This window comes from Xanthobacter tagetidis, from assembly GCF_003667445.1.
Classification (GTDB): Bacteria; Pseudomonadota; Alphaproteobacteria; order Rhizobiales; family Xanthobacteraceae; genus Xanthobacter; species Xanthobacter tagetidis.
Genome location: NZ_RCTF01000014.1, coordinates 1 through 53722, shown reverse-complemented (window position 1 = coordinate 53722; position 53722 = coordinate 1). Strand labels below are relative to the sequence as shown.

At 70.0% G+C, this 53722-nt stretch carries 59 protein-coding genes; 31 read left to right on the top strand and 28 right to left on the bottom strand.

Translation table 11 applies throughout. The annotated features are described in order from the left end of the window. Positions 1-508 precede the first annotated feature (508 nt). From D9R14_RS16210 to D9R14_RS22935, 3 genes are all read left to right on the top strand, one after another. On the top strand, positions 509-781 hold the full coding sequence (locus D9R14_RS16210) for a helix-turn-helix transcriptional regulator (protein WP_121624391.1): 273 nt from the start codon (positions 509-511) through the stop codon (positions 779-781). Further along, entirely contained in the window at positions 778-1074 is a 297-nt protein-coding gene (locus tag D9R14_RS23590; protein ID WP_121624390.1) for a GcrA family cell cycle regulator, read from the top strand. Before D9R14_RS16210 ends, D9R14_RS23590 begins: the two co-directional genes overlap by 4 nt. Positions 1075-1145: 71 nt before the next feature. After that, positions 1146-1514: a hypothetical protein gene (locus D9R14_RS22935; RefSeq protein ID WP_147453046.1), complete on the top strand. Its 369-nt coding sequence runs from the start codon at positions 1146-1148 to the stop codon at positions 1512-1514. Positions 1515-1735: 221 nt separating this feature from the next. Here D9R14_RS22935 and D9R14_RS16200 read toward each other — a convergent pair whose 3' ends face one another. Beyond that, the gene (locus D9R14_RS16200; protein WP_121624389.1) at positions 1736-2965 is read right to left on the bottom strand and encodes a tyrosine-type recombinase/integrase; all 1230 of its coding nucleotides are present in this window, start codon (positions 2963-2965) and stop codon (positions 1736-1738) included. A 365-nt stretch (positions 2966-3330) separates the two neighbouring features. Then, on the bottom strand, positions 3331-4629 hold the full coding sequence (locus D9R14_RS16195; protein ID WP_121624388.1) for a hypothetical protein: 1299 nt from the start codon (positions 4627-4629) through the stop codon (positions 3331-3333). A gap of 176 nt (positions 4630-4805) precedes the next feature. Here D9R14_RS16195 and D9R14_RS16190 point away from each other — a divergent pair, with 176 nt between their 5' ends. Together D9R14_RS16190 and D9R14_RS16185 are read left to right on the top strand one after the other, a co-directional pair. Next, positions 4806-5657, top strand: coding sequence for an alpha/beta fold hydrolase (locus D9R14_RS16190; RefSeq protein WP_121624387.1), 852 nt, complete (start codon positions 4806-4808; stop codon positions 5655-5657). A gap of 193 nt (positions 5658-5850) precedes the next feature. After that, entirely contained in the window at positions 5851-6438 is a 588-nt protein-coding gene (locus D9R14_RS16185) for a L,D-transpeptidase (RefSeq protein WP_121624386.1), read from the top strand. A 126-nt stretch (positions 6439-6564) separates the two neighbouring features. On the opposite strand, the gene D9R14_RS16180 is transcribed toward D9R14_RS16185, so the two are convergent. From D9R14_RS16180 to D9R14_RS16150, 7 genes are all read right to left on the bottom strand, one after another. Then, positions 6565-6771, bottom strand: a complete 207-nt coding sequence (locus D9R14_RS16180) for a cold-shock protein (RefSeq protein WP_121624385.1) — start codon at positions 6769-6771, stop codon at positions 6565-6567. A 511-nt stretch (positions 6772-7282) separates the two neighbouring features. Continuing rightward, positions 7283-8308 carry an ABC transporter substrate-binding protein gene (locus D9R14_RS16175; RefSeq protein ID WP_121624384.1) on the bottom strand — a complete coding sequence of 342 codons (1026 nt, stop codon included), beginning with the start codon at positions 8306-8308 and terminating at the stop codon, positions 7283-7285. A 41-nt stretch (positions 8309-8349) separates the two neighbouring features. Continuing rightward, positions 8350-9165: an ABC transporter permease gene (locus D9R14_RS16170; protein WP_245420845.1), complete on the bottom strand. Its 816-nt coding sequence runs from the start codon at positions 9163-9165 to the stop codon at positions 8350-8352. A 5-nt stretch (positions 9166-9170) separates the two neighbouring features. Beyond that, a complete protein-coding gene (locus D9R14_RS16165; RefSeq protein WP_394010656.1) occupies positions 9171-9998 on the bottom strand; it encodes an ABC transporter ATP-binding protein in 828 nt (275 codons plus the stop codon). Positions 9999-10189: 191 nt separating this feature from the next. Further along, positions 10190-10684, bottom strand: a complete 495-nt coding sequence (locus tag D9R14_RS16160) for a DUF2165 family protein (RefSeq protein ID WP_121624383.1) — start codon at positions 10682-10684, stop codon at positions 10190-10192. A gap of 113 nt (positions 10685-10797) precedes the next feature. After that, positions 10798-11073, bottom strand: a complete 276-nt coding sequence (gene infA, locus D9R14_RS16155; RefSeq protein ID WP_012115181.1) for a translation initiation factor IF-1 — start codon at positions 11071-11073, stop codon at positions 10798-10800. Between the two features lie 132 nt (positions 11074-11205). Next, the gene (locus D9R14_RS16150; protein WP_121624382.1) at positions 11206-12783 is read right to left on the bottom strand and encodes a DEAD/DEAH box helicase; all 1578 of its coding nucleotides are present in this window, start codon (positions 12781-12783) and stop codon (positions 11206-11208) included. 396 nt (positions 12784-13179) lie between these two features. Here D9R14_RS16150 and D9R14_RS16145 point away from each other — a divergent pair, with 396 nt between their 5' ends. Then, a complete protein-coding gene (locus D9R14_RS16145) occupies positions 13180-13704 on the top strand; it encodes a DedA family protein (protein ID WP_121624381.1) in 525 nt (174 codons plus the stop codon). Between the two features lie 69 nt (positions 13705-13773). Here the strand turns inward: D9R14_RS16145 and D9R14_RS16140 are convergent, their stop codons facing one another. After that, complete coding sequence (locus D9R14_RS16140) at positions 13774-14409, bottom strand: MarC family protein (RefSeq protein WP_121624380.1); 636 nt, start codon at positions 14407-14409, stop codon at positions 13774-13776. 160 nt (positions 14410-14569) lie between these two features. Between D9R14_RS16140 and modA the strand changes: the two genes are divergently transcribed. The 3 genes from modA (at position 14570) to modC (ending at position 17475) form a co-directional block, all read left to right on the top strand. Further along, positions 14570-15379, top strand: a complete 810-nt coding sequence (gene modA / locus D9R14_RS16135; RefSeq protein ID WP_170168642.1) for a molybdate ABC transporter substrate-binding protein — start codon at positions 14570-14572, stop codon at positions 15377-15379. A 198-nt stretch (positions 15380-15577) separates the two neighbouring features. Continuing rightward, complete coding sequence (gene modB, locus D9R14_RS16130; RefSeq protein WP_121624379.1) at positions 15578-16276, top strand: molybdate ABC transporter permease subunit; 699 nt, start codon at positions 15578-15580, stop codon at positions 16274-16276. Continuing rightward, on the top strand, positions 16276-17475 hold the full coding sequence (gene modC, locus D9R14_RS16125) for a molybdenum ABC transporter ATP-binding protein (RefSeq protein ID WP_394010654.1): 1200 nt from the start codon (positions 16276-16278) through the stop codon (positions 17473-17475). The genes modB and modC overlap by 1 nt, the downstream gene beginning before the upstream one ends. Here the strand turns inward: modC and D9R14_RS16120 are convergent. From D9R14_RS16120 to D9R14_RS16090, 7 genes are all read right to left on the bottom strand, one after another. Then, positions 17381-17812, bottom strand: a complete 432-nt coding sequence (locus D9R14_RS16120; RefSeq protein ID WP_245420844.1) for a winged helix-turn-helix domain-containing protein — start codon at positions 17810-17812, stop codon at positions 17381-17383. The two genes, modC and D9R14_RS16120, sit on opposite strands and share 95 nt — an antisense overlap. Before the next feature lie 266 nt (positions 17813-18078). After that, on the bottom strand, positions 18079-18288 hold the full coding sequence (locus D9R14_RS16115; RefSeq protein ID WP_147453045.1) for a hypothetical protein: 210 nt from the start codon (positions 18286-18288) through the stop codon (positions 18079-18081). A 121-nt stretch (positions 18289-18409) separates the two neighbouring features. Beyond that, complete coding sequence (gene ilvC, locus D9R14_RS16110) at positions 18410-19429, bottom strand: ketol-acid reductoisomerase (protein WP_121624452.1); 1020 nt, start codon at positions 19427-19429, stop codon at positions 18410-18412. 35 nt (positions 19430-19464) lie between these two features. Then, complete coding sequence (locus D9R14_RS16105; protein WP_121624375.1) at positions 19465-19806, bottom strand: type II toxin-antitoxin system PemK/MazF family toxin; 342 nt, start codon at positions 19804-19806, stop codon at positions 19465-19467. Beyond that, positions 19787-20128 (bottom strand): AbrB/MazE/SpoVT family DNA-binding domain-containing protein, encoded by a 342-nt coding sequence (locus D9R14_RS16100; RefSeq protein ID WP_121624374.1) that lies wholly within the window; start codon positions 20126-20128, stop codon positions 19787-19789. The genes D9R14_RS16105 and D9R14_RS16100 overlap by 20 nt, the downstream gene beginning before the upstream one ends. An 84-nt stretch (positions 20129-20212) precedes the next feature. Then, on the bottom strand, positions 20213-20728 hold the full coding sequence (gene ilvN / locus D9R14_RS16095) for an acetolactate synthase small subunit (protein ID WP_121624373.1): 516 nt from the start codon (positions 20726-20728) through the stop codon (positions 20213-20215). 163 nt (positions 20729-20891) lie between these two features. Then, positions 20892-22652, bottom strand: a complete 1761-nt coding sequence (locus tag D9R14_RS16090; protein WP_121624372.1) for an acetolactate synthase 3 large subunit — start codon at positions 22650-22652, stop codon at positions 20892-20894. A 398-nt stretch (positions 22653-23050) separates the two neighbouring features. On the opposite strand from D9R14_RS16090, the gene D9R14_RS16085 reads away from it, so the two are divergent. From D9R14_RS16085 to lpxK, 7 genes are all read left to right on the top strand, one after another. Then, positions 23051-23527 (top strand): hypothetical protein, encoded by a 477-nt coding sequence (locus tag D9R14_RS16085; protein ID WP_121624371.1) that lies wholly within the window; start codon positions 23051-23053, stop codon positions 23525-23527. 8 nt (positions 23528-23535) lie between these two features. After that, entirely contained in the window at positions 23536-24486 is a 951-nt protein-coding gene (ubiA, locus tag D9R14_RS16080; RefSeq protein WP_121624370.1) for a 4-hydroxybenzoate octaprenyltransferase, read from the top strand. Positions 24487-24569: 83 nt separating this feature from the next. After that, entirely contained in the window at positions 24570-25433 is an 864-nt protein-coding gene (locus tag D9R14_RS16075; RefSeq protein ID WP_121624369.1) for a 3'(2'),5'-bisphosphate nucleotidase CysQ, read from the top strand. After that, the gene (locus D9R14_RS16070; RefSeq protein WP_121624368.1) at positions 25430-25678 is read left to right on the top strand and encodes a DUF4170 domain-containing protein; all 249 of its coding nucleotides are present in this window, start codon (positions 25430-25432) and stop codon (positions 25676-25678) included. The genes D9R14_RS16075 and D9R14_RS16070 overlap by 4 nt, the downstream gene beginning before the upstream one ends. 91 nt (positions 25679-25769) lie before the next feature. Then, on the top strand, positions 25770-26474 hold the full coding sequence (locus D9R14_RS16065; RefSeq protein WP_121624367.1) for a lysophospholipid acyltransferase family protein: 705 nt from the start codon (positions 25770-25772) through the stop codon (positions 26472-26474). Next, positions 26471-27766 carry a 3-deoxy-D-manno-octulosonic acid transferase gene (locus D9R14_RS16060; protein WP_121624366.1) on the top strand — a complete coding sequence of 432 codons (1296 nt, stop codon included), beginning with the start codon at positions 26471-26473 and terminating at the stop codon, positions 27764-27766. The genes D9R14_RS16065 and D9R14_RS16060 overlap by 4 nt, the downstream gene beginning before the upstream one ends. Continuing rightward, on the top strand, positions 27763-28794 hold the full coding sequence (lpxK, locus tag D9R14_RS16055) for a tetraacyldisaccharide 4'-kinase (protein WP_121624365.1): 1032 nt from the start codon (positions 27763-27765) through the stop codon (positions 28792-28794). The genes D9R14_RS16060 and lpxK overlap by 4 nt, the downstream gene beginning before the upstream one ends. A 21-nt stretch (positions 28795-28815) precedes the next feature. Here lpxK and D9R14_RS16050 read toward each other — a convergent pair whose 3' ends face one another. Both D9R14_RS16050 and xseA read right to left on the bottom strand, forming a co-directional pair. Further along, positions 28816-29037 carry a DUF2093 domain-containing protein gene (locus tag D9R14_RS16050; protein WP_121624364.1) on the bottom strand — a complete coding sequence of 74 codons (222 nt, stop codon included), beginning with the start codon at positions 29035-29037 and terminating at the stop codon, positions 28816-28818. 133 nt (positions 29038-29170) lie between these two features. Further along, positions 29171-30775, bottom strand: a complete 1605-nt coding sequence (gene xseA, locus D9R14_RS16045; RefSeq protein ID WP_121624363.1) for an exodeoxyribonuclease VII large subunit — start codon at positions 30773-30775, stop codon at positions 29171-29173. Positions 30776-30910: 135 nt separating this feature from the next. Here xseA and purD point away from each other — a divergent pair, with 135 nt between their 5' ends. The 4 genes from purD (at position 30911) to D9R14_RS16025 (ending at position 33982) form a co-directional block, all read left to right on the top strand. Beyond that, complete coding sequence (gene purD / locus D9R14_RS16040) at positions 30911-32176, top strand: phosphoribosylamine--glycine ligase (RefSeq protein ID WP_121624362.1); 1266 nt, start codon at positions 30911-30913, stop codon at positions 32174-32176. A gap of 32 nt (positions 32177-32208) precedes the next feature. Next, positions 32209-32640, top strand: a complete 432-nt coding sequence (locus D9R14_RS16035; RefSeq protein WP_121624361.1) for an acyl-CoA thioesterase — start codon at positions 32209-32211, stop codon at positions 32638-32640. Between the two features lie 134 nt (positions 32641-32774). Then, positions 32775-33350 (top strand): DUF1214 domain-containing protein, encoded by a 576-nt coding sequence (locus tag D9R14_RS16030; protein ID WP_121624360.1) that lies wholly within the window; start codon positions 32775-32777, stop codon positions 33348-33350. A 5-nt stretch (positions 33351-33355) separates the two neighbouring features. After that, positions 33356-33982, top strand: a complete 627-nt coding sequence (locus D9R14_RS16025) for a DUF1254 domain-containing protein (RefSeq protein ID WP_121624359.1) — start codon at positions 33356-33358, stop codon at positions 33980-33982. Between the two features lie 91 nt (positions 33983-34073). Here the strand turns inward: D9R14_RS16025 and D9R14_RS16020 are convergent, their stop codons facing one another. The 4 genes from D9R14_RS16020 to D9R14_RS16005 all read right to left on the bottom strand — a co-directional run bounded on the left by D9R14_RS16020 (position 34074) and on the right by D9R14_RS16005 (position 36843). Continuing rightward, complete coding sequence (locus D9R14_RS16020; protein ID WP_121624358.1) at positions 34074-34265, bottom strand: hypothetical protein; 192 nt, start codon at positions 34263-34265, stop codon at positions 34074-34076. 102 nt (positions 34266-34367) lie between these two features. Continuing rightward, positions 34368-34709 carry a DUF1491 family protein gene (locus D9R14_RS16015; RefSeq protein WP_121624357.1) on the bottom strand — a complete coding sequence of 114 codons (342 nt, stop codon included), beginning with the start codon at positions 34707-34709 and terminating at the stop codon, positions 34368-34370. After that, positions 34709-35392: a peptidoglycan-binding domain-containing protein gene (locus tag D9R14_RS16010; protein ID WP_121624356.1), complete on the bottom strand. Its 684-nt coding sequence runs from the start codon at positions 35390-35392 to the stop codon at positions 34709-34711. Before D9R14_RS16010 ends, D9R14_RS16015 begins: the two co-directional genes overlap by 1 nt. Next, entirely contained in the window at positions 35389-36843 is a 1455-nt protein-coding gene (locus D9R14_RS16005; RefSeq protein WP_121624355.1) for a sensor histidine kinase, read from the bottom strand. Before D9R14_RS16005 ends, D9R14_RS16010 begins: the two co-directional genes overlap by 4 nt. Before the next feature lie 327 nt (positions 36844-37170). Between D9R14_RS16005 and D9R14_RS16000 the strand changes: the two genes are divergently transcribed. From D9R14_RS16000 to cydB, 4 genes are all read left to right on the top strand, one after another. Continuing rightward, positions 37171-37662, top strand: a complete 492-nt coding sequence (locus D9R14_RS16000; RefSeq protein WP_121624354.1) for a DUF5330 domain-containing protein — start codon at positions 37171-37173, stop codon at positions 37660-37662. 55 nt (positions 37663-37717) lie between these two features. Next, positions 37718-38140: a SufE family protein gene (locus D9R14_RS15995; protein ID WP_121624353.1), complete on the top strand. Its 423-nt coding sequence runs from the start codon at positions 37718-37720 to the stop codon at positions 38138-38140. 318 nt (positions 38141-38458) lie between these two features. Beyond that, positions 38459-39853: a cytochrome ubiquinol oxidase subunit I gene (locus D9R14_RS15990; RefSeq protein ID WP_121624352.1), complete on the top strand. Its 1395-nt coding sequence runs from the start codon at positions 38459-38461 to the stop codon at positions 39851-39853. Positions 39854-39869: 16 nt separating this feature from the next. Beyond that, positions 39870-40874, top strand: coding sequence for a cytochrome d ubiquinol oxidase subunit II (cydB, locus tag D9R14_RS15985; RefSeq protein ID WP_121624351.1), 1005 nt, complete (start codon positions 39870-39872; stop codon positions 40872-40874). A 21-nt stretch (positions 40875-40895) separates the two neighbouring features. Here the strand turns inward: cydB and rnhB are convergent, their stop codons facing one another. Next, on the bottom strand, positions 40896-41621 hold the full coding sequence (rnhB, locus tag D9R14_RS15980) for a ribonuclease HII (RefSeq protein WP_121624350.1): 726 nt from the start codon (positions 41619-41621) through the stop codon (positions 40896-40898). A gap of 188 nt (positions 41622-41809) precedes the next feature. Between rnhB and map the strand changes: the two genes are divergently transcribed. The 5 genes from map (at position 41810) to ggpS (ending at position 47317) form a co-directional block, all read left to right on the top strand. After that, on the top strand, positions 41810-42637 hold the full coding sequence (gene map / locus D9R14_RS15975; protein ID WP_121624349.1) for a type I methionyl aminopeptidase: 828 nt from the start codon (positions 41810-41812) through the stop codon (positions 42635-42637). Between the two features lie 11 nt (positions 42638-42648). Then, a complete protein-coding gene (radC, locus tag D9R14_RS15970) occupies positions 42649-43353 on the top strand; it encodes a RadC family protein (RefSeq protein WP_121624348.1) in 705 nt (234 codons plus the stop codon). Positions 43354-43941: 588 nt separating this feature from the next. Beyond that, on the top strand, positions 43942-45063 hold the full coding sequence (locus D9R14_RS15965) for an NAD(P)H-dependent glycerol-3-phosphate dehydrogenase (protein WP_121624347.1): 1122 nt from the start codon (positions 43942-43944) through the stop codon (positions 45061-45063). Continuing rightward, on the top strand, positions 45063-45806 hold the full coding sequence (locus tag D9R14_RS15960) for an HAD family hydrolase (RefSeq protein ID WP_121624346.1): 744 nt from the start codon (positions 45063-45065) through the stop codon (positions 45804-45806). The genes D9R14_RS15965 and D9R14_RS15960 overlap by 1 nt, the downstream gene beginning before the upstream one ends. Continuing rightward, on the top strand, positions 45803-47317 hold the full coding sequence (gene ggpS, locus D9R14_RS15955) for a glucosylglycerol-phosphate synthase (protein ID WP_121624345.1): 1515 nt from the start codon (positions 45803-45805) through the stop codon (positions 47315-47317). The genes D9R14_RS15960 and ggpS overlap by 4 nt, the downstream gene beginning before the upstream one ends. A 48-nt stretch (positions 47318-47365) precedes the next feature. On the opposite strand, the gene D9R14_RS15950 is transcribed toward ggpS, so the two are convergent. The 4 genes from D9R14_RS15950 to D9R14_RS15935 all read right to left on the bottom strand — a co-directional run bounded on the left by D9R14_RS15950 (position 47366) and on the right by D9R14_RS15935 (position 51534). Next, positions 47366-48349 carry a Bug family tripartite tricarboxylate transporter substrate binding protein gene (locus D9R14_RS15950; RefSeq protein WP_170168641.1) on the bottom strand — a complete coding sequence of 328 codons (984 nt, stop codon included), beginning with the start codon at positions 48347-48349 and terminating at the stop codon, positions 47366-47368. Positions 48350-48512: 163 nt separating this feature from the next. Next, a complete protein-coding gene (locus D9R14_RS15945; protein WP_121624343.1) occupies positions 48513-49472 on the bottom strand; it encodes a Bug family tripartite tricarboxylate transporter substrate binding protein in 960 nt (319 codons plus the stop codon). 260 nt (positions 49473-49732) lie between these two features. Further along, positions 49733-50929, bottom strand: a complete 1197-nt coding sequence (locus D9R14_RS15940; protein WP_121624342.1) for an amidohydrolase family protein — start codon at positions 50927-50929, stop codon at positions 49733-49735. 17 nt (positions 50930-50946) lie between these two features. Then, complete coding sequence (locus tag D9R14_RS15935) at positions 50947-51534, bottom strand: amino acid synthesis family protein (protein WP_170168640.1); 588 nt, start codon at positions 51532-51534, stop codon at positions 50947-50949. Between the two features lie 79 nt (positions 51535-51613). On the opposite strand from D9R14_RS15935, the gene D9R14_RS15930 reads away from it, so the two are divergent. Both D9R14_RS15930 and D9R14_RS15925 read left to right on the top strand, forming a co-directional pair. Continuing rightward, positions 51614-52282, top strand: coding sequence for a DUF4286 family protein (locus D9R14_RS15930; protein WP_170168639.1), 669 nt, complete (start codon positions 51614-51616; stop codon positions 52280-52282). Between the two features lie 3 nt (positions 52283-52285). Continuing rightward, positions 52286-52981: a GntR family transcriptional regulator gene (locus D9R14_RS15925; RefSeq protein WP_121624339.1), complete on the top strand. Its 696-nt coding sequence runs from the start codon at positions 52286-52288 to the stop codon at positions 52979-52981. Positions 52982-53722: the final 741 nt, after the last annotated feature.

Sequence of the window (53722 nt, the reverse complement as noted above, 5' to 3'; positions counted from 1 at the left end):
AAATGTGGTCATCGCATCTGCCCCCGCCGTCCGCCCGGTCTGCGACGTGCGCCAAATGTGCGGGACGCCCCGGCGCGGGACAGGCTGCGCCGCTCGCCAGCGGTGGGGGCCAGACTCGCGCGGTGGGTGGCCGGGCTAGGCAGGTAGTCCCGGAACCACGAACGCCCGCCCATGGCCTGTCCTAGCGATTTGCCTTGGTCGGCCGTTGGACGGCCCTTGCGGGCGCGCATACGAGAGTGGGTGCGGCTCTCGCCTTCCGCGTCCCACCGTCCCCACCGCCCTCCCCGTCCTTCGCGTTCATGCCCTATGACACACCTCCCCAGGGCCTGCCACCCCTTGAAGCCCTCCACAGCCAAAAGCACTCCGCATAAGTATTTTCCGCAATCCGACTGCGAATACTTCACATCAGACTGCAAAAAGCGCTTCAAATCAATGCTTTCACTGTGGTTACAGTGGGTCACAACGTAATGCAGCCCCATGCGGGGCAATAGCCACAGTGGAAGCGGTCATGCCGGAAGAAGACTCCAACGCCCCCACCAGCAATGAGCCGAACCTTCGGTTCCTGCGGGTGGAGGAGGTTTACCAGCTTGTCGGCATCGGCCGCAGCTTCCTCGATGATCTGGTGAGGGAAGGTGACTTCCCGGCACCGGTCTACCTGAGCGCCAAAACGCGGGTTTGGATTGAGGCCGAAGTCCTTGCCTGGATGAGAGCCAAGGCGAGCAGCAGCCGGACGCGCCCGCCTGCAACCCACAAGGTTCAGCGCCGGAGGGAGCTGGCATGAGCGCGGCAACGAAGACCGTGGCCGCCGGGGCATGGGTGCAGATGGCGGAAGCCGCCATGCGCGAGGCGCCCGCCGAGGCCCCGCACCGCCGCCTCCTGATCGACTGCGAAAGGTACCACTGCCGATGGCCGGTCGATGGGGCCGGGGCTGACCTCATGGCGTGTGGCGACGCTGTGCAGCCGGGCTCCAGTTATTGCCCGAGGCACCATGCTCGCGCCTACGCCCCGCCTCCGTGGAAGACGGCCTCGGTCGGGGGTATCATCCGGCGGGCCGATGGTGCTGCGGTCAATTGACGGGGGATAGCAATAACCTTGTCGTCAGGTCTGCCATTCTCGTATCTTTAAGCGCCAACAAGGGGAAATGAATGGCTCAATATGCTATCGCTTTTGATCTGGACACAAAATCCATGCGAACTGCAGGGATGACCAAGGCGGAGATCGTGACGGTTTACCAGCGCGAGATACCGGCGGCCTTGGCCGGATGTGGGTTTACAGCCCATCCGCAAGGCTCCCTGTATCATACCGAAGCCGATCAAAACCCGATCACCGCGATCATGCGGCTGCAAGGTGCGCTTACCGGCAATGCTCCTACCTTTTGCCGATACGTCCGACGCGTCCATGTTTTCCGGATGGAAGAATGGAGCGATGTGACAGACTTGATTGCAAATCGTCCGGCCGATGGCCCACCTGAAGCTGAAGAAGAGTTGGACGAAGCCGAAGCTGCGATCGCCTGATTGCCCCACGTTGGCGTTGGGCAGGCGTGACGGACGCGACGACGGCTTCCCAGCCGAAAACGATCCTCGCAATTGCCTTCCCATGCGGTCACGAAAAAGGGCGCCTCGCGGCGCCCTTTTTTGATCCCGTTTTGTTCTCCACCAGTTCGGTTCCTAATTCAGACTCCGAACTAGCTTGCGATCATTAGGTAAAATGACCCCATTCCCACACCTCCCCCGGATCAGCTACCGGCCGCCCGCTGCATCGGCAGGACGTTCGAGGTAGGAGCCTTCCCAAGGCAATAGTCCGCCCAAGCCTCCATCAGCACCCGGCGCCGTTCCAGCGCATCACTGCGCCGGTAAGCCTGCTCGGTCGCATCGCCCACCGCGTGAGCGAGAGCGGCCTCCACCACCTCGCGCGGAAACTCGGTGTGATCGCCGGCCCAATCCCGGAACGTGCTGCGGAACCCGTGAACAGTGATGTCGGTCACGCCCATGCGCACCTTGAGCAGGCCGAGCATTGCCACGTTGCTGAGCCCCGAGCCCTTGCGCATGCCGGCGAACACATGGGCGTTGCCCTTCTCGTGCGGCACGGCCTTGAGCAGTTCGATGGCGGCTTGGCTGAGCGGCACGCGATGGTCGCGCCGCATTTTCATGCGGGCCGCAGGGATCGTCCATAGGCCGCGCTCAAGGTCGATTTCGTCCCACGTCGCGCCGATGGTTTCGTTCGTCCGCGCGGCCGTCAAAATCGTGAACCGCAGGGCGAGCGCAGCCATTCCGCCCATTGTGGTCACACGGGCGAAGAAAGCGGCCACCTCCTTGACGGGCAACGCTGCGTAATGCTGATCGGGCGCGATGGCGGCCGGGGACGGCAAGGCTTCTCGGAGGTGGCCTGCCCACCGCGCCGGGTTGTCGCCGGTGCGATAGCCCTTCACCGTGGCGAACGCCAGAATGGCCTCGATGTATCCACGTACCCTCGAAGCGGTTTCGGTCCTGCTGTGCCAAATCGGCTCCAACACCTTCAACACGTCCTGCGTGTTGATGTCGCTGACGGCCAACGCTCCGATGTGGGGATAAACAAACGTCTTCAGCCGGGCCAAGAAAACCTCCCGGGTCTTCCGGCTGGCCCATTTCCGCTCGTGGCTATCGAAATATTGCGTCGCTGCGTCACGGAATAGGAGCAGCTTGCGCGCTTCGGCCTTCCGCTGCTCGCGCTCGGCCCTGCGTTCGGCAACGGGATCGCGACCAGCGCGGACCAGCCGCCGCATGTCGCGGGCCAAGTCCCGCGCTTCCTCCAAGTCCACGTCATGGACGCTGCCGAGCCCCATGCACCGCTCGCGACCATCCCGCTCCCAGCGGTAGAGCCAACTTTTCGTCCCGGTGGCCGTCACCTGCAAGAATAGCCCTTGCCCGTCGCCGTATCGGCCCATGTCCTTGAGGCCGGCTACCCGCTTCACCGTCAGCTTTCCCATGTAGCTACCCTTTGCCCCAGCTACCGGCGCGACCCCCGGAATGGCAGGCCACGCAATACAGTGCAATACGGGGCTATATGGCAGGCGAATGCGGCAAAAATATAGTATAATCAATGGCTTGAGTGACTCGTCGTCAACATGATTCGGCGCTATTCGGGCTCATTCGGTACGGTGCCAAGTCCCTGCATCGCCCACCATTCCGCTTCCCCATTCAGATCACATCGACGGCGGCAGGTCCTTGCCCGGGATCGTCTTTGCCCGGGACCGTCCTTGCCGCACGCGATGGCGCCATCCGATCGGCCCCGCACGAACGCCGCGCCCGGCCCCTTCGGTCCCGGCGCGGCGCGGCGCTCAACGGGGCCCCCTCAATTCCCCCCCTCGTCGCCCGCCACGCTGTCCAGCATGCGGTTGGCGCAGACCAGGGCGTTGTCGGGCTCCTGGAACGAGGTCTGGGTGAGGAACGAGCAGGCAAGGCTCTCGTTGGCGGCGAGCCAGGTGGTGAGGCGGTGGCGCACCGCGGCGGTCACCGCCGGGTCCTGGGCCGGCTTGAACGCGGCCTCGTCGGGCGCCTGCGGGCCGCGGCGCGGCGCCGTGCGCAGGCGCGAGACGGTGGGAATGAGCGAGATGGTCTCGCCGGTGTCGCCGGCGGTGACGAGCGGCGTGAGGGTGAGCGTGAACTGGTCCACCTCGCCCTTGCCGAGGCGGGTCGCCTCCGCGTCCCCCTGGAGCGTCGCGGTGAGCGTGGGCAGCCCGGCGGCGTCGCGCGCCACCTGGAGCCCGGAGAGCTTGAACTTGCGCGCGCCGGGGCCGCGCGCGCCCGGCTCGGCGCCGGAAATGAGGCGCGGCAGAAGCTGCTCCCCATAGGCCTTGAGCTTGGCCTCGCTGACCGCGCCGCCGTCCATCACCCGTTCGCGCGGCACCCCGGCCAGCGCCAGCTCCCCGCACGAGGCCGGCAGCCCCACGGCCGCGACCTGCGGCAGCGCGCGCAGCGTGCGCGCCATCTGCGCTTCGCCGCCGAGCGGGGCGCGCACGTCCACCACCACCGGGTCGGCATCGGAGGCCTGGACGGCGAGGCGCAGCCGCGACCAGACGTCCTTCAGCTTGACGGTCGAGACGTTGCCGCGGTTCGGGCCGACCACCACGTCGAGATCGGCCAGCGCGGCGGGCGCCTCGGCCGCGCCCCGGAGTGCCGCGGTGTTGAGCTGGATGGCGAGGCCACCGATCAGCTGGCCGCACCAGTTGACGTCGAGATGCTGCAAGGCGAGGCCGGTCTCGGAGAAGCCGCCCACCGGCCGGAACAAAGCGATGGCGTCGAGATCGGGCAGCGGCGCCGTCTCGCTCCAGATCTGCTGCTGGTCCTGCTCGCCCTCGCGCAGGTCGAGCGTGTAGGATTCCGCGCCGGTGCCGATGACGAGCCGCATGCGCCCGTTGGCGAGCGTGCCGGAGAGCGGCAGCGGCGGGCGCGGATCGCCGGCCGGCGGCGCCAGCGTGCCCGTGACCTTGCCGTCGCGCACGTCCACGTTGGCGATCGCCACCCGGTAGGGCGCGAAGAAGGGCAGGCCGACGCTCATATAGCTCTCGGCCGCGCCGGCCGGGGCGGGGGCGATCGCCGCACCGCACGCCAGCGCGAGCGCGAGCGCCTTCAGACGGAACCGGTGGTGCATAGGGGTGCTCCCTCAAGTGGCGCGTTGGTTCTTATGTTGCGAATTGTGCACGCAGACGGCGATTCGGGCGACTCGCGTTCCGCCGGCCCGCGCCGCGAGGCTGCGGGTGCTTGACGGCGGAAATCGGACGCGCCGGGGGCTTGGCAGACGCGGGAAGCTGGGGCAAGCCTGACGCCATGAGCGACACCGGCGCCCCCGCCCCCCAGACCTTGAGCGTGACCACCCCGGACGGGCTTTCCGTCGCCGCCAGCGTGTGGGAAGCGGAGGGGCCCCCGACGGGTCCCGATCTGCTCTTCATCCATGGCTTTTCCCAGTGCGGCCTGTGCTGGGACGCGCAGGTGGCGAGCCCGCAGCTCGCCCACCTGCGGCGCGCCACCTACGACTTTCGCGGCCACGGCGCCTCGGACAAGCCGCTCGACGCGGCGTTCTACCAGGAGGCGGGACGCTGGGCCGGCGAGCTTGCGGCGGTGATCGCCCAGACCGGGCTCCGACGCCCGGTGCTGGTGGGCTGGTCCTATGCCGGGCGCATCATCTGCGACTATCTCGCGGCGCACGGCGCCGGGGACATTTCGGGCATCGTGTTCGTGGCCGGCGTGGTGTCCAACGAGAAGAGGTTCTTCGGCACCTGCAACCGCCTGATGCGGCAGATGTGCAGCCCCGACACCGCCACCAACGTCGCCGCCACGCGCGCCTTCCTGCGCAGCTGCTTCGCCCGCGCGCCGGAGCGCGACGCGTTCGAGACCCTGCTCGGCTTCAACATGATGGTGCCGGCAGAGGTGCGCGCCGGCATGTTCGGACGGCCGGCCGACTTTGACGGCCTGCTCGCCGGCCTCGACCTGCCGGTGCTGGCGGTGCAGGGCGCGCGCGACATCGTGGTGGCGCCCGCCATGGCCGAGCATATCGCCGCCACCGTGCCCGGCGCGCGGCTGGAGATGTTCGCGGAGGCCGGCCACGCCCCGTTCCTGGAGACGCCCGAGGCCTTCAACGCCGCGCTGGCGCGCTTCGCCGCCGCGATCGCCCCCCGCTGAGCGGTTCCCCGCTCCCGGCGCCTGCCCTTCCGCCCCGGCTCTCCACCGTTGCCGGCGCACCGCAGGGCGCGCGAAAAGCGCATCACACTGGCGTGCACCCGCGGCAAGTGCGGCACAAAGCGGTTGCAGTCATGGCTGATTTGTGGCGACAAGGTTGGGGGCCGTCCTAGCGCCCGCGAGCCGAGACTGAGCCATGACGCATATGAGACTTCTGGTCGTCGCCGCTTTGGCGGCGCTGCTGGCGGCGGCCGCGCCGGCGCGCGCCGACGACCGCTACGAGATCTTCGACTTCTTCAAGATGTTCCATCCGCCGGCCGGCATGTCCATGGGCGGCTCGGGCCCGATCCCGCGCCAGAGCGTGTCGATCGATCCGAAATACGCGCCCGGCACCGTCGTTATCCGCACCTCCGAGCGCCGGCTCTATTACGTGACCGCGCCGGGCCAGGCGATCCGCTACGGCATCGGCGTCGGCCGCGACGGCTTCCGCTGGTATGGCGTGAAGACCGTGAGCGCCAAGCGCGAATGGCCGGGCTGGACCCCGCCGGCACAGATGCTGCGCCGCCGCCCCGATCTGCCGCGCTACATGCCCGGCGGCATCGACAACCCGCTCGGCGCCCGCGCCATGTATCTCGGCTCCAGCCTCTACCGCATCCACGGCTCCAACGAGCCGGAGACCATCGGCCAGGCGGTCTCCTCGGGCTGCTTCCGCATGACCAACGACGACGTGGTGGACCTCTACAACCGGGTGCGCGTCGGCGCGACGGTCTACGTCCAGCAATAGGCTCAGCCATCGCCAAAGAAAAAGGCCCGGGTCGCGAGACCCGGGCCTTTTCCATTTTCGCATCAGCGCTTTCGCGTCAGCCATACCCGCGCCGCCGAAGCGGCGTCAGGGCCGGCGAGCGGCGCCTCAGAGCGCGGCGAGGTTCGCCGCCTTGTTCTTTCCGCGGTTGTCGGCGACCACGTCGAACGAGACCTTCTGGCCGTCGTTCAGGCTGTAGAGGCCGGAGCGCTCGACGTCGGAGATGTGGACGAACACGTCCGGTCCGCCGCCGTCCTGCTGGATGAAGCCGAAGCCCTTCTGGGCGTTGAAAAACTTGACAGTACCCGTGGCCATGGGAGGCCTCCTTGCGTTCGGGCTCGTGATGCGGACCCGATGCGGCGGCTGCGCGCACGCGCGCCGCCCTCCGCACAAGATCCAGGACATGTCCGAAGAAGGAAGACTTTCAGTCGCGGCCCGAAGGATACGAAAAGAAGCAGGCCGAACGACGAACTGTCCACTGGGCTCGCCCCGCCGTGCAGCGCGAGACATGCATGCGGCGGGAGCGAACACCCTTTACCGTCGCGGGATCGGAGTACATCCGTCCGTCTCCCGCACGCGCTCGAAAGCGCGGCGTCCGGCTTTGGGTGATCCTCATATAGGGGCCGATTGCGGCGTTTCAAGGGTGGCTTGCCGGTTCGTCCGCCGGAGCGCGAGGGGGGGCGCGGGCTTGCAGAGACGAGACCAGCGAGATTCGGCGAGATTAGCGGAACCAAGCGGGATCTGCGCGGGAACCGGCCGGTGCGCAGTCGTCCTGACGAACCGGCGGAGGCGGCCGCACCTGCCGGCGCGGCCGCCTCCGGACGGCTCACTTCGCGGCGCCCGCGGCCTTGGCGACGAAGCGCGGATCGAAGGTCTTGGCGAGATCGACGTTCGCCGCCTTCAGTTCCGGATCAAACTCCACCAGCATGTTGAGGGCGTTCTTCATGCCGCTCTCCGGGATGACGCCGGTCTTGGAATAGATCGGCATGGAGTTCTTCACTGCGGCAAGGTAGAGCGCCTTGTCGCCGAGCAGGTATTCTTCCGGAACCACGGCGGCGATATCCTCCGGCGTGGCCGTCTTCAGCCACTGAAGCGTCTTGTAGAAGGCATTGACCAGCTTTTGCGTCGTCACCGGATTCTGCTCGGTGAAGTCGCGCTTGAGATAGAGCACCGCCGCCGGGTTGGTGCCGCCGAAGATCTTGTCGTTGCCGGCCTCGGTGCGGCTGTCGGCGATCACCACCACATCCCCGTCGCTCTCCAGCTTGGTGATGACCGGGTCGAGGTTCGACATGGCGTCCAGCTCGCCGCGCTTCATCTGCGCCACCGCCGACGCGCCGCCGCCGACGCCCACGAAGGCGACGTCGTCGGGCTTCAGGCCATCCTTGGCGAGCAGGAAGTTGACGAAGAAGTTGGTGGAGGAGCCGGGCGCGGTGACGCCCACTTTGGCGCCCTTCATGTCCTTGACGCTCTTGATCTTTCCATCCTTCTTCGCGACCAGGACGATGCCCGGATAGCGCCCGAGCTCGATCACCGAGACGATGTCCTGGCCCTTGGCCTGCATGCGGATGGTGTGCTCGTAGGCGCCCGTCACCACGTCCACCGAGCCGCCCACCAGCGCCTGGAGCGACTTCGCCCCGCCGCCGAAATCGTTGATGGTGACGTCGAGCCCCTCGTCCTTGAAGAAGCCCTTCCGCTCGGCAATGGTCAGCGGCAGGTAATAGAGCAGCGGCTTGCCGCCCACACCGAGGGTGAGCTTGGGCTTCTCCGCCTGCTGGGCCGAGGCCGGCCCCGCCACCGCGGCGGCGAGACCGAGCGCTGCCGCAAGGGCGAGCGCGGACTTGAGAACGGTCATCTTGCTTCCTCCCATTTTCCGTTTGTTCGCTTAAGCTTATCTCATCCCTGCGCCGAGGCCGGCGCGGGGCGCCAGACCATGAGGCGGTTCTCGATCGCGCTCACCACGGTGTCGATGATGATGACGAAGATGGCGAGCACCAGCATGCCGGAGAACACCCCCGTCACGTCGAACACGCCCTCCGCCTGGTGGATGCGGTAGCCGAGGCCCGCGGCCGAGCCGAGATATTCGCCCACCACCGCCCCCACCAGCGCAAAGCCCACCGCGGTGTGCAGCGAGGAGAACATCCAGGAGAGCGCGGACGGCCAGAACACGTTGCGCATCAGCTGCCGCTCGTTCATGCCCAGCATGCGGGCGTTGGCGAGCAAGGTCGGGCTCACCTCCTTCACGCCCTGATAGACGTTGAAGAAGACGATGAAGAAGACCAGCGTCACGCCGAGCGCCACCTTGGACCAGATGCCGAGCCCGAGCCACAGCGCGAAGATCGGCGCCAGCACAACGCGGGGCAGCGCATTCGCCATCTTCACATAGGGGTCGAACACCGCGGCGAGCAGAGCCTTGCGGGCGAACCAGAAGCCGATCAGCACCCCGCCCGCCGCGCCGATGACGAAGGCGAGCATGGTCTCCAGCAGCGTGATGCCCAGGTGATACCAGATCACCCCGGTATAGAAGTCGTTGAAGGTGCGCTGGAACACCGCGAGCGGCGTCGAGAAGAAGAAGGGATCGAGCGGGTAGAAGGGCTTCGGCGAGATGGCCGGCCAGTCGAGCTTGATGGTCGAGCCGAAATGCCAGATGCCGATGAGCACCACGGCGACGAGGATCTGCAGCGCCACGAGCGCCATGCGGTTGCGCATCATGGCCGTCAGCCCACGCTTTCCGATTGCTGGTAGCCCTTCACGACCTCGTCCTTCAGCGCCGACCAGATCTCGCGGTGAAGCTGGTGGAAGGCGGCGTCGAGGCGCACGTCCATGTCGCGCGGGCGGGCGATGGGCACGCGCCATTCGCCGATGATGCGCGAGGCCGGCCCGGCGCCCATGATGACCACCCGGTCGGCGAGCGCGATGGCCTCCTCCAGATCATGGGTCACGAACATCACCGCCTTGCGGTCATGGCTCCACAGATCGAGCAGCAGCGCGCCCATGATCTGGCGCGTCTGGGCATCGAGCGGGCCGAACGGCTCGTCCATGAGCAGGATCTTGGGGTCGCGGATCAGCACCTGGGCGAGGCCCACGCGCTTCCTCTGCCCGCCCGAAAGCATGTGGGGATAGCGATCGGCGAACGCCGCGAGGCCGACCCGCGAGAGCCATTCGCGCGCCCGCGCCCGCGCTTCCTCATGGGGGGTGCCGGCGACGTCGAGGCCGATGGCCACGTTGTCCAGCGCGGTCTTCCAGGGAAACAGCGCCTCCGCCTGGAACAGGTAGCCGGCCTGCCGGTTCAGCCCCGCCAGCGGCGCGCCGAAGATGGAGACCGACCCGGCGGCGGGCACGAGCAGACCGGCGGTGGCGTTCAGCAGCGTGGACTTGCCGCAGCCGGTGGGGCCGACGATGGCGACGAACTCGCCGTCCGCGACATCGAGGTCGACCCCGTCCACCGCCACGAAGGGCGCATCCGCCCGCCCCGTTCCCGGGAAGGCGATGCGCACGCCCGCAAGGCTCACGGCCCGTGTCGCGGTCTCGCGGCCGCCCTGCACCACGCTCAAGGGTCGCGACACCCGCGTTTCCTCCCGCCTTCACCGCGCGTCGCAAGGACGCGCCTGCCGGTTGCCCCGGCTTGAAGCCCATCGCCGGCCGTCGGGGCCGGAAGGGCGAAGAGGGCCAAGGTAGCCGCGGGCGCGAAAGAGGCAAGGGCGCGGATACGCCGCGACGGAGCGGCCGGCCGCGGCTACCTGATTTCCCGTTCCGGCAATGCCAGCAGGATCAGGACGCCGAGCACCGCGGTATACAAGCGGAAGGCGGCCGCCTGGCCGTTCCATTCGCGCGACTGCCACATGGAAAAATACTCGCCGGCGACCACCATGAAGCCGAAGAACCAGATCAGGAAAGCGAGCGCACCACCGAGATAAGCGAGGCCCTTGGCGCGCTCGAACGCAGCCGCGGGCGCGGCGAGATTGAGCGCCATGCGCGCGGCGCCGGCGGCGAGCAGCAGGCCGGTCAGCCCCTCGGCGGCGATGATGGCGGCATAGGCGGCGCGCCAGACGCGCTCGTCCGTGATCGCCCGGCCCATCAGCGCATTGCCGGGAAAGGTCGTGTCCATGCTCAGCACATGGCGCACGAACTGGTAGTTGGAATCGTAGTCGACGATGTTGTCGTAGGCGACGACGAGCGCGAAGGCGGCCAGTGAAGCCACCAGCGCGACCTTGGCGAGGCGCAGCTCCATCTTCCCCTCCCTGATTCCGGCGCCATGCCGGAACCCGGCGGCCCGCGTCTACCGGTCACTCCGGCCCGACGTGCGGGCGCGGAGCAGCCGCCGCACACGGCAGCAGCCCGAGATCAGCGGCGGCGGAAGTTCTGCTGGCGACGGGCGCCGGGCGGGGGAGCATTGCCCTCGGCCTTGTGGCGGAAATTGATCCGGCCGCGATCGAGATCGTACGGCGACATCTCCACCACCACGCGGTCGCCTTCGATGGTGCGGATGCGGTTCTTCTTCATCTTGCCGGCGGCATAGGCCAGGATCTGGTGATCGTTGTCGAGCCGTACACGGAAGTTCCCGTCCGGGAGCACTTCCGTCACCGTTCCTTCGAACTCCAGCAATTCTTCCTTCGCCATATAGTCGTCTCCGAATGCGCCGCACGGGGCGCGGAAGTGGCGGACTTTTCGCACAAAACCGCGGTGCGGCCTATAGCCAGTTTGGTCCGCGCGGGATTTTACGTCCCGCGCGGACCGGTTGTTCTCAGGGGATCAGCGGGCCGGGCGCTGGGCCGGTCCCTTCGCAGCGCCCTTGGCCCCGCCATTGGCGGGCTGGGGCCGCTGGCCGCGCTCGGGCGCCGACTTCATGAAGCCGATGGCGCCCATGGGCTTGCCGGAAGACGGGCCGCGCTCGGCGCGCGGGCCGCGGCCCTCGGCGCGCTCGGGGCGGCCGCCGCCGTGGGCGCGGGCATCCTCGCGGCGCTCGGGGCCGCGCCCCTCGCCGGCGCGCGGCTCGAAAGAGCGGCCTTCGGCGGAGCGGCCTTCGCCGCTGCGGCGGGGCGGGCGCCCCTCGCGCTGGGGCTGGCCCTCGCCGGAGCGCTGGCCCTGCCCGCCGCGATGGCCGCCGGCATAGCCCGAAGGCCCGCCGCGGCGTCCGGCATTCTGCGGACGCGCCGCCGAACGCTCCTCGGACGGCACGTCGGCGATCGCCTCGGGCGCGGCGGCGCCGCGCCGGTCGGTCGCCGGAATCTGCATCTTGATGAGCCGCTCGATGGACTTGAGGAACGCGCGCTCCTCGTGGTCGCAGAACGAGATGGCGATGCCCTCGCGGCCGGCGCGCGCGGTGCGGCCGATGCGGTGGACATAGCTTTCCGGCACGTTCGGCAGATCGTAGTTCACCACGTGCGAGACGCCGGTGACGTCGATGCCGCGGGCGGCGATGTCGGTGGCGATCAGCACCCGGATCTCGCCGTCGCGGAACGCCTGGAGCACCCGGTCGCGCTGGTTCTGCGACTTGTTGCCGTGGATCGCGTCGGCCGGATGGCCGGCCTTGGCGAGCACGCGCACCACCTTGTCCGCGCCATGCTTGGTGCGGGTGAAGACGAGGGCGCGGTCGATCGGCTCCTGGGAGAGCACCTCGGCCAGCAGCGCGCCCTTGCGGGCCTTGTCGATATGGATGACGCGCTGCTCGACGCGGTCGGCGGTCTTGGCGACCGGCGTCACCGCCACCGTCACCGGGTCATGCAGCATCGAGCCGGCAAGCTCCGCGATCGCCTGCGGCATGGTGGCCGAGAAGAACAGCGAATGCCGCTTCTGCGGCAGCCGCCGGACGATGGCGCGGATGGCATGGACGAAGCCCATGTCCAGCATCTGGTCCGCCTCGTCGAGGACGAACACCTCCACCTGGTCGAGCCGCACTGCGCGGTTCTCCGCAAGGTCGAGCAGGCGGCCGGGGGTGGCCACAAGGACATCGACGCCGCGGCCGAGGGCACGGATCTGGCGGCCCATGGGGACGCCGCCGATGGCGAGTTCCACGGTGGTGCCGGCATGCCGGCCGAAGCTCTCGAAGCTGTCGACGATCTGGCCGGACAGCTCGCGGGTGGGCGACAGCACCAGCACGCGCACCGACTTCGGCTCGGGCCGGTGGCGATAGCGGATGAGGCGATCGAGGATGGGAAGAGCGAAGGCGGCGGTCTTGCCGGTGCCGGTCTGGGCAATGCCGATCAGGTCGCGGCCGGCGAGGACCTTCGGAATGGCCTGGTCCTGGATCGGGGTGGGGATGGTGAGGCGCGCCTCTTCCAGGGCGCGAACGAGGGGCTCGGCGAGGCCGAGGGTCGAAAAAGAGGTCAAGCTCTGTCTTTCATGGGCAGCAGGCGCCTGCGGCCGATGAGCGGCGCGGCGTGGGGCTGCGGGGTCTTCGACATCCCGCGTGGCCTGGGGTGTCCGTCAATCAGGGATGAGATCGGGCAAAGCCGCGTCTGCAAGCTTTCAGGAAAGCTCCGAGCGGTCTCCGCTACGCGGCCCGAATGCGCCGCTGCGGACCGAAACGGCCGGAATGAGCGAAGCGCGTGCGCCCTTCATATGCGAAACGTCGTGTCTATTTCAAGGCACAACGCAAAGGATAGTGGGCTTGGGGCCCGCCTGCGCCCTTTCGCCACCATTCCCTAACGGAAGAATTGGAGGTGCGGCGTACAAGCGCCCTTGCGCGGGCGCGAGCTTCAGACGACATAGGGCGCGAGAGGTGACATGATCGATCCCGCCACCGTCGTCGAAGCGACCACCAAGTTCCTGCAGGACCACCCGAACCTCATGCCCATCGTGATGTTCGGCCTCGCCTTCGGGGAATCGCTCGCCATCGTCTCCTTCCTGGTGCCCGCGACGGTGCTGATGCTGGCCATCGGCGCACTGGTGGAGGCCAGCGGGCTGAGTCTCTGGCCGGTCTGGCTCGCGGCGGTCGTCGGCGCCTCGCTGGGCGATGCGGTCTCCTACTGGCTCGGCTACCACTACAAGGACCGCGCACGCACCTTCTGGCCGCTGTCGCGCCGGCCCGACCTCGTGGCCCGGGCCGAGGATTTCTTCACCCGCTTCGGCGTCTGGGGCGTCGCCATCGGCCGGTTCTTCGGCCCGCTGCGCGCGGTGGTGCCGCTGGTCGCCGGCATCCTCGCCATGCGGCACGTGCCGTTCCAGGTGGCCAATGTGGGCAGCGCCATGGTGTGGTCGTTCGCCATGCTGGCACCGGGCGCCGCCGCCACCAAGCTGCTCGGCTTCTGAGCACGCGCCGATCAGCCTGCACCCAAGCTGACCCGATAACGCGTTCTCCATCATTACGTTAGAGGGCGCTCACTTCAGCCAGCCGGGGAACATCGCGCCCAGCGCGCCGCCGACCATCTCCATGGCGATGGCGGCGAGGATGATGCCCATCAGCCGCTTGGAGATGGAGAGCGCGGTGGGCGACAGGCGCGATCCGAGCCAGGGCGCGAGCGCCATCGCCGCGGCGAAGAACACCAGATAGCCCACAAGCCCCGCATAGAAGCCCGCGATGGCGGGCTCGGTCCCCGACTGCTGGGCGTAGACGATGATGGTCGCCATGGTGCCGGGCCCGAGCGCGATCGGCAGGCCGAGCGGATAGACCCCGGGATTGGACGTGGACTTGTACTGCGCCTTCTCCTCAGGGGTGCCCTGGTGCGAGGAATGGTCGTCGCCGCTCAGCATGGAGAGCGCGATCATCAGCACGATCAGCCCGCCCGCGAGCCGGAAGTGGGCGACGTCGATGCCAAACAGGCCGAGCAAGGCGTGGCCGGCGAACGCGCAGACCAGCGCGCCGATGGTCACCGTCCCGACCATGGCGATGAGCGTGCTGCGGCGGCCGGCGGCGTCGAGGTCCGCGGTCAGCGCCAGGAAGATCGGCACGATGCTGAGCGGGCTCATGATGGCGAACAGTGCGGCAAACAGCTTCGCGGCCAGCGTCAGGTCCATGGGTTCCGGCTCCGCATGAGGACAGGCGGTTTCCTTGTGCCCGATTTGCGGCGCCATTCCCACCCGCGCCACGGGCCGCGCCGCCCGCGGCAGGGCCCGCAGCTATTGTCTCGTTACGTGAACCTATATATGAACGGACATATCACTCGGGAGCATTGCCATGATCAATTTCCTGCAACAGCGCCGCGGATTCGTCCTCGGCCTCGTCCTGGCCTCGGCGTTCGCTGTATCCGCCCGTGCCGAGCAGCCGGCCGCCAGCACCGCCGGCGCCACCTCCACCGTCACCACCTTTGCCGCCGCCAGCCTCACCAACGCCTTCCAGGACATCGGCAAGGCCTATGAGGCCAAGGGCAAGCCGGCGCCGCGATTCTCCTTCGCCGCCTCTTCCGCTCTCGCCAAGCAGATGGAAGCCGGCGCCCCGGCCAGCATCTTCGCCTCGGCCGACCTGAAGTGGATGGACTATACCGACGGCAAGGGCCTGACCCTGAAGGACACCCGCGTCGTCCCCATCGGCAATGCGCTGGTTCTGGTGGCCCCCGCCGACAAGGCGCAGCCCGTCGCCATCTCCAAGGGCATGGACATCGAGGCGCTACTCGGCGCGAATGGGCGCATCGCCACCGGCCTGACCGACAGCGTGCCGGTGGGCATCTACGCCAAGACCGCCTTCACCACTCTCGGCCTGTGGGACAAGGTGGCGCCCCGCATCGTCGGCGCCGAGAGCGTGCGCGCGGCGCTCACTCTGGTGGAGCGCGGCGAGGTGCCCTACGGCGTGGTCTACGCCACCGACGCCGCCATCGCCAAGAACGTGAAGGTGGTCGCGGTCTTCCCGGCCGACAGCCACCCGCCGGTGGAATATCCCTTCGCCCTGGTGAAGGGCCAGGACACTCCGGCCGCCAAGGACTTCTTCGCCTTCCTCACCGGCCCCGAGGCGAAGGAGATCTACAAGAAATACGGCTTCACGGTCCGCTGAGCGGCGCGGGCGGCGGTGCGGAGAGCCGCGCCGGAGCCTTCCGGTGCCTGCGCGCCCGGCTTAAGATTTGCTTCCCAGAGCGCGATCCGGGCAGGCAGGCCTGCCTGCCCGGTGCTGCGCCCTCTCAATCTCACAAGGAGACCGCGTCTTCCGATCCGCTGCCACGCTGGCTGATCGGTGCGCGCTCTGGTGGCCGGGATGACGACATTTCTGACGCCGGAAGAATGGACCGCCGTGCGGCTCAGTCTCCAGGTGGCCTTCTGGGCCACGATCTGGAGCATGCCGCCGGCCATCCTCATCGGCTGGATTCTCGCGCGCCTGAACTTCCCCGGAAAGGGCCTGTTCGACGGCATCATCCATCTGCCCTTGGTGCTGCCGAAGGTGGTGGTGGGCTATCTGCTGCTCATCACGCTCGGCACGCGCGGCTATCTCGGCCAATATCTCTATGAGTGGTTCGGCATCAGCCTCATGTTCACCACCGCCGGCGCGACGGTCGCCGCCGCCGTGGTGAGCTTCCCGCTCTCGGTGAATGCGGTGCGCCTCGCCATCGACGGGGTGGACAAGGGCCTGGAGACCGCCGCGCGCACGCTGGGCGCCTCGAAGCTCGACGCCTTCTTCACCGTGACGCTGCCTCTGATGCTGCCGGGCATCCTGTCCGGGGCGCTGATCGCGCTCGCCTCGGCGCTGGGCGAGTTCGGCGCGACCATCACCTTCGTGTCGAACGTCGAAGGCGAGACGCGCACCATCCCGCTCGCCATCTACAGCGCGACCCACATGCCGGACGGCGACGCCATGGCGCTGCGGCTCACCGCCGTCTCGGTGGTGCTGGCGCTGGGCGCCCTCATCCTCGCCGAGATGGCGGACCGGCGCATCAAGATCGCCCTGGGGCGCATATGATCGAGATCGACGTTTCGCTCGCCCGCTCCACCGGCTTCACGCTGGAGGCGAACTTCACCGCGCCCGGCGAGGGCGTGACCGCCTTGTTCGGCCGCTCGGGCTCGGGCAAGACCACCATCATCCAGGTGGTGGCCGGCTCGGTGAAGCCCGACCGCGGCCATGTGCGAGTCGACGGCGAGACCTTCTTCGATTCCAGCCGGGGCATCGACCTGCCGATCGAGAAGCGCCACGTGGGCTACGTGTTCCAGGACGCGCGGCTGTTCCCGCACATGAGCGTGGAGGGCAACCTGCGCTACGGCGAGCGCCGCAGCCGGCGGGAGCGCACCATCTCCTTCGACGCGGTGGTCGCCATGCTCGGCATCGCGCACCTGCTGGCGCGCCGGCCCCACACCCTGTCCGGCGGCGAGAAGCAGCGCGTCGCCATCGGCCGGGCGCTGCTCTCCCAGCCCCGGCTGCTGCTGATGGACGAGCCCCTCGCCTCGCTGGACGAGATGCGCAAGGGCGAGATCCTGCCCTATCTGGAGCGGCTGCGGGACGAGCTGAAGCTGCCCATCCTCTATGTCAGCCACTCCATCGAGGAGGTGCTGCGCCTGTCCTCCGCCGTGGCCGCGGTCACGGACGGCAAGGTCATCGCCTGCGGGCCGCTCTCCGACGTGCTCTCGCGCCCCGAACTGCTGCCGGTGATCGGCCGGTTCGACGTCGGCACCATTCTCGAATGCACCGTCACCGCCCATGACGAACGCTTCGGCCTGTCCACCGTCACGTTCGCCGACGGCGAATTGCGCGTGCCGCTGGTGGGCCGTCCGGTGGGTGCCCCCGCCCGCGCCCGCATCCGCTCGCGCGACGTCTCGCTCTCGCTTTCGCGGCCCATCGACGTATCGGTGACGAACCGGCTCGCCGGCACCATCAGCAAGATCACCCGCGCCGAGGGCCCGTTCGCGGACGTGGAGGTCGCGCTGGCCCACACGATAATCTATTCCCTGGTGACGCAGGAGAGCGTGGAGCGCCTCGCACTGGAGCCGGGCACGCCGGTGTGGGCCATGATCAAGGCCGTGACGGTGGATTCGCGGCCCGCGGGGTTTTCATCGCCGGGCGCCGAGATCGTCAGCCCGCCTGCTGCGCCGGCGTCTCAGCCGTCTCGGACGGCTCTTCCTCTTCGTCTGATCCCGGGCGGAACTCCACCGCGAGAGACGCCCTGAGCTCGTCCACCGACGCGCGGGTGGCCTTGGCCGCCTGCCGCTCGCTCGCCCGGTAGAGCGCGATGACGCGCGCGCCGAACGCCGTCACCTCGGTGCCCGCGCCGCGGCGGCCGGGATAGGTGACGATCACCTTCGCATCGAACATGCGGTCGAGTTCGTCGATCAGCAGCCAGGCACGCCGATAGCTCATGCCGATGGCCTTGGCGGCGGAGAGGATGGAGCCGTGGACGCGGATCGCCTCAAGCAGGGTGATCTTGCCCGGCCCGAGCTTGCGCCCGTCGGCAAAATCGATGCGCAGGAACAGGCGGGGATCGGTGGTGCGGGCGTCTTCGGTCACGGCGGGCGCTCCTCGACGCAGAGCATAGCCTGCCCGGCCGCAAAAATCTCCCCGCCGCCTCTCAAGGGGCGGATGATTGGAACCGTTCGACCGGGGAGCCCGATGCCCGCCGGGCCTGCCGATCCGTCCATCGCGCAGGGCGGCATTCCGCCAGCCGGCACGGCCCTGCGGCCAGCGCGCCCGGAGGCTGCGTTATCGGCCCTCTAGATTTGAAGGTTGGGCAAGCCGCCAGGGCATGGCCGTCGGCGCCGGTGCGCTTCGTGCGGCTACTCCGCCGCTTCCTTCGGCGGCTTCCGGCGGCTTTTCGCGGGGATGACGAGGTCGAACTCGGCGAGTTCCTCGTCGGTGGGCCAGGTCATGTCCTTGTCCCAGGCCCAGGCTGCACGGATTTTGTCGTCGCTCATGGCGCGCAGCTTCTCCCAGTCGACCTCCTGGATCGCCCGGTCAGCTTCCTCCAATTGCTTCTTGGCAGGCACGGCGTCTGCTCCGCCTGAAATGGAGGCCAAGAATACAGTCAGATACGCCAAGTCGCCATCGCAAACAAAAATGCCCCGGAGCAGCCTTCGCCGCTCCGGGGCACGCCTCAACGAATGAGGATCAGTTCTTGGTCTTGTCCACCAGCGCCTTGGCCTTGATCCAGGGCATCATGGCGCGCAGCTTCTCGCCCACTTCCTCGATCTGGTGGGCGTTCGCCTTGGCGCGGGTCGCCTTGAACGAGGTCTGGTTCACCTTGTTCTCCAGCATCCAGTCGCGCGTGAACTTGCCGGACTGGATGTCGGTGAGCACGCGCTTCATCTCGGCCTTGGTCTCGGCGGTGATGATGCGGGGGCCGGTGACGTACTCGCCGTACTCGGCGGTGTTGGAGATGGAGTAGTTCATGTTGGCGATGCCGCCCTCATAGATGAGGTCGACGATCAGCTTCACCTCGTGCAGGCACTCGAAATAGGCCATCTCGGGGGCGTAGCCGGCTTCCACCAGGGTCTCGAAGCCGGCGCGGATCAGCTCCACGAGGCCGCCGCAGAGCACCACCTGCTCGCCGAACAGGTCGGTCTCGCACTCTTCCTTGAAGGTGGTCTCGATGATGCCGGCGCGGCCGCCGCCGATGGCGGAGGCATACGACAGGCCGAGGTCATGGGCGTTGCCAGAGGCGTCCTGGGCGATGGCGATCAGGGTCGGCACGCCGCCGCCGCGCTGATACTCCGAGCGCACGGTGTGGCCGGGGCCCTTGGGGGCGACCATCAGCACGTCGAGGTCGGCGCGCGGCTCGATCAGGTTGAAGTGCACGTTGAGGCCGTGCGCGAACAGCAGCGCCGCGCCCTGCTTCATGTTGTCGGCGAGGCTCTCGCGATAGATGTCGCCCTGCAGCTCGTCCGGGGTGAGCATCATCACCACGTCGGCCCACTTGGCGGCCTCGGCGGGGCTCATCACCTTGAAGCCTTCGGCCTCGGCCTTCTTGGCGGTGGCGGAGCCGGGGCGCAGGGCGACCACGACATCCTTCACGCCCGAGTCGCGCATGTTCAGCGCATGGGCATGGCCCTGGCTGCCATAGCCGACGACGGCGACCTTCTTGCCCTTGATGAGGTTCAGGTCGGCGTCGCGATCGTAGTAAACGCGCATCATTGTCTCCTTGTGGGCGTTTTCTTAGGGAATGGTCAGGCGGGAAGCGGGATGCCGAGGAGCGTCACGAGGCGCCCGCGGACTTCCGCCAGGAGTTCTTCGGGTCCGCGCTCGATCAGACCAAAAATGCGTGCGGCCTGATCGACAGCGCGCAACTGGTCGACAAGGACCATGCCCCGGGTTTTCGTGCCGTCCGGCAGAGGCACGTTGTAGGGCCAGTCCCTGACGCGCGAGGTGATCGGGCATATGAACGCGCGGCGCGAGGTCAAATTGTAGAGTTCCAGCGAGACCACGAGCGCCGGCCGTCGTCCCGCCTGCTCGCGGCCTCGGACCGGGTCCAGCTCCGCCCAGACGATGTCACCGGCGGCGAGAGGCATCGTCGCTCTTGCCGCGCACCGGGGCACCATCGCGGCTTCCCGTGGGGTTCGACCACTCATCGTCGATGATCTCGGAGCCAACATCAGGCCCCCAGTCCACCGTTTCAGGCTCATTTTCCGGTCCCAGCCGCTTCATTTCGGCCACCAGATCCTCAAGCCGATAGCGCGGAATCTTGACCTTGGGCTCGGCATGGATAGAGACCGACGACCCGTCGCGTTCAAGCTCGACCACGCTGCCAGGACGCAAGCCGAGGTCGTCCGCGACGGACTTGGGAATCCGCACGGCAACGCTGTTGCCCCATTTCGCGACCTTGACCTTCATCGCCGTAGCGGACCTTCATTGTATATCCGGGCGTATATCCCTAGCGGACAGAGGGCGCAAGCCCTCCTGCCGCCATCGAAACGCTCACATCCCCTCCGGCCCGCGCGAGATGGCGACCACGCCGGTGCGCGCCACCTCGACCAGGCCGAGCGGCTCCATAAGCCAGGCGAACTGGTCGATCTTGTCGGACTTGCCGGTGATCTCGAACACGAAGCTCTCGCGGGTGGCGTCGATGACGCGGGCGCGGAAGGCTTCCGCGAGACGGAGCGCCTCGCCGCGGGCCTCGCCCACGCCGCGCACCTTCACCATGGCGAGTTCCCGCTCCAGCGAGGCCGCCTCGACGGTGAGGTCGCGCACCCGGTGCACCGGGACGAGGCGGTCGAGCTGGTTCTTGATCTGCTCGATCACCATGGGCGTGCCGGTGGTGACGATGGTGATGCGCGAGAGGTGCCCCTCGTGGCTCACCTCCGACACCGTGAGGCTGTCGATGTTGTAGCCGCGGCCGGAGAACAGGCCGATGACGCGCGCGAGCACGCCCGGCTCGTTGTCGACCAGGACGGACAGGGTATGGCGCTCGGTGGGCTCGGAGGTCTGGGGCATGGAACTCTCGGAATGGGCAAGAGATTGAGAGGCGCCGTCATCCCCCGGCTTGTCCGGGGGATCCACCAGGCCGCTGAAGCACCGGTGGCAAGGCGTCTCGCCGCGGAGTGGATGCCCCGGACAAGCCGGGGCATGACTGCGTTCTGCGGTGGACCGCTCGACCTCACACCAGCATCTTGCCCTCGTCGGTGATGGCCGCGTCGAGGTCGATCGCCATGTCGCCGAGGATCATCTCGTTGTGGGCGCGCCCCGACGGGATCATGGGGAAGCAGTTCTCCTGCTGGTCCACGATGCAGTCGAAGATCACCGGGCGGCGGACGGAGATCATCTCCGCGATGGCGGCATCGAGGTCGCCCGGCTTCTCGCAGCGGATGCCCACGCCGCCATAGGCGTCGGCCAGCTTCACGAAGTCGGGCAGCGCCTCGGAATAGGAGTGGGAGTAGCGCCCGCCGTGCAGCAGCTCCTGCCACTGGCGCACCATGCCCATGTACTTGTTGTTGAGGATGAAGATCTTCACCGGCAGGTCGAACTGCACGGCGGTCGACATCTCCTGCATGTTCATGAGGATGGAGGCTTCGCCGGCGATGTCGATGCACAACGCGTCGGGGTGCGCCTTCTGCGCGCCGATGGCGGCCGGCAGGCCGTAGCCCATGGTGCCGAGGCCGCCGGAGGTCATCCAGCGGTTCGGCTCCTCGAAGCGGAAGAACTGCGCCGCCCACATCTGGTGCTGGCCCACCTCGGTGGAGATGTAGACGTCCTTGTCCTTGGTGGCCGCATAGAGGCGCTCGATGGCGTATTGCGGCTTGATGATCTCGTCGGACGCCCGGTAGGCGAGGCAGTTGCGCGCCCGCCAGCGATCGATCTGGCCCCACCAGGCGTCGAGCGCCGCGCGGTCCATCTGCAGGTCGCGCGCCTTCCAGGCGGAAACGAGGTCGGCGAGCACGCGGCCGCAATCGCCGATGATCGGCAGGTCGACCTTGACGTTCTTGTTGATGGACGACGGGTCGATGTCGATGTGGATCTTCTTCGATCCCGGCGAAAAGGCGTCGAGGCGCCCGGTGATGCGGTCGTCGAAGCGCGCGCCGATGCACACCATCACGTCGCAGTCGTGCATGGCCATGTTGGCCTCGTAGGTGCCGTGCATGCCCAGCATGCCCAGCCACTGGCGGGACGCCGCCGGAAAGGCGCCGAGCCCCATCAGCGTCGAGGTCACGGGAACGCCGGTGAGGCGCGCCAGCTCGCGCAGGAGGCGGCTCGCCTCCGGCCCGGCATTGATGACGCCGCCGCCGGTGTAGAAGATCGGCTTCTTCGCGCCGGCGATCATCTCCACCGCCGCGGCGATCTGCGGCTGCTCGGCGTTGAGCTTGGGCCGGTAGGTCTTGTGGACGATGTTCTCGCGGCCGACATAGGTGCCGGTGGCGAACTGCACGTCCTTGGGGATGTCCACCACCACCGGGCCGGGACGCCCGTTCTGCGCCACGTAGAATGCCTCGTGCAGCACGCGCGCGAGGTCGTTCACGTCCCGCACCAGGTAATTGTGCTTGGTGCAGGGACGCGTGATGCCGACCGTGTCGCATTCCTGGAAGGCGTCGTTGCCGATGAGGTGGGTCGCCACCTGACCGCTGATGCACACGACCGGGATCGAATCCATCAGCGCGTCGGTGAGGCCGGTGACGGCGTTGGTGGCGCCGGGGCCGGAGGTGACGAGCACCACGCCCACCTTGCCGGAGGAGCGGGCATAGCCCTCGGCCGAGTGGACCGCGGCCTGCTCGTGGCGCACCAGGATGTGCTCGATCTCGTTCTGGTGGAACAGAGCGTCATAGATGGGCAGCACCGCGCCGCCCGGATAGCCGAAGATGTGGCTCACGCCCTGGTCGGCGAAGGCCTGGATCACCATTTCGGCGCCGGTCATCTGCTTTTCCATTGCCTCAAACTCCCTGGGCGCCGCGGCGCCGCTCGACCCGTCGGGCGCCTGAAGCGCCCTGAACCCCGCTGCCCCGGCCCGCGCATGCGGCGCGGCGGGGCCCCAGAAACGACGAAGGGGCCCGAAGGCCCCTCTAAGCGCGCGCCACCTGTCTTCCGACCGGCCGTCAGGCCGATCCGGCAGTGGCGCGCCCACCTACGATAAGGATAACGATATTGCGCATGACGGCGCTGTCCCTTTCAAAAGTTGCGCGAAACTACCCACCGGTCCGGAAGCCGTCAAGCGGGAATGCGCGCCCGGAACCATTTCCCGCCGTGGCTGCCGTGATGTTGCCCAATCTTTAAGGTCTCTGTATCAACGGTTCCCCTGGGGGCGGCAAGAGAAGGGGGCGAAGCTCCATGAACAGATTGACGCTCGTGATCGCGGCGGCTGGGCTCGGCAGCGCACTCACCCTCTCGGGCGCGATGGCGGACTGCCAGTCGGATGCGACCGCGGCGCGCGGCGCGCTGGAGGAGGCCGGCAAGGCCCTCGGCGCCGCCACCAAGCGCAAGGCCGACCCGCAGACCCTGTGCCCGCTGTTCCGCTCCTATGTCACCGCCGAAATCCGCTGGAACAAGTTCCTGGTGGACAACAAGGAGTGGTGCCAGGTGCCGGATGAGGCCATCAAGGCCTCCAGCGCCAGCCTGAAGAAGAGCAGCGGCGTGCGCGACCAGGTCTGCCAGGCGGCCGCCAGCGGCGTCGCGCCGGGCGGACCTGCCAAGCCGCCGCCGCAGGGCTCCATCTCGAGCGCGCTGGGCGTGACCACCGGCTATTCCCTGGGCGGGGCCGGCGGCAACGTCTTCGACACGCTCAACGGCAACGTGATGAAGAAATAGGGCCGCCCTTGAGTTCCACGGAAGGGCCCGCCGCACCCCACATCGCCGATGCCGCGCGCGGCAACTGGGTGGATCGCCGCGCGCCCGCGTCGCTGCGGCCCTATCTGCACCTTGCGCGGGTGGACCGGCCGATCGGCACCTGGCTGCTGCTCCTGCCCTGCTGGTGGTCCACCGCGCTGGCGGCCGTCGCAGCGGGCAGCGCCTACCCCGATCCGAGGCTCCTGGTGCTGTTCGCCATCGGCTCGCTCGCCATGCGCGGCGCCGGCTGCACCTGGAACGATATTCTCGACCGCGACATCGACGGCCGGGTGGCGCGCACCCGCAACCGGCCGATTGCCTCGGGCGCCGTGAGCGTGCCCGCGGCCTTCGCCTTCCTCGCCGCCCAGTGCCTGGTCGGCCTCGCGGTGCTGCTCTCTTTGCCGCGCTTCGCCATCGTCACCGGCATCGCCTCGCTCGGCGTGGTCGCGGTCTATCCGCTGATGAAGCGCATCACGTCCTTCCCGCAGGTGGTGCTGGGCATCGCCTTCTCCTGGGGCGCGCTGATGGGCTGGGCGAGCGTGTTCCGGGCCATCGAGGACCCGGCGCTGTTCCTGTTCGCGGGCTGCGTCGTCTGGGTTTTCGCCTACGACACCATCTATGCCCACCAGGACAAGGAGGACGACGCCATCGTCGGCGTGCGCTCCACCGCTCTGTTCTTCGGCCGCCGGTCGGCGTTGGTCGTCGGCGCGTGCTACGCGGTGACGGTGGGCCTGTTCGCCCTCGCGCTCGACACCGCCCGGGCGGGGCCGTTCGCCTTCATCGGCCTCGCGGGCTTCGCGCTGCATCTCGCCTGGCAGGTGCGCGCCCTCGACATCGACGATCCGGCGCGGTGCCTCGCGGTGTTCAAGTCCAACCGGGACGCCGGCCTGATCCTCTTCGCGGGCCTCGCGCTCGATACCATCGTGCCCGCTCTGCTCTGAAGCGGCCCTTCGCCGCGACGCAGCGCGTGCGATGCAGCACGAGGCGCCTTGCCTCCGGCGGCGGCGCCGCCTATTTGGCTCCCATGAGCGTGAAACCCTCCGGCTTTCCCGATCCCGCCGGCCCCGGCAGCGACCTGGCCGACCTGATGCGCCCCCTCGTCGCGGCGGTGGCTCAGGCGGGCGCCATGGCGCGCGAGATGCGCGACGCGGGCCTCGCCACCTGGACCAAGGAGAACGATTCCCCCGTCACCGACGCCGACATGGCGGTGGACGGCTTCCTGCGCGAGCGCCTGGCCGCGGCGGCGCCGGATGTCGCCTGGCTCTCCGAGGAGAGCGCCGACACCGGGGCGCGCCTCGGCGCCGAGCGCCTGTGGGTGGTGGACCCCATCGACGGCACCCGTGCGTTCATGGCCGGCGGCGCCGACTGGGCGGTGTCCGCCGCCCTGGTGGAGCGTGGACGGCCTGTCGCGGCGGCGCTCTATGCGCCGGCGAGCGAGGAGATGTTCCTGGCGGTGCGCGGCCAGGGTGCGACGCTTAACGGCGCGCCGATCCGGGCCAGCGACCGCGCCGCGCTGGAGGGCGCGCGCGTCGCCGGGCCGACGGCCGCGCTGGACGCCTTCCACCCGAAAGTGGCGCTGAACCGGCTGCCGCGCGTGCGCTCGCTCGCCTTGCGCCTCGCGCGGGTGGCGAGCGGCGAGATCGACATCGCGCTGGTGGGGGAGAACGCCCATGACTGGGACCTCGCCGCCGCCGACCTGATCGTCGAGGAGGCCGCCGGGCGCCTCGCCAGCCATGCCGGAGAGCCGATCCTCTACAACCGCCTTGTGCCGCGCCATGGCGCCCTGCTGTGCGCCGGGCTGCCGCTGATCGCGACGGTGCTGGCGGCGCGCGCTTCCTCGTCCCTCCCGCCCCCGGTTCCGGGCACCACACCGAGAGCACCACGATGAGCACCACGGCCAAGAAGCAGCTGCCGCACCTCGTGTTCGGCGGCGAACTGACCTCGATCGACGGCAACGAGTTCAAGGATCTTTCCAAGCTCGACATTGTCGGCATCTATCCCGACTATGCGAGCGCGGCCGCCGCCTGGAAGGCGAAGGCGCAGCAGACCGTCGACAATGCCATGATGCGCTATTTCGTGGTACACCTGCACCGCCTGCTGGACCCTGAGACCGGCAAGGCGCACGGCGAATAGTTTCCGACCTTCCCCAGCGTGCGGACGGACGGCCTCGAAGCGGGCGCTTCGTCCCCATGCCGCTCCGGCCCAAGGGTGAGCACCAAGACACATGTGGCGTCGCATCCGGACCAACCGCGCGTTCCAGCAGGCCGCCGGCACGACTTTCGCGAACTATTTCAAGCTGGTGGCGAACACCACGCGGTTCGTCATCGAGCCCGCCGACATCTTCGACGTGATCGACGAGAAGATGCCCGTGATCGTCACCTTCTGGCACGGGCAGCACTTCCTCACCCCGTTCGCCATGAAGCCGCACCACAAGGCGAAGGTGCTGATCTCGCGTCATGCGGACGCCGAGATCAACGCCATCGCCGCCGAGAAGCTGGGCGTCGGCACGATCCGCGGCTCGGGGGCCACCTCGCGCCACGACTTCCACCGGAAGGGCGCGGTGTCGGCAACCTATGAGATGCTGGAGACCCTGCGGCAGGGCACGAACGTTGCCATGACCGCGGACGTGCCTAAAATTGCGCGCAAAGCGGGGCTGGGCGTCGTTACCATAGCACGGTATTCTGGTCGTCCCATTCTTCCGCTCGCCATGGCCACACGCAACCGCATCACCCTCAAGAGCTGGGATCGCGCCAGCCTCAACCTGCCCTTCGGCCCGGGCGCGGCCGTGGTGGGAGAGCCCGTCTACGTGCCGCGCGACGCCGACGATGCCGCGCTCGCCGCGGCGCGGGCGCAGGTCCAGGAGCGGCTTGAGGCGGTGACCGCCCGGGCCGAGGAACTCGTGGGCCGCGCCGGCGGAAAGTCTCGATGAAGGCGCGTTCGCTCACCGTGACCCTGCGGCTCTACCGCGGCGCCAGCGCCGCGGCGGCGCTGCTGACGCCGGCCTGGCTCTCCTACCGGGCCGGCAAGGGCAAGGAGGATCGCGAGCGCCTGCCCGAGCGGCGCGGCATCGCCAGCGCCGAGCGGCCGGAAGGGCCGCTGGTCTGGGTGCACGGGGCGAGCGTCGGCGAGGTGAATTGCGTGATGCCGCTGATCGAGCGCCTGGTCGCCCGGCGCTTCAACGTGCTGCTCACTTCCGGCACGCTGACCTCCAGCAAGGTGGCCGCCCGGCGCGCGCCGCCCGGCGTCATCCACCAGTTCATGCCGCTCGATGCCGGCGCCTTCGTCTCGCGCTTCCTGGACCACTGGAAGCCGGACCTCGTGCTGCTCGCGGAGTCCGAGCTGTGGCCGAACCTGCTGTACGATCTCGGCCGGCGCGGCACGCCGGTGGTGCTCGTGAACGGCCGCCTTTCGCCCAAGTCGGCCGAGCGCTGGTCGCGCCTATCGCGCAGCGCGCGGGCGCTGCTCTCGCGCATCGACCTGTGCCTCGCCCAGAGCGAGGAGGACGGCGCGCGCTTCCACGCCCTCGGCGCGCCGCGGGTCGAGGTGTGCGGCAACCTGAAGTTCGACGTGCCGGCGCCCGCCGCGGACCCGATCGCCCTGGGCGCGCTCGCCTCGGCCATCGGCGCCCGGCCGGTGCTGCTCGCGGCCTCCACCCATGCGGGGGAGGAGGTGCTCGCCATGGCGACCCACAAGGCGCTGCGCAAGGAGCTCAAGGACCTGCTCACCATCGTCGCGCCGCGCCATCCCGAGCGCGGCGAGGAGATCGCCGAGCTGGCCGAGGAGGCGGGCCTGCGCACCGCCCGGCGCAGCGCCGACGCCCTGCCTGCGCCGGACACCGACATCTATGTGGCCGACACCATCGGCGAGATGGGCCTGCTCTACCGCTGCGCGCCGGTGGTGTTCATGGGCGGCTCGATGGTGGAGCACGGCGGGCAGAACCCCATCGAGGCAGCCAAGCTCGGCGCCGTGGTGCTGCACGGACCGCATGTGTGGAACTTCGGCGCCATCTACGCCCGCTTCGATGCCGACGGCGGCGCGCTGCCGGTGGCCGACATCAAGGACCTGGCGCGCCTCACCTTCGTGATGCTGCGCGACAAGGCCCGGCGCGAGCGCGTGGCGGCGGGCGCCCGCGTCAGCGTGGCCGCCTTGGGCGGAGCGCTGGAGCGCACGCTCGCTGCCATCGAGCCCTATCTCGTGCACATCCGGCTGCAGCACCGATGATCGCCCGGGCGCCGGCCTTCTGGTGGCGCCCGCCGGGGCTCGCGGCCACCCTGCTTGCGCCGGTCGGCGCGCTGGTGGGCGCCGAGACGCTGCGGCGCATGGGCAAGGCCGGCGGCGCCGTGCCGGTGCCGGTGATCTGCGTCGGCAACCCCACCGTTGGCGGCGCCGGCAAGACGCCGGCCGCGCTCGCTTTGCTCGATCTGATCGTGCTGCGCGGCGGGCGTCCGTTCGCGCTGTCGCGCGGTCATGGCGGCACCGCGGCGATGCCGGTGCGGGTCGACCCCGTGCACCACACCGCCGCGGACGTGGGCGACGAGCCGCTGCTGCTCGCCCGCCGCGCGCCCACCATCGTGGCCGGGTCGGACCGGCTCGCCGGCGCGCGCCTCGCGGTGGCGGAGGGCGCGACCCATGTCGTGATGGACGACGGCTTCCAGAATCCGAGCCTCACCAAGGACGTGTCGGTGCTGGTGGTGGATCGCGGCGTCGGCGTCGGCAACGGCCGGGTGCTGCCGGCCGGGCCGCTGCGCGCGCCGCTCGCCCCCCAGCTCGCCCGCGCCGATCTGCTGCTGGTGGTGGGCGAGGCGCCGGAGGCCGACCCGTTTCCCGCCCTCGCGGAGTTGGCGCAGGCCAAAGGCTGCGCGGCGGCCGAGGCGGTCCTGGAGCCCGATCCGGACGCGATCGCGCGGCTGAAGGGCCGGCCGCTGCTCGCTTTCGCCGGGATCGGCCGGCCGGAAAAGTTCTTCGAGATGCTGGCGCGTACCGGCCTCGACGTCGCCGAGCGCCGTCCCTACCCCGACCACCACCTGTTCACCGAAGCGGAGATCACGGCGCTCGCCGCCGACGCCAAGGCGCGCGGCCTCGGCCTCGTCACCACCACCAAGGACGCGGCGCGCCTGGCTGCCTTTTCCGGCATACGCGCGCTCATCGAGGTGGTGCCGGTGACGCTGCGGCTGGCGGACGAAGGGGTTCTCGCCCGTCTGGTCGCGACGGCGGAAGCACGGGCCGCGGCGCGGCGTGGCGCCGGATAGGCGACGGATCGGACGGCGCGGTCAGCGACCGGCCAGCGCACGCACGCGGGTCAGCACCGCCTCGGGATCGGCATAGGCCTCCTGGAGGTCGACGCTCCAATAGCGCAGCTCGTCGAGCGCGATCGGCTGCCCGGTCACCGCGCAGCGCACGAAGCTGCCGGGCCGCAGGATCCGGAACTCGCCGTCGAGATAGCGGACGTCCGCCTCGCCATGCGGTTCGGGAAAACGTTCAAATCGGTTCATCACGGCGGGACGGTCCCAAAGCCGCGTCGATCAGGCCGCGGACCGGCCGGAACGAGGCGGCGCCTCCTGTGGCGCCCGAAGACGCATTTCCCGCAGAATAGTGCTTTGCCGGATGCGGGGAAAGGCCTCCGGCTCAGCGATCGAACAATGTGGGTTCGGCCGCACCGGCTCCGCCGGCCTTGGCGGCGCGCTTGCGGGTCCGGCGCGCTGGGACCTCGCCGCGGGGCGGCGACCCCTCCCCGTCCCCGGCACGGACCGCGACACGGCCGTCCGCGAACTCGATCTCAAGCGCCGCGCCCGGCGCCACGGCGGCGGCGGCGCGCACCGCCTGGCCCTCCGCGTCGCGCACCAGGGCGAAGCCGCGCGCCAGCACGCCGTGATAGGACAGCGCGTCCAGAAGCTGGGCGAGGCTGGCGAGCCGGCGGCGCTCGGCGCGCAGCATGTCCTCCATCGCCCGTCCGGCGCGCCGCGAAAGATCGGCGAGCATCCGGCGGCTGGTGCCGTAGGCGGCGCGCTGCGCCCGTCCGGCCATGTCGAAGCGCCCCGCATGGGCCGCGAAGCGGTCGCGCCGGCGCGCCGTGCCGACGCTGAGCCCCTGCGCCAGCCGGCCGCCGAGCGCGGCGATGCGATCGCCCGCGCGGGCCATGCGGCCGCGCACCACCTCGGGCGAGAGCTTGCGCACCGCGGCCGCAAGCCGCAGCCGATGGGCCAGCGCATTGGCGGCGAGCGCCCGCGGCAGCCGGTCGGCGGCGCCGTCGAGCCGCTGGCGCGGCGCCTGCAGAAGCGTCTCGGCGGTGGGCAGGAGCCGCGACAGCGCGCGCAGCTCGGCGCGGCGGCGCTCCTGGAGCCGCACCGGCGCGGCCGAAAGGCGTGCGCCCAGTCCCTCCACCTGGGCGATCAGGTCCGAGCGCACCGGCACCACCAGCTCGGCGGCGGCGGTGGGGGTGGGCGCGCGCAGGTCGGCGGCGAAGTCGATCAGCGTCACGTCGGTCTCATGGCCGACCGCCGAGACCAAAGGGATGGCGCTCTCGGCCGCCGCGCGAACCACGACCTCCTCGGAAAAGCCCAGGAGGTCCTCCAGCGAGCCGCCGCCGCGCGCCACCACGATCACGTCCGGGCGCGGCACCGGCCCGCCTTCGGCCAAAGCGTTGAAGCCGCGGATGGCGGCGGCGACCTCGGCGGCGCTGGTCTCGCCCTGCACCCGCACGGGCCACACCACCACGTCGCGCGGGAACCGGTCGGCGAGGCGGTGCAGGATGTCGCGGATCACCGCGCCGGTGGGCGAGGTGACGACGCCGATCACGCGCGGCAAATAGGGCAGCTTCTTCTTGCGCGCCGGATCGAACAGGCCTTCCGCCTGGAGCCGCAGCTTGCGCTCCTCCAGCATGGCCATGATGGCGCCGGCGCCGGCGAACTCCAGCGCCTCGATGACGATCTGGTAGCCGGACTTGCCGGGATAGGTGGTCAGCCGTCCGGTCGCCACCACCTCCAGCCCCTCCTCGGGGCGCAGGCGCAGGCGCGCGAAGGTGCCCTTCCAGATCACCGCGTCGAGCCGCGCGCTTTGGTCCTTCAGGCTGAAATAAGCGTGGCCCGAGGAATGCGGGCCGCGATAGCCGGAAATCTCGCCGCGCACCCGCACGTGGCCATAGGCGTCCTCCACCGTCCGGCGGAGCGCGGCGGACAGCTCGGAGACGCTCCATTCGGGCGCGTTGACGCGGGTATCGGGGTGGTCGGCCATCGAATCGGACGCCTCGACTGCGGTCAGGAGAGCATAACGGGAACGCCCCCCATGCGGCGAGCGCAGAGCCGCGGGGGTTGTCGCCGGGCGCGCGAGCCGATAGCCAGTGGGGCAAGAAGAAGGAGAATGCGGGGCATGAACGTATTGCTGCTCGGTTCGGGAGGGCGGGAGCACGCGCTGGCATGGAAGCTGGCGCAGAGCCCATCCATGGGCCAGTTCTATGCCGCGCCCGGTAATCCCGGCATCGCCGAGCATGCGGACCTGGTGGAGGGCATTCCCCTCTCCGCCCATGACTCGCTGGTCACCTTCTGCCGCGACCACGGCATCGACTTCGTGGTGGTGGGCCCCGAGGCGCCGCTGGTGGCGGGGCTGGTGGACCGGCTGGACGCCGCCGGCATTCCCGCCTTCGGCCCCACCGCCGCCGCCGCGCGGCTGGAGGGCTCCAAGCTCTTCACCAAGGAATTGTGCAAGGCCAACCGCATCCCCACCGCCGCCTTCGGACGGTTCTCGGACGTGGATGCCGCCTGTCGCTACGTCAAGGAGCAGGGCGCACCCATCGTCGTGAAGGCGGACGGGCTGATGGCCGGCAAGGGCGTGGTGGTGGCGCTCACGGTGGAGGAGGCGACGGACGCCGTCGCGCAGGTGTTCGCCGCCGGCGGCACCGAGGTGCTGATCGAGGAATTCATGGAGGGCGAGGAGGCGAGCCTGTTCGCCCTCGTCGACGGCGAGACGGTGGTGCCGTTCGGCAGCGCCCAGGATCACAAGCGCGCCTATGACGGCGACCTCGGCCCCAATACCGGCGGCATGGGCGCCTATTCGCCGGCCCCCGTGCTGACGCCGGAGCTGGAGGCGCGGGCGATCGCCGAGATTCTCGTGCCCACCGCGAAAGCCATGGTCGCCGCCGGCACGCCCTATCGCGGCGTGCTCTATGCCGGCCTCATGCTCACCGCCGAGGGGCCGAAGCTGGTGGAGTACAATTGCCGCTTCGGCGATCCCGAGTGCCAGGTGCTGATGCCGCGCTATGCCGGCGACCTTCTGGAGGTGCTCTATGCCACCGCCACGGGCCGCCTTGCCGAGGTCACGCCCTCCTGGTTCCCGCTCTCCGCCATGACCGTGGTCTATGCCAGCCGCGGCTATCCCGGCCCGCACCAGACCGGAAGCGTCATCGGCGGGCTCGGCGAGGCCCGTGCCGATGAGGGCGTCCTGGTGTTCCAGGCCGGCACCCGCCTCAAGGGGGCGAACATCGTCTCCAATGGCGGCCGGGTGCTCAATGTCACCGGCAGCGGGCGCACCCTCGCCGAAGCGCGGGCGCGCGCCTATGACGCCATCGCCAAAATCGACTGGCCGGAAGGCTTCTTCCGCAAGGACATCGGCTGGCGCCTGCTCGGCCGCCCGTCCTGACCGCCGCCCCCCAGCCCGACCGGAGCCCTGCCGTGACCGACCGCGAGAAGCCGCCGCTGCCGACCCTCGACAGCTTTCCGGTGCAGGCCTTCGACACCATCCGCTTCGGCGACACGGACATGCTGGGTCATGTCAACAATGCCGTGATCTCCACCTATCTGGAGACCGGGCGCACCCAGCTCCTGCGCGCCGGCGACCGCGCGCTGGCGCCCGAGGGCACCTTCTTCTCGCTCGCGCGCATCGTGCTCGACTTCCGGGCCGAGGTGCTGTGGCCGGGCGAGGTGAAGGTGGGCACCCGCGTCCTCAAGGTCGGCCGCAGCTCGGTGACGCTGGGACAGGCGCTGTTCCAGGATGAAAAGTGCGTCGCCACGGCCGAGACCGTGATGGTCCTGGTGGACCGGCAGTCCCGCCGCTCGACCCCGTTCCCGCCCGAAGTGGCCGCGCGTCTCGGCACCCTCGCCTGAGGTCGCGACGGTAGCGGGAGCCCCCGCTCCCGGCCGCCTGTTCCCCGCCTCCGTGGGGCCTGCCTTTTCCTGGCCGGCCGTTTTGCTTTATCAAGGCGCGGCGGCGCGTTCGGCCGCCGTCTGGAATCTGCCCGGTGCGCCTGCTGCCGCTCGCCTTCACCCTGCTTGCCGCCACCGTGCTGGGGCTCGGCGTGACGTGGTTCGCCGTCAGCGGAAGCCGCGGGCTCGACGTGGTGCGCTCCGGCCCCTGGGAGGGCTGGCCGCGCGCCGGAACGGTGAAGGCCGACCCTTACGCCCGCGCCGCCCTCGCCCGCTCGGGCGAGCTGCCCATCGAGCTGGCCGACGGCCTGCTCTTCCTCGCCGGCACGGACGATGCCGGCCGGCCCATCGACGGGCGCTGCGTGACGCGCATCTCCGGCGTGCTGCCGCAGGCGCGGCTGTGGACCCTGACGCTCATGGATTCGGACGGGCGGCTGATCCCCAACGATGCCGGCCGCTACGGCCTCACCAGCGCCGAGGCGGTCTATACCGACCAGGGCGCCATCGACGTGCGGCTGTCGCCGCGCGCGCGCTCCGGCAACTGGCTGCCCACCGGCGCGCGCAGCCGGGTGAAGGTGGTGCTCCGGCTGTATGACGCGCCGTTCTCATTCGCCTCGGGCGCGGGCGATGCCATGCCGCTGCCGCACATCGTGCAGGAGGGATGCCCGTGAGCGGGATGGATGCCATCCGCGACCGCCGGACAGACGCCGGCCCCCTGCGGCGGCGGCTCGGCGGCCTTTTGGCGCGGATCGCCCGCTGGCCGGCGGGGCTGCTGCTTTCGGCGGCCGTGGCGGTGGTGCTGGCGGGCATCGCCCACATCATCTCCATCCTCGCCATGCCGGCCTTGGCCGAGCGCAACGCCTATGCGCGCCTGTCCGAGCTGGCCGAGAGCAACATGATGGTGATGCTGCCGGACCCGACGCCGCAGGAGGCGGTGCTGCCGATGACGGACCCGGCCTTCATCTCGGCGGTCTGCCTCTACGACTTGTCGCAGCGGCCGGTGAAGGTGCGGGTTCCGGCGACGTCCGACTATACCTCGGTGTCGTTCTATACCGCCGAGGGTCTCGCCTTCTACGCGCTGAGCGACCAGGCGGCGGGGGCGGTGATCGAGCTGGACCTCATGACCGCGGCGCAGAAGGCGGCGCTGCCGGAGGACGAGGAAATCACCGCCGCCGACCGGCTGGTGATCGTCTCCCCCTCGGTGGAGGGCGTGGTGATGGTGCGGGCGTTCGTGCGCGAGCGCGGCATGCGGGCCGGGGTGCGCAAGCAGCTGGAAGCTGCGGGCTGCGGCCAGGCAAGCTGAGCCAAGACATCACGCGCGGGCCGATGCGCGGACCGCGATCCCGCTCCTGCGCGCATTCCGGCGGCCTTGCCTCCGATCGCGCAGAGCCGGTTCAGTGGACCTTGCGGTCGAGGCCCGGCCCCTGGCCGCGCACCCGCGCCAGCGCCATTTCCGGCTCCGCATGGCGCTCGATGCGCACCACCGGCAGGATCACCACCTTCGGCCCGGCCAGCGGCGCCGGCTCGGATATGGGAGCGGCCTCGCGTTTCCGCTTCGCCGCGCTGAACAGTACCACCGTGCTCATGCCCCTCGTCCTCTGCGTGGTCCCAGCACCAGGAACGCTCATGAGCCGTTATGGTTTCGCAGACCTTAACGCAGCATTAACCGCGTCCCGCAGCGGCAGTCCTCAGAGGGCGGCCAGATCCAGGAAGTGCCGGCCGGCGCGGTCCTCGATCGCCACGACGAAGATGTCGGGGTCGAACTTCAGCTCGCGCGCGATGCGGGCGTCGGCCTCCGCCTCGGGCCGGCCGGGCGGCACCAGCTCCACGAACTTGCGGTCGGCGGGATAGGCCTCGTCGAACGCGGTCTGGGGCGCCGGGCCGTAGAGGGCGGCGCCGTCGGACGTCACCACCTTCACGAAGATCGCGCCGGCTTCCTCGGCGCCGCGCCGCTCCACCACGGCGAAGGCGCCTTCGACGCTCGCGCGGCGCAGCAGCGCGGAGACGAAGATGGCGCTCTTCAGCCGCATCAGTTCACCGCCGTGCCGGTGACGGCCGACAATTCGCGCACCAGGCGATCGGACATCTCCCCGTCCGCCGGCAGGTTCCGGTCGCGCTGGAAGCGCTGGATGGCGAGGCGGGTCTCGGTGCCGGGGCGGCCGTCCACCTTGATGGGGCCGTAGCCGAGCCGGGCGAGCGCCTTCTGTATCGACAGCACGCGCCCGTTCGCCGGCAGGTCCGCCGGCGGGCGCACCGCGCCCGTGACCTCGGGCGACGGCGCGGTGCCGACCGCCGCGAGCGGGCGCCGCACCGTCGTATCCTGCGGCCGAGCCGCAGCCGCATTGGGCGCGGGCGGCGGGGCGCCGGTGGTGCGCATGACGAGATAGCCGAGCGAACCGTCCGTTGCGCCGCCGGTCGGTGCCGGCTGCGCAACAGCCGGGGCGGGGGCCGGCGCGGCGGCGCTCCGGGCGGGCTTCGATTTGTCCGCGGCGGCATCCGCCACCGGGCGCTTGGGCGGCACGGGCACGCCGCCGCCCGGCCCCTGGAACACCAGCGCGTTCACCGCCACCGCGACGCTGAGCGCGGCGAGCAGCGCGCCGGCGGCGAGGTCTGCCGCCCTAAGCCGCCGCCCGCCGCCCACGGCAGGCTCCGGCGCCATGCCGGCGCCCTCGGCGAGATCGTGGACGTCGGGGGCATATCCGTGCGCGTTCATGCGGTTCTCCGGGCGGAATGTTCGGTGCCGGCGCGCAAGGCGAAGGGCGCCACCACCTCGGCGCCGGACGCATCCTCCGCTGCCGCCGGCGCGCGCGCCGCGTCGCAGAGCGGCAGGCGGACGGTGACGCAGGTGCCGCGGCCGAGCGTGCTGTCCACATCGAAGGCGCCGCCGTGCAGGCCCACCAGACCCTTGACCACCGCGAGCCCGAGGCCCGAGCCGCGCGCCCGCTGGTCGGCGTCGCCGGCTTGGAAGAAGGGCTCGCCGAGGCGCTTCAGCTCGTCCGGCCCCATGCCCGGCCCGCTGTCGCGCACGCGCACCACGAGGCGGTCGGCCTCGGCGCGCAGCGCCACCTGGACCCGGCCGCCCTCGGGCGTGAACTTCACCGCATTGGCGATCAGGTTGAGGAGGATCTGCCGCAGCGCCCGCCGGTCCGCTTCCACAGCCGGCAGCCGCGCGGCGAGCGCGGTGCGGATGACGATGGTGCGGCGCGCGGCCTCGACCTGCATCATCTCCACGCAGCCGCCGACCAGCTCCGCCGGGTCCACCGGCTCGATGTCGAGCGTGTAGGCGCCGGCCTCAACGCGGGAGAGGTCGAGGATGTCATTGACGAGGCCGAGCAGATGCCGGCCGCTGTCGTGGATGATGCGGGCATAGTCCGCCTTGCGGGCGTCGTCGATCGGCCCGCCGGCCTCGGTGGCGAGGATTTCCGAGAAGCCGATGATGGCGTTGAGCGGGGTGCGCAGCTCGTGGCTCATGGCGGCGAGGAAGCGGCTCTTGGCGGCGTTGGCGGCCTCGGCCTCGGCGCGGCCGCGCGCCTCCGCCTCCGCCCGCGCCTTGTGGGCGCTGGCCTCGCGCCAGATGCAGCGCACCTCGCCGCGCCGCGCGGGCAGGATGCGCACCTCGAACGGCAGGAAGGCCGGCGGGCCGCCGGCGACCGCCCGTGCCCTGAGATCGCAGGTGGCCGGCACGCCGCGCGCGGCGAGCGCCAGAGCGGAGAGGAAGGAGGGGCGATCCGCCACCAGGATGCGCTCGTAGACGCCCGCGCCGAGCAGGCCCGCGCCGGGATCGGCGGCGGCCTGCGGCCGGCCCGCGAAGGCGGCGCCGAGGGCAGCCTCGGCCGACGCGGCGGGCGCGCTGCGGAACGGGCCTTCGAGCCGCTCGACCGCCATGGTCTCGCCCTGGCGGTTGTGGCGGGTGACGAGCAGCGCGTCGTCCTCGGCCTCGCGCCGGCCCACCTGGGCGGCGGACGCGGCGAGGCCCCGCGCCACGGCGGCAAGCGCGGCGCACACCAGAGCGACGCCGAACAGGAAGAAGGCATCGGCCAGCGCGCCGGAGGCAAGCCCCCCGGCCTCGGCCAGGAACACGATGCCGGCGCTCGCCGCCGCGATCAGCGCCAGGAGCCCGAGAAGCGTGGCGGTGACGCGCCCAAGGCGCGCGAGCCGTCCCATGCGGCTGCGTGCCGCATGCTGGGGCGCGGCTTTGGGCCCGCTGGGCCGGAGTGAACGGTCATAGGTGAAAAGCGGCACGGCGCGCCCCTTGGCCCTCGAATTGCCCCCGGCCGGATCGGCCCTGCGGCGTCGCCCGCGCCAGGCCGGCTTCCGCCGTGCCGGGAGCTTGGCCCGCCACCGTTTAAGCATTGCTAAGCCGGCGGCGCGCGACCTGCCCCCAGCGTTAACGATGTCTTTAAAAGTCGGCCCCGGGCCCCGCCGCCGCCCCGCGCCCTCTGGTATGATCTCAAGGCTCGCGAATGGATCGCGGGCTGTGACGAGGCGGACATGTTCTTCCTGTTGCGCATGGGCTTCCTGCTCGCCGTCGTGCTGGCGCTGCTGCCCCTCGGGCTGAAGGGCGAGAGCGGGCGGGACGTGAGCGTGTTCGAGGCCTTCGGACTGGTTCAGGCGGTGATCGCCGACGCGCGCGGCTTCTGCGACCGCCAGCCGCAGGCCTGCGACGTGGGCGGGCAGATGGCGGTCCATCTCAAGGAAAAGGCGCAGGTGGGCGCGCGCTGGCTCTACCAGGCCGTGGGCGAAGCCCAGGCGCCCGACGCCGCCAAGGCCGCGACCACGGCAGCCGGCGCGCCGGCGCCTGCGGGCACCGCCATCAGCCTCGATCCCGCACGCATGCCGTCCGCCGGCCAGCTCAACCTCACCCCGCAGGACCTGCTGCCGGCCTGGGGCGGCGGCGGCAATCTCCAGGCGACCCCGCCGGCGCCCGCGCTGCCGGCCTCGCTGCCCGCCGCCGCGCCCTTGCCCCCGCGCCGCCCGGCCTGAGGACATCGGCCGGCGATGCCGGTATAGTGGCGCCGATGGCCGCAAGGATCACCCGATGGACGCCGAGGACCTGATCGCCGATTTCGAACTCCTGGACGACTGGGAGGACCGCTATCGCCACGTGATCGAGCTCGGCCGCGCGCTGCCCCCCTTTCCGGACGCGGAGCGCACCGACGCCAACAAGGTGCAGGGCTGCGCCAGCCAGGTCTGGCTCGTGTGCCACCGCAAGCACGGGCCGGCCGGAACGGTGCTGGAGTTCGAGGGCGATTCGGACGCCCACATCGTGCGCGGCCTCGTCGCCGTGCTGCTCGGCCTCACCTCCGGCCGCACGCCGGAGGAAATCCTCAACACCGACGTGCTCGCCACCTTCCGCCGCATCGGGCTGGAGGGCCATCTCACCCCGCAGCGCTCGAACGGCCTGCGGTCCATGGTGGAGCGCATCCGCGGCCACGCCCGCTCGGCCCTCGCCGAGGCGTGACTGCGGCGGGAGCCCGTGTCCCTGCGGCGTGCATTCTGATCCCGCCCGGTCCCGGCTTCCTCTGCCTGCCTGGGCTGGGACGGGAGACCGGGCCGCAGGCTCCGACGCGCACGCCGGGACGCCCCTCTCCTTATGGCATCGACGCCGCCGCGGGACTTGGCTATGGTCCGCCCATAGCTGAATTGGAATGTCTCGAAGGCGCGTCGGCGGTTTCGATCTCACGGACCCGCTCCGGCCCCGGGCCAGACACCCGCGAGCAAGAATGATTCCGGGCCTGACGCGCCTGCGGCGGCCGTGGCGACAATGATGGAGCCGGCAATGGACTTCGATCCGGTCACTCTCGCACGCATCCAGTTCGCCTTTACCGTCTCCTTCCACATCATCTTCCCGAGCTTCACCATCGGGCTGTCGGCCTTCATCGCGGTGCTGGAGCTGCTGTGGCTGAAGACCGGGCGCGAAGTGTTCCACCGGCTCGCCCGCTACTGGACCAAGATCTTCGCGGTCTCGTTCGCCATGGGCGTGGTGTCGGGCATCGTCCTGTCCTACCAGTTCGGCACCAATTGGAGCCGCTTCGCCGAGGTGGCCGGCTCGGTGATCGCGCCGCTGATCGGCTTCGAGGTGCTCACCGCCTTCTTCCTGGAGGCGACCTTCCTCGGCATCATGCTGTTCGGCTGGAACCGGGTGCCCGCCTGGCTGCACGTGCTGGCCACCTGCGTGGTCGCCTTCGGCACCTTCATGTCGGCGTTCTGGATCCTGTCCGCCAACAGCTGGATGCAGACCCCCGCCGGCTTCGAGATGCGCGACGGCGTCGCCTATCCGCTCGACTGGCTGGAGATCATCTTCAACCCGAGCTTCCTGCACCGCCTGCCGCACATGCTGCTCGCGGCCTACCTCACCACCTCGCTGGTGGTGCTGGCGGTGGGCGCGCGCTATCTGCTCGCCGGCCGCTTCCAGGAGGAGGCGAAGGTGATGGTGGTGATGGCGATCGGCATGCTGGCGATCGTCGCGCCGATCCAGGCCTATGTGGGCGACGCCCACGGCCTCAACACCGCCAAGTACCAGCCGGCCAAGATCGCCGCCATCGAGGCTCACTGGGACGGCTCCAAGCCGGCCCCCCTGGTGCTGTTCGCCTGGCCCGACGCGAAGGCCGAGAAGAACCTCTACGAAATCTCGATCCCCGGCGGCGCCTCGCTGATGATCACCCACTCCCTCACCGGCCTGTTCCCGGGGCTGAAGGACTTCCCGCCGCAGGACCGCCCGCCGGTGATCGGCCCGTTCTTCGGCTTCCGCGCCATGGTGGGGGTCGGCGTGGTGATGATCCTGTTCGGCTGGGTGGGGGCGTTCCTCCTGTGGCGCCGCAAGGTGTTCGAGACGCGCTGGTACCTGTGGCCGGCCTCGCTCGCCTGGCCGCTCGGCTTCATCGCCATCCTGTCGGGCTGGATCGTCACCGAGCAGGGCCGCCAGCCCTGGGTGATCCAGGGCATCCTGCGCACCGCCGACGCGGTCTCGCCGGTGATCGGCTGGAGCGTGGCGGTGACGCTGGTGCTGTTCATCATCGTCTATTCCATCGTCTTCGCGACCGGCCTCTATTTCATGAACCGGCTGATCGTGAAGGGGCCGGGCGGCACGCTGATCGAGCCGCCGCGCAAGGAGCGCCCCACCCGTCCGCTGGCCGCCGCCCACGGCGAGGGCCAGATCACCCCCGGCGAATAAGGCACAGGAGCGGACCATGGAATGGTACCTGCCCGTCATCTGGGGCCTCATCATCGGCGTCGCGGTGATCATGTACGTGATCCTCGACGGCTTCGACCTGGGCATCGGCATCCTGTTCCCCTTCGCCCGGGAGGAGAAGCAGCGGGACACCATGATGAACACGGTGGCGCCGTTCTGGGACGGCAACGAGACCTGGCTCATCCTCGGCGGCGGCGGCCTGTGGGTCGCCTTCCCGCAGGCCTATGCGGTGGTGATGCCGGCGCTCTACCTGCCGGTCATCATCATGCTGCTGGCGCTGGTGTTCCGCGGCGTCGCGTTCGAGTTCCGCTGGGTGGCGGCGTCGAGCCGGCGGTGGTGGAACCTCGCCTTCTCCGGCGGCTCGCTGGTGGCCGCCTTCAGCCAGGGCGTGATCCTCGGCGGCCTGGTGCAGGGCATCACGGTGGCCAACGGCCAGTTCGCCGGCGGCCCGCTCGACTGGGCGACCCCGTTCGCCTTGCTGTGCGGGCTCGGCGTGGTGGCGGGCTATGGCCTGCTGGGGGCCACCTGGCTGCTCATCAAGACCGAGGGCGCGCTCGCGGCGCGCGCCCGGACCCAGGCGCTGCCTCTGCTCTACGCGGTGCTCGCCTTCATGGCGGCGGTGAGCCTGTGGACCCCGCTCGCCTTCGACCGCATCGCCGTGCGCTGGTTCTCCACCCCCAATATCTTCTACCTGGCCCCGGTGCCGATCGTCACCGCGCTGGTGGCCTATCTGGTCTGGCGCTGGCTGAAGGAGGGGCGGGAGATGCTGCCCTTCTTCGGCACGGTGGGGCTGTTCCTGCTCGGCTTCCTGGGCCTCGCCATCTCCACCTTCCCCTATCTGGTGCCGCCCTCCCTCACCGTGTGGCAGACCGCGGCGGCGGTGCCGAGCCAGATCTTCATGCTGATCGGCGTGATCTTCCTGCTGCCGGTGGTGCTGGGCTATATCGTGTTCGTCTACTGGATCTTCCGCGGCAAGGTGCGCGAGGGCGAGGGCTACCACTGAGGTCCCGCACGCCCCGACCGCCTACTCCGCCGCATCCTCCGCGGGGAACAGGCCGAGCTGCTGCGCACGCACCGGCGCGAACGAGCGGCGGTGGTGGATGCAGGGGCCGTGCTTCACCAGCGCCGCACCGTGCTCGGCGGTGCCGTAGCCCATGTGCCGCTCGAAGCCGTAGTCCGGGAAGCTGAGGCCGAGCTGCGCCATCAGCCGGTCGCGCGTCACCTTGGCGACGATGGAGGCGGCGGCGATGGAGGCGATCAGCCCGTCGCCGCCGACGATCGCCTCCACCGGGCAGGCCAAGGCCGGCGGGTCGTTGCCGTCCACCAGCACGAAAGCGGGCTTCACCGGCAGCGCGCGCACCGCATTGGCGAGCGCCCACAGGGTCGCCTGGCGGATGTTGTCGCGGTCGATGCGCGCCGGCGGGGCGAGGCTCACGGCGATGTGCGCGGTGGCGCAGATTTCGAGGTACAGCGCCTCGCGGCGCGCCTTGGGCAGCTTCTTGGAATCGTCGAGGCCCTGCGGCACCCGGGCGGGATCGAGGATCACGGCGGCGGCGACCACGGGCCCGGCCAGCGGGCCGCGGCCCACCTCGTCCGCGCCCGCCACCGGCAGCAGGCCGCTCTGCAGCAGCGCGGCCTCGCGGGCGAAGCCGAGCCCCCGCGCCGCAGCCGGCGGCCGCCCGCGGCGCGGGGCGCCGGCGGCGGTATCGAGGCGCGCGGGCGCCCCGGGGGTGGACGGCTTCGGCGGCATGGACGGACCCCGGACGGCCGGGCGGGGAATCGCCCGCCCTGTGCCCTTCCATAACATGCGCGGCCGGGCCGGGGGGATGCCGGGCGCGGCGCCACACGCGCGCCGCGCTTGCTTTGCCGGTCAACTGGCCTAAATCTGGAGGCAGGATCACAGCGTCGGCGACCGGCCGGCGCCGCAAGGCAATGTCGATGAGCTACGTAGCAGCGGCGAGCGCGCCGCTCCGCAAGACCGGACACATCAAGCTCTACGGGCCCGAGGGCTTCGAGGGCATGCGCCGCGCCGGCCAATTGACCGCGCGCGCGCTCGACGCGGTGGCGGAGATGGTGCGCCCCGGCGTCACCACCGAGGCCATCGACCAGCTGATCTTCGACTTCGCCCTCGCCAACGGCGCCTATCCGGCGACGCTGATGTATCGCGGCTACCGCCATTCGGTGTGCACCTCGGTGAACCATGTGGTGTGCCACGGCATGCCCAATCCCCGCCCGCTGCGGGAGGGCGACATCGTCAATGTGGATGTGACGCTGGTGCTCGACGGCTGGTACGGCGATTCAAGCCGCATGTTCGCCATCGGCGCCATTCCGCGTCGGGCCGAGCGGCTGCTGGAGGTCACCTACGAATCCATGATGCGCGGCATCGCCGCCATCCGCCCCGGCGGGCATGTGGGCGACATCGGCGCGGCGATCCAGGATTTCGTGGAGCCGCAGCACATGAGCGTGGTGCGCGACTTCTGCGGCCACGGGGTGGGCCAGGTGTTCCACGACGAGCCGAACATCGTCCATGTGGGCCGGCGCGGGGAAGGCCCGCAGCTGGTGCCGGGCATGATCTTCACCGTGGAGCCGATGATCAATCTCGGCCGCCCGCACGTGAAGGTGCTCTCGGACGGCTGGACCGCCGTGACGCGCGACCGCTCGCTCTCGGCCCAGTTCGAGCATGCGGTGGGCGTGACCGAAACCGGGGTGGAGATATTCACCCTGAGCCCGAAGGGCTACCACAAGCCGCCCTACCAGATCGCCTGACGGCAAGCGCCATGGCGGAAGAGCCCGAGGACGGCGTCGCCGAGGCCCCCCACTTCCACGGGCATCGCGACCGGCTGCGCGAGCGCTTCCGCGAGGCCGGCGCCCAGGCGCTCGCCGATTACGAACTCCTGGAGCTGGTGCTGTTCCGCGCGGTGCCGCGGCGCGACGTGAAGCCGCTCGCCAAGGCGCTGGTCGACCGGTTCGGCTCCTTCGCCGAGGCGGTCGCCGCCCCGCCGGCGCTGCTCGCCGAGATCCCCGGCGTGAAGCAGGCCATCATCACCGAGCTGAAGCTGGTGGAGGCCGCCGCCCAGCGCCTCGCCAAGGGGCAGGTGAAGCGCCGCCCGGCTTTGTCCTCCTGGAGCGCGGTGCTCGACTATTGCCGGACCTCCATGGCGTTCCAGGACCGCGAGCAGGTGCGCGTCCTGTTCCTCGACAAGCGCAACCAGCTCATCACCGACGAGGTGCTCAACACCGGCACGGTGGACCATGCCCCGGTCTATCCGCGCGAGGTGGTGAAGCGCGCGCTGGAACTGTCGGCCACCGCCATCATCCTCGCCCACAACCATCCCTCCGGCGACCCGACTCCCTCGCGCGCCGACATCGACATGACGCGCAAGATCATCGACGTGGCGAAGCCGCTGGGCATCGAGGTCCACGACCACATCATCGTCGGCAAGGAAGGCCATGCGAGCCTCAAGGGGCTGAAGCTGATCTAGAGCGCGATCCGATCAATTCGAAGCAACTTGATCGGTGAACCGCCCTCGCAACCGGTGGCGGAGCACCGCCGCGCCGATGGCCCGCCGCAGCGTCCCCTAAGCCACTGATATCGCCGCCGCGCGCCGGCCGAAGCCCCAATTTCGCCACGGACTGGACTTTCCGCAAGCGATGCGGTAGATGTCTTGACCTATCGGAGGCTAGAGGCCTCATTTCGCGTCGCTGCCGCGCCTTGATTGGCGCATTGGTTGCAGCGTCTTCAGCGCTCATATGCGCGTCGCCGGGGGAATGACTTCATCAATTGGCCCATACGGAGCACATTGTGCTTCGGTGTGATCGCGTTTGATTGCTGTCTGATCGGGCTTGGCGCAGGGATAAGTCCACACGTCTCTGCATCATCTTGGGGTGCGCACACCGGCGCCGGGGATCCCCCAAGGATTGGTGAAAAGTGGTCTTGCGAGCCGCCGCTTCGCTGCCGGCTCAACCCAGTCGTTCTCTCAACCCGCCGGGGCCGCTGGCCGGCCCTGAACACCCATCGGCCGCCGCGGCACGTCCGGCGGACCGAAGGAGGCAGGAGACAACGACAGCCCATGAAGCATCATCATGACGAAAACTGGCGCCCCCGGAACGATGGCGCCTTCGCCGACCTCGCGATCGTCGGTGCCGGCGCCTGGGGCACGGCGCTGGCGGTGACGGCGGTGCGCGCCGGCCGTCGCGCGGCCCTCTGGGCGCGCGAGCCGGAAGTGGTGCAGACGATCGCGCGCACCCGTGTCAACGCGACGTTCCTGCCCGGCGTGCCGCTGCCCGGCGCGATCCGCGCCACCGGCATCCTGGCCGATGCGACGCGCGCGGCGGAGGCGGTCCTGCTGGCGGTGCCGTCGCAGCATCTGCGCGCGGTCTGCCGCAGCCTCGCCGACGTCCTGCCCGGCGGCGTTCCGGTGGTCATCTGCGCCAAGGGCATCGAGCGCGACACCGGCCTCCTGCTGGAGGCGGTGGCGGCGCGCGAGCTGCCGGGCTCGCCCCTCGGGGTGCTCTCGGGCCCGACCTTCGCCCATGAGGTGGCCGCGGGCCATCCCACCGCCGTCACGGTCGCCTCGCGCGACGTGGGCGCCAAGGGCGAGGCGTCGCTCGCCGCGCGCGTCGCGGTGACCCTCGCCAGCCAGACCTTCCGGCCCTACGTGAGCGCGGACGTGACCGGCGTCGAGGTGGGCGGGGCGGTGAAGAACGTGCTGGCGCTGGCGAGCGGCATGGCGAGCGGCCTCGGCTTCGGCGCCAACACGCGCGCGGCCATCATCACCCGCGGGCTCGCCGAGATCGCCGCCTTGTGCGAGGCGCTCGGCGGCCAGCGCGACACGGTCGCGGGGCTTTCGGGCGTGGGCGACCTCACGTTGACCTGCTCGTCCGAGCAGTCGCGCAACATGCGCTACGGCATGGGCCTCGCCATGGGCCGCTCCGCCGCCGACATCTTCGACGGACGGCCGGTGGTGGTCGAGGGGGTGGAGAATGCGGTCTCCGTCACCGACCTCGCCCGCCGGCTTCGCGTGGACATGCCGATCTGCGAGGCGGTCCGCGCGGTGGTGGAGGGCATGCCCATGGCGGAAGCCATGGCCGCTTTGCTCGACCGCCCCCTGCGCGCAGAGCCGCGCGGCCTGGCGCTCGAACTGCCGCGTCCGGCCGCTGCCCCGGGCATGCCCATCGAGGGGTGCGCCTGATGGGGCGCGCAGGCGCGCGGCTGGTGCTGGCGACCGACCTCGACGGCACCTTTCTCGGCGGCAGCGACCTCCAGCGCGCCGACCTCTATCGCTGGATCGAGGCGCGGCGCGCCGAGATCACCCTGGTGTTCGTGACCGGCCGCGATCTGCCGTTCGTGCGGGCGCTGGCAGCGCGCGGCGTCCCCCGGCCGGACTTCGTCATCGGCGACGTGGGCACGACCATTGCCGGCGGCGCCGGCCTCGTCCCGCTGGCCGAGCTGGAGCGCCCCATCGCCGAGGCCTGGCGCGATGCCGGCGCGCGGGTGCGCGAACTCCTGAAGGGCGAGCCGGGCCTGACGCCCCAGCCGACCGAGTTCCGCTACCGCATGAGCTATTGCTACGACCCTGCCGCCCTGCGTCCGAGCGCGCGGGAGAAGGTCGAGGCGGCCGGCTTCGACTGCCTGACGTCCGCCGACACCTTCTTCGACGTGCTGCCCCGCGGCGTCTCCAAGGGCCCGACGCTGGAGCGGGTGATCCGGCATCTGTCCATCGCGCCCGAACGGGTCCTGTGCGCGGGCGACACGCTCAACGATCTGTCCCTGCTCAGCACGCCGTTCGCGGGCGTCGCCGTAGGCAATTCGGAGCCGGCGCTGGTGCGCGCGGTCGCGAACCTGCCCGATGTCTATCTGAGCCGGCTTCCCGGCGCGGCCGGGATTGCCGATGCGCTCGCGCATCACGGCTTCATGGAAGGGGGAGCAGAATGAAGAAATCGGACCTCGTCATCGTCTACCACCGGCAGCCCTTCGAGGAGGTGGTGGAGGACGGAAAGACGCTCTACCAGGAGCATTCGAGCCCGAACGGCATCGTGCCGACCCTCAAGAGCTTCTTCGGCGCGGTGGATCAGGCCGCCTGGGTCGCCTGGAAGCAGGTGGATCCGAAGGCGAAGAAGCACTTCGAGCGGGTGGTGCGGATCGAGGATTCCTACGGCACCTACAACGTCTCCCGCCTGCCTTTGACCGCGCACCAGGTGCGCAGCTTCTACCACGTCACGTCCAAGGAGGCGCTCTGGCCGATCCTCCATTCCTTTCCGGAGAAGTACAATTACGATCCGGTGGACTGGGAGACCTTTCGCGAGGTGAACTGGCTGTTCGCCGAGGCCGCCGTGGCCGAGGCGGCGGAAAATGCCGTGGTCTGGGTGCACGACTACAATCTGTGGCTCGTGCCGCGCTACGTGAAGCAGTTCCGGCCGGACGTGAAGGTGGCGTTCTTCCACCACACGCCTTTCCCGGAGCCCAGCATGTTCAACATCCTGCCGTGGCGCGCGGAGATCGTGGAGAGCCTGCTCGCCTGCGACCTCGTGGGCTTCCACGTGCCGCGCTATGCCATGAACTTCGTCTCCACCGCGCGCAGCCTCAAGCCGGTGGACCTGATCGAGGAGGTGCCGGTGGGCGACGGACTGTCGCCCTACGGCATGGCGCTCTCGGTGCCGCAGGTGCCCACCCGCATCGGCTATGAGGGGCGCGAGATCGCCATCGAGGCGCTGCCGGTCGGCACCAATGCGGCCTACATCGATGAATTGAGCCGCAGCCCGGCGACCCGCGCGCGGGAAGCGGAAATCCGGGCCACGCTCGGCGGGCGGAAGTTCATCGTCTCGGTCGGCCGCTCGGACTACACCAAGGGCACGCGCGACCTGCTGCTTGCCTATGAGCGGCTGCTGGAGCGCCGGCCGGAACTGCGCGAGAACGTTCAGCTGATGGTCACGTCGGTCGCGGCCAATGCCGGCATGACGGTCTATCGCAACGTGCAGCGCGAGATCGAGCAGATCGCCGGCCGGATCAGCGGCAAGTATGCCACCTTCTCCTGGCAGCCGCTGGTTCTGTTCACCTCGGCGATCCCGTTCGAGGAACTCGTGGCCTATTATCGCTGCGCCGACGTGTGCTGGATCACGCCCCTGCGCGACGGGCTCAATCTGGTCGCCAAGGAGTATGTGGCGTCCCGCGCCGACATGATGTCTGGGGCGCTGGTGCTGTCCGAGTTCACCGGCGCGGCGGTGGAGCTGCCGACGGCGGTGATGGCCAACCCCTACTCCAACCGCAACATGGATTCCGCCATCGACCAGGCGCTCGACATGCCGGCCGAGGAGCAGAAGGAGCGGCTGGCGGCGATGCTGGAGCAGGTGCGCCGCTACGATTCGGCCCACTGGGCCCGGCGCACCCTGGCGTGCTTCGGAGCCCTCGCGGAGAACGGACCGCAGCAGCCGGAGATCGCCGCCTGACCGGGTGGGGCGCCCCCGCCCCGGCCACGGGCCGGGCGGGGGGCGGGGTCAGTTGATCTCGATCCCCGCGGCCTTGATGATCTGCGCATAGCGCGCGGTGTCGGCCCTGATGCGGGCGACGAACGCCTCGCCGTCGAGGCCCGCCGCCTCCGCGCCGGCGGTGTTGAGGCGCGCCACCACGGCGGGATCGGCGATCGCCGCCTTCAGGTCCTTCGCCACCTTGGCGACGATACCGGCGGGCGTGCCCTTGGGGGCGAACAGCCCGACCCAGATCGAGGCGTCGAAATCGGCGATGCCGGCCTCGCGCGCGGAGGGCCAGTCGGGCGCGAGCTTGGTCCGCTCCTGCGTGGTCATGCCGAGGACCTTCACCTTGCCGGACTTCACGTGCGGCAGAGCGGACGAGACCGCCAGCACGCTCACCGGCACCTCGCCGCCGGCGATGGCCGCCGCCGCCGGCGCGCCGCCCTTGTAGGGCACGTGCAGCAGCTTGGTGCCGGTGATCATGGCGAACCATTCGGCGGTGAGGTGGTTCATGGTGCCGGCGCCGGGCGAGGAATAGGCGATGTCGCCGGGCTTGGCCTTGGCGGCCGCGATGAACTCCACCAGCGAGCCGTAGGGCGCATTCGCGTTCGCCGCCCAGAGCAGCGGGGTGTTGGTCACCATGGCGATGGGGACCAGATCCTTCTGCGGATCGTGGGTCAGGTTCTTGTAGAGGGCCGGATTGATGGTGATCTCGCCATTGGTGGCCATCAGGAGCGTGGTGCCGTCGGGCGCCGAACGCACCGCCGCGTCGACGCCGATGGTGCCGCCGGCGCCGGGCCGGTTCTCCACCACCACCTGCTGCCCCCACATCTCGGAGAGCTTCTGGCCCACCACCCGCGCGGCGATGTCGGTGACGCCGCCGGGCGAGAACGGGACGATCAGGTGCACCGGCTTGGTGGGCCAGTCCTGGGCGGAAGCCGGCGGCACGGCAAAAAAGGCGAGCGCAGCCAGCGGCGCCGCGGCCGCGGCGCGCACGAGGGTCTTCAGCATGGTCATCCCCCTGGATGGTTGAGCGCTGTCCGCCGGGACCGGCGCTCCAATGGGCGCGCCGGGCCGTCCGGCGCCCCTCCTCAAACGGGGCGCCGGGCCGGCATCGGCGGCTGAACGGAGCGCGCTCCGCGGCGGCGCATGAGGCGCCGCGCGGGGCGGCCGGTCACTTCTCCGGCTTGAGGCCGATGGCCTTCACCAGCGGCCCGAAGCGGGCGTCCTCTTCCTTGTAGAACTTCGCCAGTTCCTCCGGGGTCGAGCCCACGAACACGGCGCCCTGGGGCTCCATGCGCGCGCGCAGCTCGGGATCGGCCGCGACCTTGGCGAGGTCGGCGCTCATCTTGTCGACGATCGCCTTGGGGGTGCCCTTCGGCACCACGATCGAGGTCCAGGACTGCGCCTGCAGGAACGGGAAGCCGGCTTCGGTGGACGTCGGCACGTCGGGCAACTGGGCGGAGCGCGTGGGCGCCAGCACCGCGATCGGCCGCAGCTTGCCGGCCTTGATGTTCGGCATCACCTCGGTCGGTACCCCGGCATAGAACTGGAGCCGGCCGGCGACGAGGTCCACCACCCCCTGCCCGCCGCTCTTGTAGGGCACGTGGACGAGGTCGATCTTCTCGTTCTGGGCCAGCATCTCGCCGATCAGATGGGGCGTGGTGCCGGCGCCCGGCGAGGGATAGGTGAGGCCGGGATTCTTCTTCGCGTACTCCACCAGCTCCTTCAGATTGTGGATCGGCAGATTGGCGTTCACCACCAGCACCAGGGGATAATAGGCGATCAGCGAGACCGGCTCGAAGCTCGAGGTGGTGTAGGGCAGGTCCGGATAGACGTGCTGGGTGATGATGAAGGGCGGCGGCGCGACCATCATGGTGTAGCCGTCCGCCGGCTGCTTGGCGGCATAGGCGGCGCCGACGGTCGTGGTGGCGCCGGGCTTGTTCTCGACCACCACCGGCTGCTTCCACATGTCGGTGAGCTTCTGCGCGACGCTGCGGCCCATGATGTCCGACGAGCCGCCGGGGGCATAGGGCACCACCAGGGTCACGGGCTTGGTGGGAAAGTCCTGCGCCCCGGCAATGCCGGGGGCCAGCAGCGCCGGCAGCAGCGCGAGAGCATATTTCCAGGTCATGTTCTGGTCCCTCTGGTTATCTGAAAATATGAACGTCAGACAATCTTCATGCGCATCGGCACCGGATGTCAATATGCCTACGGATCGAAGCTAAATTTTTCAGCATTAGCCTTGTTGTGCGCCACGAAACGGGCCGAACCTGCCTAACGCAGACGCGCTTCCGGCCGACATCCAGCACCCGGCCCGGCCGCACCCGCGCACGAAAAAGGCCGCCTCCCGTCAGGAGGCGGCCTTGTCGGAGACCGGCGCGGCGCGCGGATTCAGTGGCCGGCGCCACCGAAGTCCTGGGGCACCGTATTCTTCGCCACCCGCACCTTCTTCGTGGTCTCGGGCGTGTTGCGCGAGCGGCCGACCACGCGCGGCACGCCGGCCGTGACCACCGCGCCCACGGCGGGAACGTCGCCGTTCACGAGGCCGGCCAGCGCGTCGTTCTGCGAGCCGCCGGCGCAGGCGTCGATCACCACCACGTCGGCGTCCCGGCCGGGGGCGATGATGCCGCTGTTGAGCCGGTAGACGCGGGCATTGTTGCCGGTGGCCGCGGCGATGGCGATCTCCGGCGCCATGCCGCCCAGCGAGGCGAGGTGGCTGATGGTGTAGAACATGCCGAGCGGCATGATCCCGCTGCCCGTGGGCGTATCGGTGGCCACCAGCAGCCGGTCGAGCCGCCCGGCCTCGGCCAGCAGCTTGCCCACCAGCAGCGTGGTGCGCAGATTGCCCGCGGTGCACACCTGCATCGCGACATCCGATTCGCCCACGAGACGCGGGAAGTCGGCGTCCGGAATGGCGGTGGGGCCGCCGTTCACATGGTAGGACACGTCGGGCGCGATCTTCAGCACATGGTCGGCCCAGATGCCCGACGAGCCGGGGATCGAAGAGCCGCCGGTATGCACCATGGAGACCATGCCGTGGGCCCGCGCCATGGCGACGAGCGGGGCATACTCGTAGGGCGTGGCGAAGGCGCCGAAGCCGGCCTTCACCATCCACACGCCGAGCCTCGCCAGCTCGGCGAAGTCGGCCTCGGCCAGGCCGGGCTCCAGGATCAGCGAGCCGGCATGCACCCGCATGCCGCCCGGCCGGTAGGTCTCGAAGCACTTCATGGCGGCGACCGCGAGCGCCTTCACGCCCGCCACGTCCTTCGGCCGCCCCGGCACGTGCACCTCGGAGGCGCTGATGGCGGTGGTGACGCCGCCATGGACGTAGCTCTCCAGGAAGCCCACCGTCTTCTGGCGCGGCGTGTAGTCGCCGAAGGTGATGTGGACGTGGGAATCGATCAGGCCCGGAATGGCCGTCGCGCCGCCCGCGTCGATCACCACGTCGCAGGCCTCCACCGCGGCGGCGCCGAGCGTGCCCACCGCCTCGATGCGGCCGTCCGCCATGAGGATGCCGTCGCCCGGCGTCACCGGGGCGGAGAGGTCGCCGGTGACGATCCGGCCGAGATTGACGATCGCCGTGCGCATGGATGCGCCCTCCCTGCTCAGGCGGAGGCCTTGGCCTTGCGCGCCTCGACCTCGTCATGGGTCATGCCGCCCACGCGCGCGTTCAGCCGGCCGCCGCTGGCGAGGCAGAAGATGATCGCCACCTCGTCCGGCTGCGGGCCGTCCGGCACCACCACCGACATGCCGTCATAGTGCGAGCGCACATAGACGTCGTCCTTGTGGTTCATGGGCACGTCGATCATCGTGCCCGGAGCGGCGACCTTGGTCATGGACGAGATCCAGGCGTCGCCGCCGCCGATGGCGTCGCGGATCGGGTTCGCGAAGGCCGTGGTCAGCAGCGCGTTGGCGTGCTCCTGGTAGCCGGCGAGGCCGACGATGCCCGCCTTGCCGTAGCTCTGCGCCTTGTGGGGGCCGAGCGCCTCCACGGCGCGCGCGGCGATGAATGCACCGAGGTCGACGCTCGCCGCGATCAGCGGCTTCAGGTCGTCCACATAGCCCTTCCCGGCGAGCGGATTTTCGACGATCGCGACGACCGCCACCTTGCGCACCGGCGCGGCGGCCTTGCGCCCCTCGGCCTCGTTGCGGTCCTCCACGGTGACGATGGTTCGGCGCACATTGAGCTGCATGCGGATCTCTCGAAGGCTTGACTTCAGCGGTCGGCCGACTATGACTTTGTCAGACAATTTGTCAATCGGAAGATCACAGATGCAAACCAAGGCGCCGTCGATCCTGTTCTCCGAAATGACGCCCGGTCCCGACTTCGAGGACAAGTTCCACCGCTGGTACGACGAGGAGCACATCCCCGTCCGCATGGCGTGCCCCGGCTTCGTCAGCGCGCAGCGCTATGCGCGCGAGGACGGCAAGGGCTATCTCGCCGTCTACGAGATGGCGACGCTCGGCGTCATGTCATCCCCCGCCTACAAGGTGGTGAAGGAGCAGCCCTCCGAGCTGACCGCCTGGATGCTGAAGAACGTCACCGGCTTCACGCGCTATCTCGCCGACGAGTCCTTCGTGAAGGCGCAGCCCGGCGCGTTCGATCCGATCGACGCGCCGGTCCTCTACGCGGTGTCCTTCACCGTGCCGGCGGCGGCGCAGGCCGAGTTCGACTCCTGGTACGAGACCGAGCACATCCCGCTGCTCATGGCGAACCCGGACTGGCTGATGGTCCGGCGCCTGCGCATTGCCGACGGCCTCCCCGAGCCCTATACCCATCTGGCATTGCATTACCTTGCGGATTCGCGCGCCCTCGCCTCGCCGGAGCGCGAGAAGGCGCGCGGGACCGAGTGGCGCGCGCGCCTTGCGGCCAACGACTGGTTCAAGGCGAGCTACACCGTTTTCCGGCGTCAGGGTCCGCGCCAGCTTGGCCGAGGTTGAACCGTGCGTCCTTCCGATCTGCGCGTCTCGCCGAAGACCGTCCAGCAGCAGGCGGTGGAGAAGCTGCGCTCCGCCATCATCGCCGGCATCTTCAAGCCGGGCGACCGGCTGGTGGAGGTGGACCTGTGCGGGATGCTCGGCGTCTCGCGCCCCTCGGTGCGCGAGGCGCTCAGGAGCCTTGAGGCCGAGCGCCTGGTCTCCATCATCCCCAACCGCGGGCCGCAGGTGCCGATCCTCACGCTGGAGCACGCCGGCGAGATCTACCAGGTGCGCGCGCTGCTGGAGGGCGAGGCGGCCGCGCTGTGCGCCCGCAACGCCACGCCCGCGGACGTGAAGGCCATGACGGCGGCGCTCGCCGCCTTCGCCAAGGCGGTGCGCGCCGACGACGCGGAGGGGCGCATCGCCGCCACCGCCGACTTCTACCGCGAGATCACCCGGGTGTGCGGCAACCGCATCATCGAGGAGACGCTGCAGGGCCTGCTCGCGCGCATCAACTTCCTGCGCGCCCGCTCCATGTCGCTGCCGGACCGCGGCAAGCAGAGCCATGCGGAGATGAAGGCCATTCTCGACGCCGTGGAGAAGGCCGATCCCGAAGCCGCGCGCGCCGCGGCGGTGCGCCACGTGGAAGAGGCGCACCGCGCCGCCCGCCTCGCCTTCGAGGCCGCGCCGGAACCGGCAAAGGCCGCCGCCCGGGCGTGACCCTTCCCGGCGGGAACGGGAGCGGCAAGGCCCTCCCCCCTTCCGCTCGTTCCTGCGTTCCGACGTCCCGGCCGGCTTCCCGATTCCGGCTTCCCCTTCCCGCTTCCTCCCAACCGCCGTCATGCTCCGGCTTGACCGGAGCATCCACCGGGCCGCCGGCGCGGCGCCAGGAAAACGAAGCGCGGGGCGAGCCGTTGGGTGGATCCCCCGGACAAGCCGGGGGATGACGGTGGTGAAACAAGCCGGAGGCGTGACGGGGGGGATGGAGATGACCGCGCTCTTGCCCCCAACCGCCGTCATGCCCCGGCTTGTCCGGGGCATCCACCGGGCCGCCTGCGTGGCGCCAGGAAAACGAAGCGCGGGGCGAGCCGTTGGGTGGATCCCCCGGACAAGCCGGGGGATGACGGTGGTGAAACAAGCCGGAGGCGTGACGGGGGGAATGGAGATGACCACGCTCTGGCCCCCCTAACAGCCGTCATGCCACGGCTTGTCCGGGGCATCCACCGGGCCGCCGGCGCGGCGCCAGGAAAACGAAGCGCGGGGCGAGCCGTTGGGTGGATCCCCCGGACAAGCCGGGGGATGACGGTGGTGAAACAAGCCGGAGGCGTGACGGGGGGGGGAATGGAGATGACCACGCTCTGGCCCCCCTAACAGCCGTCATGCCACGGCTTGTCCGGGGCATCCACCGGGCCGCCGGCGCGGCGCCAGGAAAACGAAGCGCGGGGCGAGCCGTTGGGTGGA

Excerpts from the sequence above, each read along its gene's own strand:
- D9R14_RS16210 (WP_121624391.1), top strand. The coding sequence starts at position 509 with ATGCCGGAAGAAGACTCCAACGCCCCCACCAGCAATGAGCCGAACCTT.
- D9R14_RS23590 (WP_121624390.1), top strand. The coding sequence starts at position 778 with ATGAGCGCGGCAACGAAGACCGTGGCCGCCGGGGCATGGGTGCAGATG.
- D9R14_RS22935 (WP_147453046.1), top strand. The coding sequence starts at position 1,146 with ATGGCTCAATATGCTATCGCTTTTGATCTGGACACAAAATCCATGCGA.
- D9R14_RS16200 (WP_121624389.1), bottom strand. The coding sequence starts at position 2,965 with ATGGGAAAGCTGACGGTGAAGCGGGTAGCCGGCCTCAAGGACATGGGC.
- D9R14_RS16195 (WP_121624388.1), bottom strand. The coding sequence starts at position 4,629 with ATGCACCACCGGTTCCGTCTGAAGGCGCTCGCGCTCGCGCTGGCGTGC.
- D9R14_RS16190 (WP_121624387.1), top strand. The coding sequence starts at position 4,806 with ATGAGCGACACCGGCGCCCCCGCCCCCCAGACCTTGAGCGTGACCACC.
- D9R14_RS16185 (WP_121624386.1), top strand. The coding sequence starts at position 5,851 with ATGACGCATATGAGACTTCTGGTCGTCGCCGCTTTGGCGGCGCTGCTG.
- D9R14_RS16180 (WP_121624385.1), bottom strand. The coding sequence starts at position 6,771 with ATGGCCACGGGTACTGTCAAGTTTTTCAACGCCCAGAAGGGCTTCGGC.
- D9R14_RS16175 (WP_121624384.1), bottom strand. The coding sequence starts at position 8,308 with ATGACCGTTCTCAAGTCCGCGCTCGCCCTTGCGGCAGCGCTCGGTCTC.
- D9R14_RS16170 (WP_245420845.1), bottom strand. The coding sequence starts at position 9,165 with ATGATGCGCAACCGCATGGCGCTCGTGGCGCTGCAGATCCTCGTCGCC.
- D9R14_RS16160 (WP_121624383.1), bottom strand. The coding sequence starts at position 10,684 with ATGGAGCTGCGCCTCGCCAAGGTCGCGCTGGTGGCTTCACTGGCCGCC.
- infA (WP_012115181.1), bottom strand. The coding sequence starts at position 11,073 with ATGGCGAAGGAAGAATTGCTGGAGTTCGAAGGAACGGTGACGGAAGTG.
- D9R14_RS16145 (WP_121624381.1), top strand. The coding sequence starts at position 13,180 with ATGATCGATCCCGCCACCGTCGTCGAAGCGACCACCAAGTTCCTGCAG.
- D9R14_RS16140 (WP_121624380.1), bottom strand. The coding sequence starts at position 14,409 with ATGGACCTGACGCTGGCCGCGAAGCTGTTTGCCGCACTGTTCGCCATC.
- modA (WP_170168642.1), top strand. The coding sequence starts at position 14,570 with ATGATCAATTTCCTGCAACAGCGCCGCGGATTCGTCCTCGGCCTCGTC.
- modB (WP_121624379.1), top strand. The coding sequence starts at position 15,578 with ATGACGACATTTCTGACGCCGGAAGAATGGACCGCCGTGCGGCTCAGT.
- ilvC (WP_121624452.1), bottom strand. The coding sequence starts at position 19,429 with ATGCGCGTTTACTACGATCGCGACGCCGACCTGAACCTCATCAAGGGC.
- D9R14_RS16105 (WP_121624375.1), bottom strand. The coding sequence starts at position 19,806 with ATGCCTCTCGCCGCCGGTGACATCGTCTGGGCGGAGCTGGACCCGGTC.
- D9R14_RS16100 (WP_121624374.1), bottom strand. The coding sequence starts at position 20,128 with ATGAAGGTCAAGGTCGCGAAATGGGGCAACAGCGTTGCCGTGCGGATT.
- ilvN (WP_121624373.1), bottom strand. The coding sequence starts at position 20,728 with ATGCCCCAGACCTCCGAGCCCACCGAGCGCCATACCCTGTCCGTCCTG.
- D9R14_RS16090 (WP_121624372.1), bottom strand. The coding sequence starts at position 22,652 with ATGGAAAAGCAGATGACCGGCGCCGAAATGGTGATCCAGGCCTTCGCC.
- D9R14_RS16085 (WP_121624371.1), top strand. The coding sequence starts at position 23,051 with ATGAACAGATTGACGCTCGTGATCGCGGCGGCTGGGCTCGGCAGCGCA.
- D9R14_RS16075 (WP_121624369.1), top strand. The coding sequence starts at position 24,570 with ATGAGCGTGAAACCCTCCGGCTTTCCCGATCCCGCCGGCCCCGGCAGC.
- D9R14_RS16070 (WP_121624368.1), top strand. The coding sequence starts at position 25,430 with ATGAGCACCACGGCCAAGAAGCAGCTGCCGCACCTCGTGTTCGGCGGC.
- D9R14_RS16065 (WP_121624367.1), top strand. The coding sequence starts at position 25,770 with ATGTGGCGTCGCATCCGGACCAACCGCGCGTTCCAGCAGGCCGCCGGC.
- D9R14_RS16060 (WP_121624366.1), top strand. The coding sequence starts at position 26,471 with ATGAAGGCGCGTTCGCTCACCGTGACCCTGCGGCTCTACCGCGGCGCC.
- lpxK (WP_121624365.1), top strand. The coding sequence starts at position 27,763 with ATGATCGCCCGGGCGCCGGCCTTCTGGTGGCGCCCGCCGGGGCTCGCG.
- D9R14_RS16050 (WP_121624364.1), bottom strand. The coding sequence starts at position 29,037 with ATGAACCGATTTGAACGTTTTCCCGAACCGCATGGCGAGGCGGACGTC.
- xseA (WP_121624363.1), bottom strand. The coding sequence starts at position 30,775 with ATGGCCGACCACCCCGATACCCGCGTCAACGCGCCCGAATGGAGCGTC.
- purD (WP_121624362.1), top strand. The coding sequence starts at position 30,911 with ATGAACGTATTGCTGCTCGGTTCGGGAGGGCGGGAGCACGCGCTGGCA.
- D9R14_RS16025 (WP_121624359.1), top strand. The coding sequence starts at position 33,356 with ATGGATGCCATCCGCGACCGCCGGACAGACGCCGGCCCCCTGCGGCGG.
- D9R14_RS16020 (WP_121624358.1), bottom strand. The coding sequence starts at position 34,265 with ATGAGCACGGTGGTACTGTTCAGCGCGGCGAAGCGGAAACGCGAGGCC.
- D9R14_RS16015 (WP_121624357.1), bottom strand. The coding sequence starts at position 34,709 with ATGCGGCTGAAGAGCGCCATCTTCGTCTCCGCGCTGCTGCGCCGCGCG.
- D9R14_RS16010 (WP_121624356.1), bottom strand. The coding sequence starts at position 35,392 with ATGAACGCGCACGGATATGCCCCCGACGTCCACGATCTCGCCGAGGGC.
- D9R14_RS16005 (WP_121624355.1), bottom strand. The coding sequence starts at position 36,843 with ATGGGACGGCTCGCGCGCCTTGGGCGCGTCACCGCCACGCTTCTCGGG.
- D9R14_RS16000 (WP_121624354.1), top strand. The coding sequence starts at position 37,171 with ATGTTCTTCCTGTTGCGCATGGGCTTCCTGCTCGCCGTCGTGCTGGCG.
- D9R14_RS15995 (WP_121624353.1), top strand. The coding sequence starts at position 37,718 with ATGGACGCCGAGGACCTGATCGCCGATTTCGAACTCCTGGACGACTGG.
- D9R14_RS15990 (WP_121624352.1), top strand. The coding sequence starts at position 38,459 with ATGGACTTCGATCCGGTCACTCTCGCACGCATCCAGTTCGCCTTTACC.
- cydB (WP_121624351.1), top strand. The coding sequence starts at position 39,870 with ATGGAATGGTACCTGCCCGTCATCTGGGGCCTCATCATCGGCGTCGCG.
- rnhB (WP_121624350.1), bottom strand. The coding sequence starts at position 41,621 with ATGCCGCCGAAGCCGTCCACCCCCGGGGCGCCCGCGCGCCTCGATACC.
- map (WP_121624349.1), top strand. The coding sequence starts at position 41,810 with ATGAGCTACGTAGCAGCGGCGAGCGCGCCGCTCCGCAAGACCGGACAC.
- radC (WP_121624348.1), top strand. The coding sequence starts at position 42,649 with ATGGCGGAAGAGCCCGAGGACGGCGTCGCCGAGGCCCCCCACTTCCAC.
- D9R14_RS15965 (WP_121624347.1), top strand. The coding sequence starts at position 43,942 with ATGAAGCATCATCATGACGAAAACTGGCGCCCCCGGAACGATGGCGCC.
- D9R14_RS15960 (WP_121624346.1), top strand. The coding sequence starts at position 45,063 with ATGGGGCGCGCAGGCGCGCGGCTGGTGCTGGCGACCGACCTCGACGGC.
- ggpS (WP_121624345.1), top strand. The coding sequence starts at position 45,803 with ATGAAGAAATCGGACCTCGTCATCGTCTACCACCGGCAGCCCTTCGAG.
- D9R14_RS15950 (WP_170168641.1), bottom strand. The coding sequence starts at position 48,349 with ATGCTGAAGACCCTCGTGCGCGCCGCGGCCGCGGCGCCGCTGGCTGCG.
- D9R14_RS15945 (WP_121624343.1), bottom strand. The coding sequence starts at position 49,472 with ATGACCTGGAAATATGCTCTCGCGCTGCTGCCGGCGCTGCTGGCCCCC.
- D9R14_RS15940 (WP_121624342.1), bottom strand. The coding sequence starts at position 50,929 with ATGCGCACGGCGATCGTCAATCTCGGCCGGATCGTCACCGGCGACCTC.
- D9R14_RS15935 (WP_170168640.1), bottom strand. The coding sequence starts at position 51,534 with ATGCAGCTCAATGTGCGCCGAACCATCGTCACCGTGGAGGACCGCAAC.
- D9R14_RS15930 (WP_170168639.1), top strand. The coding sequence starts at position 51,614 with ATGCAAACCAAGGCGCCGTCGATCCTGTTCTCCGAAATGACGCCCGGT.